We start from the raw sequence: 54,800 nt of genomic DNA, 5'->3' as shown, positions 1-54,800 counted from the left end.
GGTCCAAAAGGTTTATGTGGGTTATCTCTACATCTTTGAGGCTCTCGGGATCTACCGCAAAGTTGTGGTTTTGGGCGGTTATGTGAATTCTCCCAGTGCGCAGGTCCTTTACCGGATGGTTCCCTCCGTGATGTCCAAACTTCAGCTTGTAGGTCCTTCCGCCGAGGGCTAAGCCTATGATCTGATGCCCAAGGCATATGCCCATGATGGGCAGTTTTTCCATGTATGCGCGCACCAACCTTATGCCCTCCACCACCCTTTGTGGGTCTCCCGGTCCGTTGGAAAGAAAGATGGCGGAAGGTTTAATCTGTTCTATGGTCCTCTGGGCATTCTCCGGTGGGATCACCACCACCCTTGCTCCCTCTTGGGTGAGCCTTCTGAGTATGTTCTTTTTGACGCCAAAATCCACCACCGCAATGAGGGGCTTTTGGTTTTCCTTAAGTATATATCCCCTCCTTAGGTCCCAGTCTCCTTCATTCCAGTAGTATATCTCCTTGGTGGCAACCTCTTGGACCAGGTCCAGCTCCGAAATGTCTGCGTAGTTTTTTGCCTTCTGAACCAAACTCTTTGGGTCCAAATCTACGGTGGATATGATGCCCTTTATGGCACCCTTTTCCCTTATTCTTTTGACCAGAGCCCTCGTGTCTATGCCCCATATACCTAAAACTTGGTTTTCTTTCAAATACTCGTCCAAAGACTTCTTTGCCCTCCAGTTGCTGTATATGGGAGAAAGCTCCTTTATTACAAGCCCATTAACCTGAACTCTATCGGACTCCACATCCTCATCGTTTACCCCGTAGTTTCCTATTTGGGTGTAAGTTAGGACTACGATCTGCCCTTTGTAGGAGGGGTCCGTGAGGATCTCCTGATACCCAGTCATGGAAGTGTTAAAGACCACCTCCCCTAAGGTCTCCCCCTCTGCACCGAAGGAATAACCCACAAAGTAGGTTCCATCTTCAAGGGCTAAGATGGCTCTTTTCATAGCTTTTTGGCGGAGAGGGCGGGATTCGAACCCGCGGTGCGGGGTTTAACCCGCACACAGCATTTCCAGTGCTGCACCTTCGGCCACTCGGTCACCTCTCCTACTAATATTAATTATAAGCAAAGTTGAGGTTTCTTTGAGTTTATAATCTTCCCGATGAACAGAGCCCTATGTCCCGTTTGTGGAGCAGTAAGTGAAAAGGTGTTATCTTCATACCGTTCGCAGTATAGCCCTGAAGACTACAAGCTCTACAAGTGTGAAAATTGTGATATGGAGTGGTGGGAGCCCTTAAAGATGCAGTGCTATCTTTACGAAGAGGGGTTGTTTCCGGGATATGAAAAGTTACACAGCCTACCAAACCTAAAACTCGGTTCAAACCACAGGGCTTTCTTTAAGAACTTTCCCGGACCTTGGAGTGGGAGGCTGTTAGATGTGGGATGCGGAAACGGAAAGTTTTTAATGGTAGCCAAAAGCTATGGCTTTGATGTGTGGGGTATAGATATAGACAGACAAAGCGTAGAAATAGCAAAAAGTGTTCTTGGAAACAACATATACTTTATGGAATTGAGGCAATTTGTTAAATTCGCTAAAGAAAGAAATCTTGAATTTGATGTAATCACTTTCTTTGAGGTTCTTGAGCACCAAGACAGACCCATTGAGTTCCTTGAAAGTATAAAGAGCATACTAAAAAAAGGAGGATATGTGGCGGGAAGCGTGCCCAACAGAGACAGGTGGATTATAGATGAGACCGAATGGGATTATCCACCCCACCACCTTTTAAGATTTTCAAAAAAATCATTGGAGACAACCCTGAAAGTTGCGGGTTTTAGCAATATAAAGGTAATAAGCTTAGACTTTTCCTTCAAACTTAAGGAGTGGCTCTCCTATATAAAAGAAAGGTATATAAACATTTCTTCGTTGCAAGGATTTATCAGGACAATTCTTTCTGTGCCATTAAGCTTGGTCTTCATCGGAGACCTTATAGGCAGGGGACCCTATCTGTATTTTCAAGCTAGAAAAATCTAAAAGAACTGTTTAAAAAATAACAAATTCTAACAAACTTTGACTTTAAATAAAAGGCTTGAATTAACACTCCCTTTGGGCTAAAATTAAAAAACTCAACCTTAAAAAGAGGTTTTGCCATGAAAAAGCTAATTGCCCTTAGCCTTTTGGCGTTAAGCCCTATGTTGCCGATATTTGCCATAGCCTATGGAGAAGAGATAAAGCCCATGCATTCAACAAGGTTCGGTGGCTTCTTTGTGGATAAGTTGGAATACAGAACTAAAAACAAAGACCTAAAGTTTCACATCTACTCCTTTTACGGAGGAGACCACCACAAGCTGTGGGTTGATGTGGAGGGAGAAAGGGGGCTAAAAAATAGCGAGTGGCTACTTGAAAGGGCGGACTTGCTGTTTGTAAAGGCTATCTCAGGCTCTTGGGACCTAAGGGCGGGCGTGGGCTACGCGGGTAGCAACGAGGGTGGAAGGTCAAAGCTCGTGCTGGGTGTGAATGGTCTGGCACCCTACGGGTTTGACGTGGAGGCAAACCTAAACCTAACCAACAAAGGAGAGCTTTACGGAAAGCTTGAAGTGGAGTATGAACTTTTGATAACCCAGAGGCTCATCCTTCAACCGAGCTTTGAGGTTTTGGCAAGCACCAAAAAGATAGAACCCCTTGGAGTTGGGAGCGGTCTAAGTAAGACAGAGTCAGCCCTAAAGTTGAGGTATGAAATAAAGAGGGAATTTGCACCTTATGTGGGCGTCTCTTGGGAAAGACATTTCGGACAGACTAAGGAAATGGTTGGAGAAAGGGACCTTATAAACTTCCTGGTGGGCTTAAAAACTTGGTTCTGAGCCTTCAGCCTCCACTCATAAACTTGCCATACCAACGAAGAAAGCCAAAAACCAAAAGGGTTAAAAAAATAAGGAATAGAACATAGAGCAAAAGCTCCATAAGGAATAAAATATTCCTGTGGACGCACTCATTGACAAACTTATAAGGGAGGTCTCCCAAGTTCAAAATTCCCTCAAGGTTGCTTCTCCGTGGATCAAAGGGGAGGTCTTGGAAGAACTTATAAAAGCCCTCAAACCTCAGGTAAAGTTGGAGGTTATCCTGAGGGCTGGAGAAAGAAGGGACCTTGAAATCACAGATTACAGGGTTTTCAGAGCCATAAGGGACTTTGGAGGAGAAGTATACATAAACCCACGATTGCACGCCAAGTTTTTGATAATGGATGAAAGAAAAGCCTATGTGGGGTCTGCAAACCTCACTTACTCGGGCACTGTGGAAGGCAACTTGGAAGCGATGGTGCTGGTTGAGGAGGAAGAGAAGATAAAGGAGCTTTTGGCACTTTGGGAGCTTTTAAAAGGATCCTCTATTAAGCTGGACAAAAACACGGTGGCGGTTGCTCTGAGGGCATACTCTTCCACCGAGTTGGAGGTTTTGCTTTTGGAAGATCTTCCTGAGGAGAGCTTTTTGAAGGTAAATACAGATAAGGGCTTTTTGGTCTGTAAGCTCAGGAACGTTAGCACCTTGGGTCCCGATAGCCTCAGTCTAAAGCTGAGTAGCCTTCAAAAGGACTGGGTGGTTGCCCTCATAAACAGCATGGCGGAGGAAAGCGGAAGAATAAAGGTAGGGAAGGTTTATGTAGTCTGTGAATACATAAAGCACAGGGAAAAGGAAAAGGAGAGCCTCTTTGGAGTTCCCTTGAAGACTTTGGAGGTGGGCACCCAGTTTGTAAGGATGGAAGAAGAGGAGGAATTGAAGGAACTTATGGGCACTAACATGTCTGGCTATCCTATGGAGGTTAAGGTCTTTGCGGGCAAGCTCTTTGGTGTGGGCACACCCGCCTACTTGGACCTTACAAAGATCGCCACCATGCACATGGCGGTGCTTGGCACCACTGGTTCTGGGAAGACCACCTTTGTGATTCGGCTTTTAAAGGACATAAAGGACAAAGGCTACGCCCAAGTTTTTGTCATAGACCTCTTTGGAGAGTATTTCAAAAAGCTAAAAGAAAACGAGGAATTCATAGATTATGTGAAGTTTCCCTATACCCTCTTTCCCGTAGGTGCAGAGGACATAAAGGAGCTGTTTAAGAGGTATGGCTTTGAAGTGGGAGAAAGGTCTTCCCAAGAGCGGGCTTTCTTTGGGAAAATAAGAAGGTCCCTAAAGCCAGACCTAGAAAAGATCGCCTACAGTGAAAGGAGTTTGGAGGATATTCTCCTTGATGCACCCGCGGACATTAGAGAGCAGGCGGAGGACCTTTTGGGGCTCCTCTCAAGGGACTTTGGAGAGGACGCAGTAAGAAATCAAAGGCTAGTATGGGAAAGGGCAAAGGAGGTGGTGAATTCTAAAAGTCCGCTGGTTATATGTGATTTGAGCGATCTGGCAGACCCAGAGTCCCGCCTGAACATAGTGGGGCTAATCATGAAGGAGATATTCCTCTCTTCAATGAAGGATGGCAGGAGGCGGATCATAGTCCTTGAAGAAGCCCACAACTTTGCACCGGAGAGGGGTGCCATTGACATTCCTACAGGAAGGGAAAACATAGCCCTTCAGATGACAAAGAGGATAGCCTTGGAGGGTAGAAAGTTTGGCGTTGGCCTTATAGCCATAACCCAAAGACCTGCAAACTTGAATAAATACATACTTTCCCAGATGAACACACAAGCCATATTCCGTTTGGTTTCCAAGAACGACTTAGATGCGGTGTCCGTGTTCTTCGGAGAGAGGGATTGGGGGCTTTTGAACTTATTGCCTCTTCTTAGACCGGGAGCCCTATATCTGAGTGGTCTGGCAGTGCCCTTTGGTATGCTCTTGGAGATTGAACTTTAAACTTCCAAAAGGATAGTTACGGGTCCGTCGTTTATTATGAAGACCTCCATATGGGCACCAAAGATGCCCGTCTGCACGGGCACATATTGGGAAAGCTTTTTGACAAAGAGTTCATAAAGTTCTTTTGCCTTCTCTGGCTTTTCTGCCTCCTCAAAGCTGGGTCTTCTGCCCTTTTGGGTGTTGGCATAAAGGGTAAATTGGGAAACCACAAGGGCGGAACCCTTCACATCCAAGAGGGAATACTGAAACTTACCCCTTTCATCCTCAAATATTCTAAGATGCACCACCTTTTCCACCAGCTTATCCACCTTCTCCTCCGTGTCTCCCGCCCTGACTCCAAGAAGTATGTTCAGTCCCTTTTCTATTCTCCCCACCTCTTTACCGTCCACCACCACCCAAGAGGCCTTTACCCTTTGCACTAAGGCGCGCATGTTCAGAGCTTACAAAGGACAGGTATGATCTCGTAGCTTTGCTCCTCTCCAAGGATCAGCTTTATAAGATGGCTTAGGTTGGGCGAGTTGTCGGTAAAAAAGAGCCTCAGGGTCCCATTCCCTTCGTTCTTTGCCAACTTTTTGACTTCTTGGGCAACCGCTTGGGCAGAATCCACAATCTCCACATCTCCCATGTACTCCCTTATGGTCTCTTTTAATAGGGGATAGTGGGTGCAGGCAAGTATGAGGGTATCCACCTTACCCTTCAGCTCTTCCAAGTAATACTCCACTACACTTTGGGCTATCTTGCCGTTGATTATACCCTCCTCCACCAAGGGAACAAAGAGGGGGCAAGCCTTGGCTACGGGCTGTGCGCCCTGTTCCTTTAAAAGGTTTTGATATACCGCACTTTGCACGGTACCCCTCGTGCCTATTACACCTATTCTCTTGGTCTTTGAGACCTTCAGGGCTTGTTCAACGCCGGGCTGGACCACTCCAATCACGGGTATGGTTAAGCTCTCCCTTAGAAGCTCCAGGGCGTAAGCACTGGCAGTGTTGCAGGCAACCACCAATAGCTCTATACCAAAGGACAGAAGAAACTCTGCACACTCAAGGCTGTATCTTTGGATGGTCTCCTTGGACTTGCCACCGTAGGGCACTCGGGCAGTATCCCCCAGGTAAAAAAAATCTACGGAAGGCAACTCTTCCCTTAGGGCTTTTAAAACGGTTAGCCCACCTACGCCCGAGTCAAAGACGCCAATTTTCATGATTTTTTCATGTGGGTTTTCCTATTATAATACACTAGAATAACCTTATTTAGGAGGTGTGAACATGAAGAAGGCTCTCATGCTATTAGCAGTAGGTCTTGTAAGCGTATCCTTTGCCAGCCAACAGCTCGCCCAACAGAAGGGCTGTATGGCATGCCACGACCTGAAGGCAAAGAAGGTGGGACCTTCTTTCGCGGACGTAGCCAAGAAGTATGCAGGCAAGCCTGATGCGGTGGATTACTTGGCGGGTAAGATCAAGAAGGGCGGTGCTGGCGTTTGGGGTTCTGTACCAATGCCTCCTCAGAACGTGTCTGACGCAGAAGCCAAGCAACTTGCCCAGTGGATCTTGAGCGTAAAGTAAGAGAACTCTTTTCGGAGTTTGTCCAACTTCACTTTAAAAAACCCGTGGAGGCGGACTTCAGGGACCTGAGGTCTGCCCTCCTCTTTTCTATGTTCTTAGAATGGTTCGGTCTTGACAATCCCTTAGGTATATACCTTTTGGACCTTTATCCGGAGCTCTTGTCTGAATTTCACCTTTGGCACAAAACCTTGGGCATAGAACACTCAAAGCTTGACTTTCTACCGTGCTGTTAAAAAAGGTTTATATGTTTGGAGGGAAGGGTGGCGTTGGCAAAAGCACCTTAGCCTGTGCCTTAGCCCTGTGGCTTTCTGAGAAGGGCAAAACCCTTTTGGCTTCCTTGGACCCGGCACATTCTCTTTCTGGCATACTCAAAACATCGGTAGGAAGCAGTATTACTCAAGTTCTCCCAAATCTTTATGCAGTGGAGCTTGATGCCCAAAGCTTAGCCCGGAGCTATGTGGATAGGGTTTTAAAGGGCTTGGAGGAGATTCTTTCTCCCTCTGTCTTGGAGGGTGCAAAAAGGTTTGCGTCCTTGATCTCCTCCTCTCCCACCTCTTTGGAAACTGCAGTCTTTGACAAACTTTCTGAGCTCTTGCCCCAGTATGAGTATGTGGTTTTGGACTTTGCGCCCACTGGACAGGTGCTCAGGTTCTTTGACTCTCTAAACTTGGTTCAAGAGTGGCTTGAGTTTTTGGTTCAGCTCAGCCATCGGCAGGAGGAGATAGACCGGTTTATGAACAGAAAGAGAAACCTACCCCAACTTCTCAAAGAAAGGCTCCAAAAGGTAAAGTTCTTGGCGGAAACCTTAAGGGAAAAGGGATTGCTCTTTGCGGTGGCAAGGCAGGAACCCTTAGCCCTCCAAGAGGCACAGATGTTAGAAAAGAACACTTTCATAAAAACAAAGAGGGTTATAAACTGCTCTGAAGAACCCACAGAAGGGCTCAGCATCCCAAGGGTAGAAGACCCCTACGGGATTGAAAACCTCAAAAAAATCCCCATAGAAAAGCTCGCCCTACTTTAACACCTTTCCCGTCTTTAGATAGAACACATAAAGGTCAAGTTCTGCCAAGCTCATGCCAAGCCCTTGTGCCACTTCCTTGAGGACCTTCTCCGACTGAAGGTATATTTTCCTCGTTACGGTTTTGTAGTCTGGAATGAGCTTTTTCTCTTTCAAAAACCTGAATATGTGTCTGTCTATTATTGCCACATCCTTGTAGCCGATGTTTCGCAAAAAATGGGACGCTTCCTTTAGCCCAAAGCCTTCCACTTTGTATTTGGAGCAAGCATCACTTAGAAGGTCCCTGAGTTCTTGCGGGCTTGAGCCATTCTTTAAAAGCTCTAAGGTTCTGTGAAAGCTTTCCCTTGCCTTTACGATCCTTTCTGCCCTTTGGCGGGCAAACCTATGACCAAGGGAAGAGAGAATTTCTGTTAGCTCTTCCAAGCTCAAAGTTTTAAATCCCTCTGTTCCTATTTGCATCTGTGCCTTTATGCCAAGGCTTGCGGAGGAGTTGGCAGTTAGCAAGCAAAAGCAAAGTTCCGAGAATAGGTCCGCCTTATACTCCGCATCTAAAAAGGGCTTAAAGTTAAAGTAGGTCTCTCCAAACCTTCCCAAGTTCTCAAACTCCTCCAGCCTTCTACGGACAAAGCTTCCAACTTTTTCCTTTGCCAGAAGGACATCCTCAAACACCACACACCTCCTTCATAAGCTCCACCGCACCTTTAAGGGTTTGGTCGTTTATTATACCCATGAGCCTTGCCACCTCTTGCAGGCGCTCTTCCCCTTCAAGCTCTTTTATTAAGACTTGGTTGCCCTCCCGATAAGTTTTAAAGTGTTTGTCTCCTGCGGAAGCGAGGGCGGGCGAGTGGGTTATGGCTACAATCTGCATCTTTGAGGATAGTCTTTTCAAAAACTTTGCCATTTTGAGGGAAGTCTCTCCGCTTATGCCCACATCTATCTCATCCAAAAGGTAAGTCTGGGCTACAGGAGATAGCAAAAACAAGCTCAGGGCTAAACGGGAGACTTCCCCGCCGGAGGCAACCTCTGCCAAATCCTTGGGTGTTCCCCCGGAGGAAGAAAACAAAAACTTTACATCCTCAAAGCCAAAGGGTCCCTCCCTCTCTTCAAAGAGCACATCAAAGACGCCCTTTTCCAAACCAAGCTCCTTCAAGCTATCCATTACCATGCTTACAAAAACAGACTTTTCTTCCCTTCTCTTGGCACTGAGCCTTTGCCCCACCTCTCTGAGCTTAGCCCTTAGCCCTTCCCTCTTGCTTTGAAGCTCCTCAAGGTTCAGTTCTATACTTTCTAACCTTTTTATCTCCTCTTTGAGCTCTTTGGCAAACTCTAAAACTTCTTTGTAGCTCTTTTTGTATCTTCTTTCTAAGCTCTGCACCGCAAAGACCTTCTGGTTGAGTCGGTCTATCTCCTCAAGGTCCCAGCTTTCATAAAGGTTGGAGAGCCTTTTTCTGAGTTCAAGAAATTCCTCCTGAATTTGCGTGAGGCTTTCTCTTTCTTGGCTCAACCCCAAGCCCTCCAAGAGCTTTGCCAAGTTCTTCAGACTGGGTATTAACGCTTCGTCCAACAGTGCAATCCCCTCAAGGGATAGCCTGTTGATCCTCTCCCCTTCTGCGTACTTTTTTAGAACCTCTAAAGCCCTCTTGTACTCCTCCTCCGACCATCCCACCTTTTCAATATCCCTTAGTTCCTCCTTGAGTATTCTAAGCCGGAGGTCCTTTTCCCTCTCCAGGTGGGCAAGTTGCTCCAACTCCTTTTCCACCTCCTTTAATTGCTGATAGATCTTTTCAAACTCCCTTCTCAGTTCAATGGCTCCCATGCTTTTATCGAAGACATCCCTCTGAAAGTCCCTTCTTAAAATTCTTAGCCTGTCATCCTGCTTTTGAAAAAGTAAAGCCCTTGAGAGGATTTCCTTGACCACCTTTTGGGTACTACTGAGCCCATTGAGGTAAAACCTACTCCTTCCTCTGTTTATCTCCCTTCTTAGGATGAACTCTTCATCCTCTAAGACTATCTCCGCCTCCACGGCAGTGCCTTCCTCGTAATCCCCCTGCTCCCCTATCAAAAACGAAAGGGCAGAAAAGGTCATGGACTTTCCTGTTCCCGTCTCTCCTGTGATCACATTGAGACCTCTGTCAAAGAAGAGCTCCTGCCCTTCTATGAGAAGGAACTTATCTATGCTCAGCCTAACCAGCATAAAAAATAAGATAAGGAAAACATACCCTTGTGGAAGTTTTCTACATTAAAATAAACCAGTGGGAAATGTTCCAAGAGACCATATCTAAACTATACAAGCAGTTTGTTAGACTGGCTTTTAATATAACCATAATAACCCTCATAATCGGGCTCTTTGTAGGTATATTCAGGACTGTCTCAGAGCTTGGTCTTACCATCACAGAAGCTACGGTCAGATTGGGTTTTAAAGAGTTGGTTACCAACGTACTCTCTTTGATTATAGTGCTTGAGCTTATAAGGGCTTTTATAGAATTTTTTGAACACGAAAGGGTTAGGGTGGCTATACTATTAGAAGTCCTAATAGCCTTTCTTATAAGGGAGTTTATGCTGCATCTCTTTGAAGGAAAGCTTTCTGGGATGGATGTATTCTTTTGGTCCTTGGGAATTGTGGCTCTTGTAGGTGCGAGGGCGATAGGCTTATTTTATAGTGTACCAAAGGGTTAGGTCTTCGTATAATAGTTATTTAAGCTTCTTGGAGGTTTGGAATGGGTAAAAAAATCAAAGTGGCAATAGTGGGTGTGGGCAACTGCGCAAGTGCTTTGATTCAGGGTATCTATTACTACCAAAGAAATCAAGGTCAAGGAGTAAGCGGTTTAATGTTTGAGGACGTAGGAGGGTACAAACCTTGGGATATTGAAGTGGTGGCTGCGTGGGACATAGACGCAAGAAAGGTAGGAAAGGACGTCTCAGAGGCGATCTTTTCTCCACCCAACTGCACCACAATTTTTGAACCAAACGTGCCAAAGACTGGTGTAAAGGTGCGTATGGGAAAGGTCTTGGATGGCTTTGCGGAGCATATGAAGAATTACCCACCCGACAGGACCTTTGTGCTTGCAGATGAAAAAGAAGACGAACTGGAGGATGTGGTTAAAGTGCTAAAGGATACCGGTGCAGAGATACTCATAAATTATTTGCCCGTAGGCTCAGAGGAGGCTGCGAGGTTTTATGCTACTGCGTGCCTGAAGGCGGGTGTCTCTTTTATAAACGGTATGCCTACCTTTATAGTCTCTGACCCAGAGTGGGCAAAGAAGTTTGAAAGTGAAGGCATACCAGTGGTGGGAGATGATATAAAGTCCCAGGTGGGTGCAACCATAGTACACAGAACCCTGGTGCAGTTATTTTTGGACAGGGGCGTAAAGATAGATCGCACATACCAGCTAAACTTTGGCGGAAACACAGACTTTTTGAACATGTTAGAAAGAAGCAGGCTAAAAACCAAGAAGGTTTCAAAAACCCAAGCGGTAGAGTCTCTGCTTCCTTACGATATAGGAGACCAAAACATACACATAGGACCTTCCGACTGGGTACCCTGGTTAAAGGATAGAAAGATCGCTTACATAAGGTTGGAGGGAAGGATATTTGGTGATGTGCCCATATCCTTGGAGCTGAAGCTTGATGTGGAGGACTCGCCAAACAGTGCGGGCTCTATGATAGATGCCATAAGGTGCTGTAAGTTGGCAAGGGATAGGGGCATAGGCGGTCCTTTGTATTCCATAAGTGCCTACACCATGAAGCATCCACCCATCCAATATCCTGACTGGCAGGCAAAGAGGATGGTAGAGGAGTTCATAAGAGGAGAAAGGGAAAGATGAAAGAAAGGCTTTTTACACCCGGTCCTGTGGAAATTCCCGAAAGGGTAAGGAAGGTTTTAGGGGAGCAGATCATCCATCACAGAACGGAGGAGTTCAAAAGGAGCTTTCTGGAGGTCAGAGAACTCTTTAAGAGGCTGTTGGAGGAGGACTCTGAAAACTTTGTGTTCTTTGCCAGCTCGGGCACCGGTGCCATGGAGTCTGCCATTCTGAACTTCTTCGGGCAGGGGGAAAAGGTTCTGGTTATAAACGGTGGAAAGTTTGGGGAAAGATGGCTACATCTGGCAAAACACTGGGGCTTAGAGCCCATAGAGTATAAAGTTGAGTGGGGTAAATCCGCCGACCCGGAGGAAGTAAAAAAGCTTTTGGACAAGCATGCAGATTGTAGGGGTGTCCTTTTGCAAATTTCAGAGACCTCCACTGGTGCCTACCATCCCACAAAGGAGATCGGGGAGCTGTGTAGGGATCGGGAGGTATTATTGGTAGCAGACGCCATAACCGCCTTGGGTGTGTATAGGATCGTGCCCTCCCAATGGGGCATTGATGTTTTAGTTGGTGGCTCCCAAAAAGCCCTTCTTTTGCCTCCGGGACTTTCGGTGCTTTGGTTTTCTCAAAGGGCAGAAAGAAGGCTAAAGGACCGTGCCTTTTACTTTAGCGTAAAGAAGGAGCTAAAAAAACAGATGGAGGGACAGACTGCCTGGACGCCCGCCATAAGCCTGATCTTAGCCCTAAAGGAAAGCCTCAGCATGCTCCTGGAGGAGGGTATGGAAAGGGTGGAAAACAGGCACAGGCTGATCTCAAAGGCTACGCTTAGGGCGGTGGAGGTGCTTGGACTAAAGCCCTTTGCAGAAAAGCCCTCCATTTCAGTTTCTTCAGTCTTTTCCCCAATGGCAGAGGACATAAGAAGGCTCCTTTTGAAGTATGGAGTGAGGGTTGCTGGCGGGCAGGATGGGCTAAAGGGTAAAATATTCAGGATATCCCATATGGGCGTAGACCCAAAGGATGGGCTCATGCTGGTGGGTATGTTGGAGGTGGTGTTAAAGAGGCTTGGCTTGTTTGATGGTCTGGGTGAGGGTGTGAAGGCTTACTCTGAGGTGCTAACAGAGGGCGGGTTGTGGTAAAGCTCTTTATAATTCGGCACGCAGAGAGCGAGTGGAACCCAATAGGTAGGTATCAGGGACTTTTGGACCCTGGGCTTTCTGGGCGCGGGCTAAAACAGGCAGAGCTCTTGGGTAGGGCTCTGGAGAAGGAAAAGATAGATGTTATATACTCTTCCCCCCTGAAGAGAACCTATCAAACTGCCCAAGAGATCGCCAAAAGGCATGGGTTAGAGATTATAGAGGACAAAAGGATCATAGAGATAGACCATGGGGTTTGGTCTGGCATGCTTGTGGAGGAGGTAAAGGAAAGATTTCCGGAGGATTTCAGAATGTGGCTTGAGGAACCGCACCGGGTAAAGTTTGAAGGGGGCGAATCTTTGCAAGATGTTTTCAAGAGGGTAAAGGACTTTTTAGAGTTTATAAGAGAAAAACACTGGGGACAAACGGTGGCTATAGTTTCCCACACGGTTCCCATAAGGGCTATGCTCTGTGCCCTCTTGAACATAGACCTTTCAAAGTTTTGGGTTTTTGGCTGTGATAACGCCAGCTATAGCTTGGTGCATATGGAAGAAAAAAGAAACGTTATAGTAAAGTTAAACATAACTTGCCACTTAGGAGAATGGTATGTTCAGGCTCATCACGCTCTTTAGTCTATCTTTGTTGCTAATAGCTTTCTCGCAGATAAAGAAGGAGTTTGACCTTCAGGTGGAGATAGTAGCCAAAGAGGTGGAGGAAAAGCCCAAACTGAGCCCCCCTCAGAACCTTCCACTGAAGGTGTCCGAGCCCATGGATTTGTCCCCAAGGCTTTTAGAACCTCCAAAGGAGATGGAGTTTATACCCGTTGCTAGAGTGGAAGGAAATGGCTTGAGCTGTGGGAAACCCAAGGATGCCATCGCATACAAATTTGGGGTTGATTACTACCTTAAGGGTGATTTTCTTAGAGCAGAAAGGGAACTCAGCTCAATTTTAACAATGCCCTCCCCCTATAGACCTATGGCGGAGTATGTGCTCGGTCTTATGAAACTTAAAGAGGGGCAAAGGTCAGAAGCCCTCAAATTCTTTGAAAATTCCTGTAGGGTTCCCCACAGATACAGAGATTCCGCCTGCGAGCTCTATTACGCCCTGAACTTTGGGCTAAAGGGCAGTGTTCCTAAAAACGAAAACCCCCTGTGGAGTGTCGTTTACGAGATTAAGGAGAAAAAAACCTACAGGGAGCCCAACTGTCAGGAGGTTGTGTTTAAAAACTATTGCGATTATGTTTTGGACTTCGTTAAAGGGAAGGTTAGAGAAGAATACAAAGACAGCACCACCCTGAGAAGGGCTATCCTTCTTTTTCAGACAGGAAAGCTGGATGAGGCAGAAAGAGTATTCCTTGAATACTCAAAACCCACAAAACCCTACAGAAGTGTCGCCCTGTACTACCTTGGGCTTATAGCCCTGCAGAAGAAGGATACCAACAGGGCTTATCAGTATGCCAGTCTCCTTGAGACTATAAACAGAGAATACGCCAATTCCCTTTACTCCCAAATAGCCCAAAGGGATGTGCTTTTGGCAAGGATCACATACAGCATAACCAAGGACCCCAGCTTTTTGGAGCTTGCGGGAATTATAGCATACAACAGAGGGGACTATCAGCTTGCCCTTTCCAACTTTCTTGAAGCTAAAAGCATAAAATACGCAGTCTATTCTGCCATTAGAATGGGCGACTACAAAACCGCCTATAGCCTTTTGGAGGGCAAAAGGGAAAAGGATAGAGAAGATTACCTCTGGCTTTTGGAAAGTGCTTATTGGGCTAACTTGCCCATGGAGGAACCACTGAAGGCTGTAAAGGAACGCTATCCTGAGCTCTATAAGGAATACTTGGGTTGGAGCTTTTTTAGAAAAGGAGATTGGCTCTCCGCCTTAAGCTACTTTGAAGACCCCTACTACAGGGCATTGTGCTACTACAACCTTAAAAAGTACGAGGATGTTTTAAAAGTTCTTAGAGGTATAGACCATCCAAGGGCAAGGCTTTTAAAGGCAAAGTCTGCCCTCTTTTTGGGCAAACCCGCCTTGGCAAGGAGCTTCCTTACACAAAATTCTCCCGAAGAACTATACCTTTTGGGGCTGAGCTATTTTATGGAAGGTGAGTATGAGAGGTCTATAGATTACTTTAAAAAAGTTCCGAAGGATAGTCCCTTTGGCGCACGGGCACTCATGAAAACTGGAGATGCCCTGTATAACCTGGGGAAGGTGGAGTCTGCAAAGGAAGCTTATTGGGAGATATTAAAGAACTTTCCAGAGGACCCGTTGGCGAGCCAAGCTACTTTGGCCCTTTTAGGAATGGAAGAAAGAGAATTGCCCCCAGGCGATAGAGAAAAGCTCATAAAGAGCTATCTTCAAAAGGAACCTAACTCTCCCTATGCCCCAGAGCTTAAGTATCAGTTGGCAGACCTGCTCATAAAGAGAGGAGAAAAGAAAGAAGCTGAAAAAATCCTGGTAGAGCTTTTTGAAGGAAACTCGCCCTTAAAATACAAAGCGTTGCTAAAATTGGCATCTATTGAAGAGGATAAAAGAAACAAAGCGGTGCTCCTTTATAAGGTGTATAAGGAAGGAAACAGCGAAGAGTCTGCCATTGCAAGGAGGGAGCTTGTAAAGCTATATGAAGAGGTTGGAGATCAACAAAGCATGGCAGAGCTCTTGGAAGGCGGAGACCTGTCAGATAAAGAAAGGGCAATGCAGATTTATGCAGACATTAAAAGGTGGGACAAAGCCCAGGCCATTGCCAACCAATTGATCAGCCTTGGCTACAAAAGTCCCTCCTTTGATAACACCTTATGGAAAATATACGAAAATACCAAGGAGAGAAACATCTTGACTGCCCTCACAAAAAGCCAAGATATTAACCTCTCCGCCAAAGCCAAGTTGGAGATGGCAAAACTCTTAAAGGCGGAAGGAAAGCCAATGGAAGCCCTTGAGTACCTTGTGGATATATCCCTAAACAACAAAGGTGCCCAGGTATACAACTCAGCCATATTGGAGGGTGTCCAGATCTTTTTGGAGCTACGTTTGAGAAGGGATGCCAGCTGTTTTCTTGAAAGGGTTGATGCCAACACCCTTTCTCGGGAAGAAAGGGTTAAAATTGAGAGGTTGAAAAAGGAACTTCCAAAATGTGAGGTGCGATGATGGAGGGAGTATTTGCCCTTTTGAAGACGGGCGGATTGGCTATGTATCCTTTGCTTTTCCTTTCTGTGGTTTCCTGGGCTGTAGCCACAGAAAGGTTGATAAACCTGCGCTATTCAAACTTTCTTTCAAAGAACCTAAAAGAGGCAAAAAGTTTGCTGAGGAACGGAGACCTTGAGGGTGCAATCAAACTGCTTTCCTTAGACACATCCCTGGGAAGCAAAGCCCTTTTGAGGGTTTTGGAAGACTTCAAAAGTGGAAAGGTTCCCAAGAACGGGCTAACAGAAGCCCTGAGAACAGAGATTGACCTTTTGGTGCCAAAGGTGGAAAAGAACTTAGCCCTTCTTTCAACAATTGCTAGCCTTTCTCCTTTGATCGGTCTCTTTGGAACTATTACAGGACTCATAAAGGTATTCAACGCCTTTTCCATAAACCATTCTGAAACTGCTCTGAACCTTCTTGCGTCGGGCATTGGTGAAGCTTTGGTAGCTGCAGCAACGGGTTTGGCGGTTGCCATTCCAGCCCTCTTTTTCTATTGGGTCTTTAGAATATGGGGAAGTAGCCTTCTGAACCGCTTGGAGGAGGAACTGTTGGAATTTGTGAGGTTATTACCGTGAGGAGGCGTAGGTTAAGCTTTGATGAAAGGGCATACATAGATGTGGTTCCGTTGGTGGATACCCTTTTGGCTGTCTTCCTCTTTTTGGCGGTGCTTGCCTTTCAGTCACCTATAACCCTGTTGGCAGTCAAACTTCCCTTTGCCAGAGAAGGCGAAAAAGGACAGATCACGCAAGTGCTTAGGGTTCAGGTTCTGAAAAACGGAGAATACCTTTACGAAGGTAAAAGAACTACTTTGGAAGAGTTGGCAACTGTTTTTGAAGAAAAAAAGCCAAAAAGACTGATAATAGAAGCAGACGAGGATACCGCCCACAAGTTTGTGGTCTCTTTGATGGACATGGCAAAGGCTAAGCAGGTGGAAGAAGTGCTCATTGCCACCAGAAGAAGACCCTGATGTTCTTCCTGAAAAAACTGATCACCCACTTTATCCTTCCACCCGGGCTTTTGGTAATAGCTTTTGCATTTCTTGGGATTTTGACCAAGAGAAAGCTCGCAAAACTTATTGCCTTTTCCTTTGCCCTTTTCGTCTATCTGCTTTCAATAGAGCCCATAAAGGATGTGCTTTATAAACCTTTGGAAGAAGCCTACCCTGTGCCCTCCAAACCGGAGGGAGATGCCATAGTGATCTTAGGTGGTGGTGCCTACAACACGGGCATCCTCAAAGAGGACTCCACAAAGAGACTGCTTACGGGCTTTGTGCTTCACAAACAGACAGACCTTCCCATCATACTCTCGGGAGGTACCTCTATTGGTGTCTTGCCCGAGGCAGAAGTCATGAAGGAACTTCTCTTAACCTTAGGTGTGGATAAAAGTAAAATCCACACAGACGTGAATAGCAGAGACACAGCAGAAAACGCCCAAGAGGTAAAAAAGCTCTGCGAAAGACTGAGATGTAAAAAAATTATATTGGTGACTTCAGCTTACCATATGAAAAGGGCGGTGCTTTCCTTTCAAAAGGCGGGCTTGGATGTAGTTCCATACCCTACCGATTTTAAGAGGGACATGAGGTATAATCTCTACAGCCTTTTGCCAAAAATGAGCGTCTTTGCAGACAGCTACAAAGCCCTAAGGGAATACTTAGGCTTGGTGTGGTATTCTCTTTGAAATGCTTTACGTTGCAGGCGGTGGCACAGGAGGACACTTTTTTCCAGCGTTGGCCCTAATAGAGTGCCTTTTGGAGAGGGAAATTCCCTGTAAGTTCGTAGGTGCGGAGAGAGGTATAGAAAGAAAACTTAGCCATTTACTGCCGGTGGAGGGAAAATTTTTAAAAGTCTATCCCTTTTTTGGAAGGTCCCCCGTAGAAAAGTTAAGGTCCCTTTATAGTATCTTTTCTTCCTCTTTGTTTCTTCTGCCAAAGCTTGAAAGGAAGGATGTTAGCATTATCTTTGGTGGCTATGCGAGCCTTCCCCTTGGTCTTGCCTCTGTGCTAAGAGGAACTCCCCTCTTTCTTCACGAGCAGAACTCTATCCCAAGTACTACCAACCAACTTCTCAGCAGGTTTGCCAAAAGGGTGTTTGTATCCTTTGAATACTCCAAAAAGTTTTTTCCAAAGGAAAAGGTCGTAAAAACGGGCTTGCCAGTAAGAAGGGCTCTAATAGATGGGCTAAAGCTCTCCAAAGAACAGGCAAGGGCGTTGTTAAACCTTTCTGACAAGCCAACCCTCTTGGTGATGGGTGGCAGTCAGGGCGCTGTCTTTCTAAACAACTTAGCCTTTGAGATATTTAAAAAAACGGATTTCCAAGGTGTGCATATAACGGGAGAGAAGGATTACGAAAGGTTCAAAGATGCCTACAAAAACATGCCCGTCTTAGTCCTGCCCTTTACCGAAAACATGGGCCTAATCTACAGGGCTTGCGATTTAGCCCTAAGTAGGGCTGGTGCAAGCACCATAACTGAGCTCTCCCTCTACGGAGTTCCTGCCCTGTTTGTTCCCTTTCCTCATGCAATCAGAGACCATCAGTATTACAACGCCAAGGAGATAGAAGGGCTTGGAGGTGGATTGGTTATAAGGCAAGAGGAAGCTGAGCTTAACACTGTTCTAAAGCTTTTGGAAAAGATCCTTTCCAACAGGGAGGAATTTTCAAAGGCTATAACTCGTTTTGCAGACCAGAATCCTTGTGAAAAAATCCTCAACAGCCTTCAGGAGTTCCTCCCAAGATACTGATAGCTCCTTAAATGTGATCATCCTATCCCTGAGCCTTTCACTCGGGATACCCATTATCTGCTCAGCCTTGAGATAGTCCAAAGTCCAGAAAAGGCTCCCATGGAGCAAAAAGCCCCTTTTTCCCATCCTCATAGCACAGGCCACCAACTTCTTTCCCCTGTGTGTAATCTCTCCAAAGGTAGGCTGGAATATACAAAAGTATTCCCTGTAAGAGCCTACGTAGTTGGAAATCCCAAGGGAAAGACCTAAACGCTCAAGGCTCTCCTTTAAAAGTCCCATAAGCCTTAAATAAATCTTTTTTGGGCTTTTGCCCCATATTTCCTTTGCGTCCACCACCGAGAAGGAGATATCCCATCCATGCAGAAGGGCACCACCACCGGTAGGTCTCTTTACTACATCCACAGGAAAATCCCTTGATTCTTGGTGAAAGCCCAAGCTGATTACAGGTTTCTTCCAAAGATAAATCCTAAAAAAAGGCCCTCCACCCTCTTCAACCCGCAGGAAGTTTTCATAATCCTTTTGCATGTTCTCATAGCCATCAAGGACCTCGATCATTACAAAACCTTTTCAAGCCTTTCAAGCTTTAGGTCTTTTATGAGCTGATAATCCTTCTTTATGTCCCTTCCTGCCCTTGTCAAGTAGCCTCCTACCATCATGGCGTTGGTCATTAACATTGCCATGCCGTAAAAGTCTCTCAGGGTTTGTTCCCTCCCACCGCAGAGCCGGAGTTCCGCCCTTGGGTTTGTAAATCTAAACATGGCAATTATACGGAGGGCTTCCAATGGCTCCACACCCGGTGCCTTCTCTAAGGGCGTTCCCTCAATGGGCATCAAAAAGTTCAAGGGTATGGAATCCACCTCCAGCTCCCTGTAGGTTAGAGCTAAATCTACCCGGTCCTCATCGGACTCGCCCATTCCAAAGATACCCCCACAACAGGTGGAAAGTCCAACCTTTTTTATCCTCTTTATAGTCTCATATCTTTCCTCCCAAGTGTGAGTGCTGACGATCTTTGGGAAGAAATTCTTGGAAGTCTCCAAGTTATGATTGATCCTTTTAACACCCGCTGATTTTAGCTTTAGGAGGGACTCCTCATCCAGTGTGCCTGCAGACACGCACACATTTATGGGCAAACCTTTTACCTTTTTTATTTCCTCCACGCTTTCTTTGATCCTTTCCACCTCCTCCGGTGTAGCAGACTTTCCACTCAAAACTACGCAGTATCTGTTTGCCCCAAACTCCACTGCCCTGTAGGCACCTTCCACAATCTCTTCCTTTGGCACCAAAGGATAAACATTTATGGGAGTTTTATAAAACTTAGACTGGGCGCAGAACTTACAGTCCTCTGAGCAAGCTCCACTTTTGGCGTTTATTATTGAGCATAGCTCCACCTTCTTGGGTTCATGAAAGTGATTTTTGACCTTTTGGGCAAGATACACCAAAAGGGCTATGTATTCATCTGGCGTTTGCAAAATGGCGAGGGCTTCCTCTCTACCCAGCTTTTCCCCTTTAATAACTCTATCTGAAAGCTCTATTAAAAATTTTTCCCACTTGTCCATAGCAAATAAATTATAATCTTTCTTAAAAAAAATATACATTCTGCTTTACGACATACCCAAAGTCTACTCACAACCTTTTTAAGTCTCTAAAGGCGTTTCTAAAGCCAGCGATCACACCAACAAAGAAAAAGAAAAAGAGTCCAAAGGGAAAGGTTTTCTTCCCAAAGAGACCCTCCATCAGCCAGATGTCAAAGGCATAACCCACCAGCAGACCCGCCAAAACACCACCCAAAATATTAAAGCCCACGGTAAGGGCTAAAAAATCCTTACCCCTCATTGGTTAAAATTTAAACTATGCTGGACCCAAAAGCCATAATGGAGGAGCTAAGAAAGGAAGGCTATAAAAATCTCTACACCTGGTGCGACCCACCGGGAACTTTCTATGACTGGCACACACACCCAGAGGATGAAATAAGGGTGGTTTATAAAGGTTCCATCGTGATCGGCACAGAAGAAGGAATTTTTGAGCTGAAGGAGGGAGACCGCCTGGAAATAAAGGCTGGCACCCGCCACTGGGCAAGAACCCAGGAGGGTGTTTGTTACGTTTGTGGTAGCAAATAAAAATATTCAGATATTTTAAAGGGCTTATATAACGGAGCTTAATAGATTTTTAAGTATTTATTATTGCAAGGTTGAAAATTCAAAGCTAAACTAAGAAAAGAAATAGTCAATAAAGGAGGTGGTAATATGAGTGTAAGCAGGAGGGACCTTTTTAAGCTTGCAGGTGTAGGTGCCCTTGTGTCTGCATTGCCTTCAAAGTCTTCCTTTGCCGCTGCCGAAAAGGTGGGTAAGATGGGAGCCATGCTTCCGCCACCCAAAGGAAACAGGGTGGTAGTATGCGGTGGAGGATGGGCAGGTTTAACAGTAGCCAAATACCTCAAAAAGGAAGACCCCAACATTGAAGTGGTCCTAATTGAAAAAAGACCTAACTTCTTCTCCTGCCCCATATCTAACGAATGGCTTGCAGACTTGGTTTCCCTTGATTTCCTATCCCACGATTACAATCAACCCGCCGCCAAGTATGGCTACAAGTTCATCAATGCGACTGTATTAGGAATAGAAAGGGACAAGAAGAGAGTTTATACCCCTCAGGGCTACATTGAATACAACTACTTGGTACTGGCGCCGGGTATAAGATACAACTACTCCGCATGGTTCAAGGATGACAAGCAGATGGCTGAGTATGCAAGGGTGCATTACCCACCTGCCTACATACCCGGTTCTGAACATCTTGCACTAAAGAGGAAAATCTGGGAGTTTGAAGAAGGTGATTTTGTAATTACAGTTCCTCCTGGTGCATACAGATGCCCACCAGCACCCTACGAGAGGGCAGCAATGATCGCCTATGTCTTTAAAAAGAACAAGGTAAAAGGAAGGGTGATTATTCTTGATCCCAAGGGAGACATAGCACCCAAAGGTCCGGGCTTTAGGGCAGCTTATGAGCAACTCTACCTCGGCATAGTAGAGTATGTGCCAAATGCGGTCATAAAAGAAGTAGACCCTGTAAAGAAAATCATAAAGACCACCGCAGGAGACTTCAAGTTTGCAGATGCTAACTTGGTTCCACCCCATCAAGCGGGTGATTTAGTGTGGATGGCAGACCTCATAGCAAAGGACAAAGACGGCAAGCCTACCGGATGGGCAGATCAAGACCCCATCACCTTCCAAGCAAAGGCGGACCCCAATGTATTCTTGGTGGGAGATGTCATCGGTGGCGTTCCTTATCCCAAGAGCGGACACATGGCAAACTCCCAAGGTAAGATCGTAGCCAAGATCATAGCTTCAAGGATCAAGGGCAAGGAGTACAAGCCCACCCTTCCCGACAACACGTGCTACTCTATGGTAAACGGCGATCCTCAAGAGGCAATAGTCATAAGCGTTACATACGAGCTAAAGGACGGAAAGATCGAACCCAAACCAAAGGTTATCAACGAGCGTTCAAAGGCGTTGGCGGACGCTACCTACGAGTGGGCAAAGGCTATATACAGAGATATGTTCGCATAATGTGGTAAGGCCCCCTCTGGGGGCGTTTACACTACACATTGGAGGTTTTAGATATGGACAGAAGAGATTTTTTAAAGGTGTGTAGTACGGTTGCTGTAGCATCTATGATAGACCCTTCTGTGTTTTCCAATATGCTCTCCGCACAGGAGGGAATGTTTAAAGCATACAAAAAGGCCTTGCTTGTAAAGGAGGATGGTTCTCCTCTCAGGGAGGAAGACCTTAAGCCTCACAATGCCTACATATTCTTTTACCCCTACGCAAGCACGCCTTGCTATTTGATAAACCTCGGGGAAGAGGTAAAACCAGTGGATGTTAAGCTAAAGGATGGCAAAACTTACAAATGGCAAGGTGGAGTAGGAAGCAAAAAGAGCATAGTGGCATACTCCGCCATCTGTGCCCACCAATGGAGCTATCCCACGAAGCAGTACTCCTTTATAAACTACTATCCTCCGGACAAACCTTCCGAGATTACAAAGAAATCTGGTGTAATACAATGCTGTGCCCACTTGGGACTTTACGACCCAAAGGAAGGGGGAAAGGTTATTGATGGACCACCGGAAGTTCCTCTGGCATCAGTGGTTATACAGGAAGAAGGTGGCAAATTCTACGCCATTGGCATTTTGGGAGTGGATCAGTTCAATCGGTTCTTTGAAACTTACAGAAGAGAGTTAAGGGAAGCCTACGGTAGCATTGCAAAGGCAAGGGAACTTGTGGATAGATGTGTTGTTATGGAGGTGAGTAAATACGTGAAACAAGTCATTCACTGTTAGTAGAAAGGGCGAAGTTGCAATTGGCTCTGGGCGGTTATAAGGAAAGGAGGAAAGAAATAACCGCAAAGAGGTATGAAGAGTGGGCTAAGGGGCTCTGGAGGGAACTGTTTGGCTAAAGTTTAAAACTCCTTCAACATTCCCCTTACCTTGTCTTCCCAGCTCGGGTGGACAAGGTCTGGCTTTCTCAGAGCCCTCTTTCTCTTTTTGGATTTTTTAGTGTTGTAGTGGGCTCCGCCCGCCTTCCACCTCTTTATCTTTCCAGTGGCGGTTATCTTAAACCTTTTCTTTGCAGACCTGTTTGATTTCATCTTCACCTTAGCCATAGTGCTACTATTATACCATATCCTTTAGTTTTTCTCTTAACTTACTCAGGGCACTTTCCTTTATCTGTGAGACCCTTGCGGTGGAAACTTTAAGTAGCTTTGCTACTTCTTTGGCTGGGATCTCTTCATAAAAGATGAGTTGTAGAACCAACTTTTCCCTGTGGTCTAAATCCTCTATGGCCTTGAGAATTTTTTCTCTCAGGTCTTGTTTTATTACTTTCTCTTCCGGGTTCTCTTCCACTGAGGAAGAAACAACCTCTTCGTAACTTCTTCCTTCTCTGAAAAGGTCATCCAAGGAAAGAAGATAGGAAGCGGAGATTTTCTGAAGGTCCGAGTAAAATTCATCCGGTTTGTAGCCGAGGGCTTTAATGAGTTCTTCGTCGGTGGGTTCCCTTCCCAATTGATTTGTAAGTTCTTCAAGCTTTGCTTTTATTTCCCTCTCTCTTTTTCTTAGAGACTTACTGCCAAAGTCAAGGCTCCGAAGATAATCATACATGGCACCTTTGATACGTAGTCTGAGGTAGGCTTCCGGGTTTTTGCTTTCATCCAATTTTGGCAGGGCTTCCACCACCGCCAGTATGCCATAACCTATAAGGTCGTTTAAATCTACCGCGTCGGGCAGATGTTTGTATATTCTGTAGGCTATAGACTTTACCAATGGTAGATACTTAAGGATTGCTTCTTTATCCTTTTCTTCTCTGCTGAGCATTTTTCTTTATTTTATCATTACATTTAAAGGATTGAATTAACACAAGCTCACGCTTAGAATACAAACCTATGAAGGTCAGTTTAAAAGTATCTGGTATGACCTGTGCCAACTGCGCCAGGGCAATAGAACTAACCCTTAAAAAACTTCACGGAGTTTCTGATGTAAAAGTATCCTTTGAGTTGGGAAGGGTATGGGTAGAATTTAACGAGGAGCTTTTGAGTTTGGAAAATATAAAGGAAACCATAGAGTCTTTGGGCTACACAGTAGAAAGGGAGGAGGTTAAACAGTATGAACCTTACATACTAGCCTTTTGCTGGCTGTCTGGTGCAGCTGTTATGCTTTCTATGTTTTGGAATAACCCTTGGAGTGTTTATTTGCAAGCCCTTTTGGCAACCCTTGTGCAGTTAGTGGGTGGTTTTAAATTTTACAGGTCAGCCTATTACTCCCTTAAAGCACGCACCGGGAATATGGACCTTCTTGTAGCTTTGGGTAGCACCTCCGCCCTGCTTTACAGCTACCTGGCACTGTTTAAGCTCATTCCTGAGGAACCGCTTTTTGAAACTTCCCTCTTCCTCATCACCTTTGTTAGAACGGGTAAATTTTTGGAGGAGAGGGCAAAGAGAAAGGCAACCGAGAGCCTGAGGAGGATGTTCGGTCTTCAGAGTTTAAGGGTAAAAGTCTTAAAGGAAGGCAAAGAGGAGGAAAAGGGAGTGTATGAAGTTTTCATAGGAGACAAGATTGTACTTAGGACTGGGGATATGGTTCCTTTAGATTGCAGGCTTGTGGAGGGAAAGGTGGTGGCGGATGAGTCCATGCTTACAGGGGAAAGCTTGCCCGTTCTTAAGGAGGAAGGGGACCTTTTGCTTTCGGGAAGCGTGGTACTGAACGGGTACGGAATAGCCAAGGTGGAAAAGTCCTTTACCAAAAGCTATGTATCTTTGCTTATAAAGTTAGTGGAATCTGCCCTTGTTAAAAAGCCGAAAGTTCAACGCCTTGCAGACAGAGTATCCCACTACTTTGTGCAGTTTGTTATAGCCCTGTCTTTTTCGGTTTTCCTGCTTTGGTTTTTCAGAACGGGGGACATCCAAAAGGCTATTACCTTCTCTCTGGCTGTTATGGTGATATCCTGTCCCTGTGCCTTTGGCATAGCGGTGCCCTTAGCCATAATGGTGGGATTGATAAGGGCTTACCAAAGGGGTGTGCTCGTTAAAAATCCGGAAGCCTTTGAAAAGAAGGTTGATATTCTGCTTATGGATAAAACGGGCACATTAACGGAAGGAAAGCCCAAAGTAAAAGAGGTGCGTTCCTACGGAGATTACTTGGACATTGCCTACAGCCTTTCTCTAAAGTCTAACCATCCATATTCTGTTGCCATAAGGGAATACTGCCAAAGCCTTGGGGCAAAACAGATTTCACTAAAAGACTGTAGGGAAGAGGTGGGCGTGGGTGTCTTTTGCGAGGGCTACATGTTGGGAAAGGGCAAAAATGGTCAAACGGTGTTGGTACAGGACGGCAAAGTCTTGGCAGAGTTTTACTTTGAGGAATCCATAAAAGAATCTGCCAAAGAGGTGCTGGAATACTTCAAAAGGGTGGGGATTAAGGTTATTTTGGTAAGCGGGGACGATGAGGAGAGGGTAAAGAGAGTGGCAGAGCAGTTAAACATTGAAAAATGGTTTGCCAAAAGGGATCCACAGGGAAAGCTGGAAATTTTGGAGGAGTTGCAGGCTAAGGGCTATAGGGTTGCAATGGTTGGAGACGGGACAAACGATGCACCCGTGCTCGCAAAGGCGGACCTATCCTTTGCCATGGGTTCTGGCACCGATGTGGCAAAGTTTTCCACCGATGTGATCCTAAACTCAGGCTTGGCGGGACTTAAGGAGTTTTTTGAACTCTCCCAATGGATAAGGAGAAGAATAAAGCAGAACCTCCTGTGGGCTTTTGGCTACAACATTTTGGCTATACCCATTGCGGGCGGAGTTTTTTATCCTCACCTGTTTATAAAGCCGGAGTTTGCGGGATTGCTTATGGCCCTTTCTTCCTTGAGCGTGGTCATAAACTCCCTGAGGCGGTAAATTAATATCTAGGACTATGGAATTTTTTAAGAACTTTTATTCCTATCTTGTGGAAATAGTTCCCTTCTTTGTGCTAGCCATGTTTGTTAGTGCGTTCCTAAAGGCAATGGTTAAACCCTCCCTTTTCCTAAAGTTCCTTTCCAAAAGGCGTTCCGCACCTATATTTACAGCCCTTTTGGGTGCAGTTTCACCTATGTGTTCCTGCTCCATGCTACCCTTTGCTAACTTTATCAACAGCTACTCTAAAGGCTATGGTCCCGTTTTGGCCTTCTTGATAACTGCACCTACTCTGTCTCCTGTGATTCTGCTATTGACCTATGGACTCTTTGGGTTGGATGTATCCATCTATAGGCTTGTGGGTTCTTTGGCTTACGCGTTGCTGGTAGCTTATGCGGTTGAATACTTCTTTAAAAAACCGCCTACCCTTCAGATGAAAATAAGAGATAGCTCTTCCAAAAGGTCCGCCTTTCTAGAAGGTTTAAGGGAGCAGTTGCCGGTGGTAAAGTATCTACTCATTGGCATTGCAATAGCGTCTCTGATAAAAACCTTTACTCCTACATGGCTCACTGCCAGCCTTTCCAAAACGCCCTTAGCTTATCCTCTTATCTCTTTAGTGGCAGTGCCTATATATGTATGCTCCGGTGAGGATGTGGTTTTAGGAAGGGCAATGGTGGATGTGGGTTTTACCACCGGTCAGGCGATAACCTTTATGCTTGGTAGTAGTGGTGTTTGTTTGCCCACTATCTTTGCCCTTTTTTCATTTCTTCCCAGAAAGGTGGTTTTTGCATACTCTGCGGGATGGTTTATGTTTTCTATACTAACCGGGTTAGTTTATGATACACTATTTTTCAAATAATAACAAGGAGGGAAATATGGATAGGTATTCACAGATCCTTCAGGAATTGATTAAAAACACAGGGATTGAGGGTGCTTCTTTGGTATCTGCAGATGGCTTGCCTATATCCTCCGTGCTTAAGCCCGGTATGGAGGAAGATAGAATAGCAGCTATGAGCGCTGCCATTTTGTCATTGGGTGAGAGGGTGGCTGAGGAGCTGGCTAAGGGAGCCCTAGAGCAAATCACCATAAAAGGTAGCGACGGGTATGTTATACTGACCGGGGTTGGAACTGATGCGGTGATGGTGGTCCTGGCGGACAACAACGCCAAGCTGGGTCTCCTTCTTATGGAGATCAAGAAGGCTCAAGAGAAACTTAAGCAACTCTTTTAAAGTATTATGGCTCTGACCGGGGACCTAAGAAATTTTAACTTTGTGGATATTTTCCAGGTAATTGGGAGGGATAGGAAGAGTGGAATTCTTTTTGTAGAGTGGAAAGACCTAACCTGTGCCTATTATGTAAAGGATGGAGAGATTGTTTTTGCGAGACCCATAGATAAGGTTTATAGAGTTTACGCAGATAGGGATTTTGACCTTTTGCTCAGCAAATTGCGTATGAACGCGGAGAGCTTACCAAAAACAATAGAGCGCTTCCTAATTTCACGACTGAATATGAAGGAGGGCATTTTTTCCTTTATGCCGGGGTTCATAAAATACGGAAGGGAATATCCGGTGGTGTATCCAATAGAGGAGCTTATAGTTCTTGCATCGCGTAATTTAACTCCAGAGGAGGTTGAAAGGAAAATATCGGACGAAATGTTACTTTTTGAGAGGGTCCCCGGTAAGGAAGAAGTCTTGCAGAAGGCAAAACTGAACCAAATGGAAGAGCATATTCTTTCCTTGATTGATGGCGAAAGGACGGTCCTGCAGATAAGGCAAATGGTCAATAAGGACACTTTACTTGTAGACAGAGCACTGTATGCCTTTTTAGCTCTGGGTTTGATAAGGCGTAAGAAGAAGGAAGTTAAACAAAAACAAGCATCCATAACTCTTGAACTTCTTGCAAAAATAATAGAGAGGATAAAATCGCTATGAAGCAAATAAAGAAGATCAAAGTCGTTATAGCTGGACCCTTCGCAGCAGGAAAAACTCAGTTCATAAACACAGTTAGTGAGATTAAAACTGTTAAAACTGAGAAAAGAGTCCAGCATTCAGGCGAAAAGCGGGTGAAGGATTATACAACTGTTGCAATGGACTTTGGAAAGATTCGCATAGATGATGAACATGAACTGTATCTTTTTGGTACCCCCGGACAGTTCCGTTTTGATTTCATGTGGGAAATCTTAGGTGAGGGGGCTTTGGGAGTTATAGTGTTGGTGGATAGCACAGACCCGACAACATTCCATGAAGCAAGAAAGATTATAAACTTCTTTCAATCAAGGTTTCCTGTTCCTATGGTGGTTGGTGCGAACAAGCAAGACCTACCCAACGCCTGGAGCCCTGAGGATATCCGAATAGCCCTTGATATAGATGAGGAGGAGGGTATTCCCGTTATTCCAGTCTCCGCTATAGACAAAGAAAGTGTTAAAAGCGCACTTCTTACTCTATTTGGGATTATCAAAGCTAATCTTACACGCTAATCAAGGAAAGTTTAGGCTAAGGTTCAAGCCAATAGTTTCCTCAAAGCCCATCATTAAGTTAAAGTTCTGGATTGCCTGGGAGGAGGCACCTTTGCCTAAGTTATCAATAACAGATACCACCTGCAAACAACCAACTCGGTGGTCCCATAAGGGGTAAACAAAGCAAAGATTGGTACCAACCACCCACTTCGTGTGGGGTGGCTCAGAGGCAACTTTCACAAAGGGTTCCTCTCTGTAGGTTTCCATGTAAAGTTCCCTTGGCTCTATCTTCTCGCAGAATACGCTTACACTTGAAAGCATTCCCCTTGAGGTAGGCACAACTATCGGTGAAAACCTCAACGGTACATTTATTCCATAAAGGTCCTTGATAACCCCCTCCATCTCTGGTACATGTCTGTGTTTTTCCAAAGAGTAAGCAAAAAAGTCGCCAAACATTTCAGGAAAGTGAAAATGCTGTACAGGTTTTCTTCCTGCACCAGACACACCCGAAAGGGAGGTGATGACAATTTTTTCTATCTTTATACCTTCCTTTAGAAGTGGATAGATTGCCAAAAGCACGGAGGTAGGATAACATCCTGGGTTGGCGATCAAGCTTGCGCCTTTTATCCTCTCCCTGTATATCTCTGGCAGGCCATAGACTGCCTTTTCCAGAAGCTCTGGATGTTTGTGCTCAAAGGAATAATAGTGGGGATAAAGGGAAGGATCCTTTAACCTGTAGGCACCGGAGAGGTCTATTACCTTTTTACCTTCTTCCAAAAGCTTGGGCACCAACTCCAAAGAACCTTCGTGGGGCAAGCACAGAAAGGCTACTTCATAGTCCTCTTTTGGTTCCTCTGTAAGTGTTAAGTTTCCAAGTTCTCCGTAAAAGAAAGGGAAGACATCTCTTAGCCTTTTGCCAGCTTGGGACTGAGAGATCAGGGCAGAAACCTTTACCTTAGGGTGGTTTTGAAGTAGTCTTAAAAGCTCTACACCGGTGTATCCGGTGGCTCCGTATATGGCAACTTTGATTATCTCTTGCTCCACCTGTAGCCTTTCCTTGCTTTCATCAAGCCATACTTCTTGCGCTCCTTCTCCCTTGCGTCCCGTGTCAACAGACCAGCCTTCTTTAGCGTTTGTCTGAGCTCTGGGTCATATTTCAGAAGGGCTTTGGCGATTCCATACATTATGGCTTCCGCTTGCCCAGATATACCTCCACCCTCAACGGTGGCATATATACCAAACTTATCCTCCAAACCAGTTAGCTTTAGAGGGAACATTACCTTTCTATAAAGGGTCTCCCTCTGAAGATACTCCCTCAGGTCAAACTCTTTGCCACTGTCCTTCGCCTTAACTATTTGTTTGTTTGTATCTTTGACCAACCAAACCCGGGCTATGCTTTCCTTTCTCCTGCCGGTACCATAGAAGGCATTGTCAGGACCTATCTTAAAGTCCTTTAACTGCTTTATCATGCTTTAACCTCCAAGGGCTGTGGTTTTTGAGCTTGATAGGGATGGTTAGGTCCTACCACTATCTTAAGCCTTTTTAGCATTCTGTGCCCCAATTTGTTTTTAGGGAGCATACGCTTAACCGCAAGCCTTATCACTTCCTCTGGCTTGTTCTCCAACATCCACCGTAGGGTCCTCTCTTTGTGTCCGCCTGGATAGTTGGTGTGGAAATGGTAGATCTTCTTTTCTAGCTTGTCGCCAGTAACCCTTATTTTCTCTGCGTTTATTATCACCACAAAATCTCCACAATCAACATCCGGCTGATAATAGACCTTGTGCTTGCCCCTCAAAAGCTTTGCCACCTCACTGGCAAGCCTTCCAAGAATTTTGCCTTCTGCATCTATCAGCCACCAGTTTCTGACCACATCCTCAGGTCTTACCCTGTAAGTCTTCATCCTTTCACCTCTCCAAAGTGATTTTAAGGTATTTATTATACCATATCAAAAGGAGATCTTATGGTAAACTACTCCTCAACATAGCTCAATACGAGCCTTTTAAAGGCTTCTCCCCTCTCTTTATAATCCTTAAACATATCAAAGGATGCACAGGCGGGCGAAAAGAGGATAATGTCCCCTTCCTTTGCCAACTCAAAGGCCTTTTCTACCGCATCCTCAAGTCCGTTGCAGAGATAACCCTCGTTCCAAGCCTTTGCCATTTTCTCCTTTGCCTCTCCTATCAAAAGGCAAGCCTTTGTCTTTTTCTTAACCAGCGGTAGGAGTTCCTCAAAGTTAAATCCCTTATTCTTTCCTCCTGCGATGAGAATAACCTTGCCATCGGGCATACTTTCCAAGGCAGACTGAAGGGCATGAGGTGTAGTAGCCTTAGAGTCGTTATAAACCTTTACACCCCTTATCTCTCCCACATACTCTAAACGGTGGGGAAGTCCTCTGAAAGTGTAGGCAACCTCCCGGATGTTCTCTGTGGGCACCCCCATCCTCTTTGCTATGGCGGAGGCAAACAGAAGATTGTATGCGTTATGAAGACCAAAGAGCTTGAGTTTTTCCAACTCAAAGAGCGGTTCCCCAAAAAGGTAGGCTTTGCCATCCTTGATGAAGGCATCCCTCTGTCCTATAAAAATCTTTTGCGCCCTTGTGGGTGTTTCTGCCACTTCCTTTTGGAACTCGTTTAGCACTATAAAATCCTCTTCCGTTTGCCTTGCAAAGATGTTGTATTTACTATGGAGATAATCTTCTAGGGTAGGATGCCAATCTAAGTGGTCTGGAGAGAAGTTCAAAAAGACTCCACCCACAGGGCGGAAGGTGTTTAAGGTTTTACCCTGAAAGGAAGAAACCTCTAATACCGCCAAGCTCTTTGGGTTTTTTAAGACTATATCCGAAAAGGGAACGCCAATGTTTCCACCCTCTCCCACGTTGTCAAAATAAGAGCTCAGCATAAGGTAGGTTAGCCTGGTTGTTGTGGATTTCCCATCAGTGCCCGTGATGGCTATTGCCCTTCCCTCAAAGAACTTCCATGCTAACTCCAACTCTCCGATAACTTCTATGCCCTTTTTTTGTGCTTCCATCCAAAGGGGATGGCTTGGGGGAATACCCGGTGATAGAACCACCGTATCCACAACCCCCAAAAACTCCCTAAAATCCACCTTGTCTTTATCATCACCCCAATAAACCTCAATACCTTTACTCTTTAAAAGTTCAATGGCGGACCTTCCGCTTACTCCTAAGCCCCAAACTAGGACCCTTTTCATGGGTGTGATAATATTTTACTTTGATGAACTCAGAAAAATTTCTTCAGGTGGCAAAGGAAGCTTCTTTGATTGGCGGTCTAGTGCTAAAGGAGTACTTCCGCAAACTTCTATCTAACCAGGTTTATTTCAAGGGCGAAAAGGATGTGGTAAGCGAGGCAGACAAGAAAGCGGAGGAGAGAATAAGAGATTACATACTAAAGCACTTCCCCAGTCACTCGGTGGTAGGAGAGGAAGACGGAGGATCTACCTTTGGAGAGGCGGTCTGGTATATAGACCCCCTGGATGGCACAAAAAACTTTTTGTGTGGTTTTCCCATATTTGGTGTGTCGGTGGGTTTGGTGTTGGAAGGAAAACCCGTCGTGGGTGCGGTCTATCTCCCTTACTTTAACAGTCTCTATTATGCGGGAGAGGGGCTTGGTGCCTACAAAGATGGCAAAAGAATCCAGGTGAGCACAAGGGAAGAAATGCGAAGAATGTCTGTCTCTTATGGTTTTCCCTCCAGGGCAAAGAGGGATTTAAACCTTTACTGGGAGATCTTTAAGGAGGTTTTTGAAAAGGTAGGGTCTATGAGAAGACCGGGTGCGGCAGCAGTAGATCTGTGCCTTTTGGCGGAGGGAGTTTTTGACGGGCTTATTGAGTTTGAGTTGAACCCTTGGGACGTGGTTGCGGGAGTGGTTATCGTGAAAGAAGCTGGAGGTATAGCGGAGCTTACAAAGGGTTTAAACAACGGTACAGACGTTGTGGCGGGCACTCCAAACCTCTTTCCTTATCTATGGGAGGTGGTAAAATTAAAACTGGGAGTGTGAAAATGAAATTTTTAGTTCCCGTGGATTTTACTGACATAACGAACCCTCTCTTGAAAGTAGCCAAATTCTTAGCCCTTAAACACAACGCCAGCGTGATCCTGCTGCACGCGGTATCTCCTCTTATCTACCTTCCATACCCTGAGAGCTTTGGAATTAGTCCCATTGACCTTTCCAAATTGGCAGAGTTAGAAGCCCAAAGCATTGAATCCGCCAAAAGGCGCCTTGAAGCCCTGAGGGATTTCTTAGCGGAACTGTCCGTGGAGGTGGTGGTGGATGTAGGAGAGCCGTCAGAGGTTATATTGGCAAAGGAAGATATAGCAGACCTTATAATCTTGGGAAGCCACAGCAAGGGCTTGGTGGAGAGGATTTTGGTAGGTTCTACTTCTGAGAGGGTGGCAAGGTATTGCCACAAGCCCCTTTTGGTCTTGAAGGGAAAAGCCCCAGAGAGCTTTAAAAAGGTATGCCTTGCCCACGACCTTTCAAAGCATGCCCAATCTGCCTTTGAATTTTTCCTTAACTTAATTCCGCCAGAGGAGGATAGAAAGCTGACCCTTTTGCATGTGGAGGAAACCATAGAACTGCCTATGGTGGACGCCCTAACGGAAGGGCTAGTCAAAAAGATAGAAGAGGAGAAAATTAATTATCTCAATTCCCTTTTGGAAAGGGCTAAGGAAAAGGGATGGAAGGCAGAGCTTGTGGTGAAAAAGCACAGTAATACCGTCGATGGCATATTGGAGTTTGTAAAGGAGGGCGATTACGACCTTTTGGTAATGGGCAGTAGAGGACTTTCGGGTCTCAAGCGTGTGCTACTTGGTAGCACATCCTCTCAGGTTCTCAGAAGGGTGGAAGTTCCTGTGCTAATCCATAAAGGTATGCCCTCATGAAGCTTTTGTTTTTTCTCTCTTTTTTTCTATACTTTGCCTTTGCCTATAATCCATACAGGGATTATGTCTTCTGCAGGTATCTGCAAGAGAGTAAGCCCCAAGAGGCACTCAACTTCTGCCTTAGGGCTCTGCAGAAGGCTCCCACTCCCACCTTGTATGTGGATACCATAAGGCTTTTGGCGGTACGGAAACGATTCCAAGAAGCCCTTGTTTATGCGGAAAAGTTTAAAAGGGAATATCCTCAAGATAAAGAGCCCTACTTGGTGCTTCACAGCATATATGTTCTCAAAGGAGACCGTCAAAGAGCATTGGAAGCTTTGGAGGAGGGCTACAGAGCTAATCCAAACTCCAAGGAGATCATGATTTTCTTGGCAGACGAATACATAAGGAGAAACCGCCTACAGGATGCAAAAGAAGTATTGGAAAGGTTAGCAAATTTGGCGGTTGATAATCCACTGCCCTACTATATGTTAGCTCGGATTTATCTGACTGAAGGTAAAAAGGAAAAGGCCATAGAGTATTTAAACAAGTCCCTGCAAATAAAAAAGACTTTTGAGGCAGGCTTTACCACCTTGGGAAGCATCTACGAAGGTGAAAAGGAGTTTTCAAAGGCTGAAAGTCTTTATTTGAGTGTGCTGAAGGAGGAACCCACCAACCGCACCGCCCTTGAAAGGCTTGCAAACCTTTACACAATAACCGGACGCTTTCAGGACGCTAAGGATGTTTATAAAAGACTCATTGACTACTACCCAGAAAAGGGCTACAAGCTAAGATACGTTTACCTTCTAATAAAAACTTCAGACTTCAGAGAGGCGGAGGAGCTGGCAAGGGAGCTTTACTCTCAAGAGCCCGATAACTTAGACGTAGCCCTTGCTTACGGCGTAGCCCTTGAAGCCAACAAAAAAACAGACCAAGCCTTAAAGGTTTATGAAAAGCTATTGGAACAGCACCCTAACAACCCCAAAATCATGGAAAGGCTCGCAGTTGCTTATATGGACCAGAAGGACTACAAGAGGGCTGAGGCTTTGGTTAAGAGGGCTTTAGAGTTAGAACCCAACAACCCAGACCTTAATCTGCTTATGGCAAACCTTCTAAGCGAACAGGAGAAGAACGAAGAAGCCTTGCCCTTTGTGGATAAGGCAATAGAGCTAAACCCCAGGGATTACAGAGGATACTTTTTGAAAGCTATCATCTTGGACAAGTTGGGAAGGATAGTAGATGCCGAAAGGAACCTAAGGGAAGCCATAAAGCTAAACCCCGATGACCCTGAGCTCTATAACCATCTTGGATACTCCCTCCTTTTGTGGTATGAGGATGCAAGGCTATCAGAGGCAGAAGAGCTCATACTAAAGGCCCTTAACAAGGACCCAGAAAATCCTGCATACATTGACAGCTACGCGTGGGTACTTTACTATAAAGGACAATACCAGAGGGCATACGAGCTTTTGCTAAAAGCCCTAGAAAAGGAAAAGGAAGACCCTGTAATATGGGAACACATAGGAGATGTTCTGATGAAGTTAAACAAAAAAGACCAAGCACTGGATGCTTACAGAAAGTCCTGGCAACTTTTGGAAGAGGGCAAAAGGGGTGAGCCGGGACAAAAAGAGAGACTAAAGAAAAAATTAAAGCCCTGATGCTGTACAGCTTTCTAAGCTGGAAGGTGGTAAGGTTATCACTTTTAATAAGCATAGTTTTGTCTTCTCTCTTTTTATTCATTCAGCTTGTTCAATTAGATCAAGTTCTTTTTAAAACTCCCTTCATAGAATCTTTCACCTTTTTGGGTCTTTGGTTTTTGTATTTTGTTAGCTACTTCTTGCCATCCTCCTTTTTTGTTTCCTCCAGTTGGCTAATTTTTGAACTAAAAGAGTCTAAAAAATTGAGTGTTTTGGCTTCCTTTGGTATAGACCCAAAGGTTTTATTTTTTAAGCTTTTTTTGGTGTCTTCTCCTTTGCTTTTTTCTGTTTTGCTTGTAGGCTACTTCATAAGGCAAGAGGATGTGTCTTACATAAGAAAACTTCTTGTTTATAAGTATTACACGGAGGTTGTAAAAACAATACCTGAGAAGAGCTTTTACACCTTTGGCGGAATAACTATAAGAATTGAGAAGAGAGAAGGAGACCTTTTAAAGAGCGTTTTTCTCAAAATTGATGACTTTTCGGTAAGCGCAGGACAGGCTCAGTTTAAAGGTGATAAACTGATTTTAAAAGACGGTTCTTTGGTTTTTAAAAAGGACGATAAATACTATCTTACCAAGTTTAAGACTTACGAATTAACCGTATCAAAGCTCTTTGTTCCTGAGAAAAAAAAGAGAGAATCTTACCTTTTGCAAGTGATGAATGTAGTTTTTGCTGTTCTGTTTGCCTTTTTACTTTTTCAAATAATACTCCGGTGGATAAACAAACACACTAAGCTATACTACACCTTAGGTTTGATTTTGCCCATCCATCATATAACATTGATCCTTCTAAAAACCATGCTATCTTAGATTCTCTTTTTTCTACGGAGATAAGCGGGTAACTCCTCTATATCAGGTTGGACGGGCTCCACCGTAGACTCAGGAACTACCTTTTGGAGGGGCTTTTGTTCCTTCTTGACAACGCGGAATTGCGCCTGCTGGACTGCGTTTTCAAAATCTGTAGCCACGACTGCTACGCGCATAAAGTTTTCTTTATCCTTTTCTAATACAGCGCCAAATATGATCAGTGCATCATCATGAGCAGATTCTCTTATTCTGCTTATGGTTTCCTCCACATCTCTGAAAGGCACGTCCTCGCTTACCCAGAGGGTTACCAGCAGTCTTCTTGCCCCCGCGACGGTGTTTCCTTCCAAAAGTGGGCTGGCAATAGCTTGTTCTATGGCAATATCTTTTCTTCCTTCACCCATACCTATAAGGGCTAGCCCTCCCCTCTCCATCACAGTACGCACATCCGCAAAATCTACGTTTATCAGAGCTGGTGTTACCACTATGCTGGTTATACCCCTAACTGCCTTAGAAAGTACATCATCAACCATCTTAAAGGCATCCTTTATGCTAAAGTTCTTTTCTGCCACCTCCACCAATTTTTGGTTATTTATGACTATGTATGTGTCAACTACCTCTTTCAGCTTTTCTAAACCCTCCAGGGCGACTTGCATGCGTCTTTGTCCCTCAAAGTTAAAAGGCTTTGTAACTACTGCCACTGTAAGAATACCCATTTCCTTAGCTGTTTCTGCGATTACTGGCGCGGCGCCCGTTCCAGTTCCACCACCCAAGCCCACCGCCAAAAATAGCATGTCCGTGTTTCTTAGCACCTCCTTTATCTTGTCAATATCCTCCAAAGCTGCTTGCTCTCCTATCTCAGGTTTTGCTCCTGCACCCAACCCCCGAGTGACCTTCTCTCCTATCTGTATTTTGTTGGGTACAGAGAGGGAAGTAAGATGTTGTATATCCGTATTGATTGCAAAAAGCTCCACCCCCTCAATACCATCCAAGTACATTCTATTTACCGCATTGGACCCACCGCCTCCTATTCCAAAGACCTTTATCCTCGTTGGATTTACTACTTCCATCACAGCACCTCCTTAAAGAAGGATTTTATTTTTTCTAGTAGAGAGCCAAGCTTAACTTTACCCTCCCTACCCAAACTTTCTGGATTCTGGTTAAAAGAATAGCCATGCACCAATTGGGGCTTTAGCTTGAGCAGGCCTACTGCAGTAGCGTAAGCAGGATCCTGAACTCTTTCCCTCAAACCTATAACACCCGTTGGACTACCTATCCTAACAGGTAGGTCCGTGTATCTTTCGAAAAATTCTTTTATGCCCGCAAGCTTTGAGGAACCGCCAGTTAAAACAATCCCTGCGTTTATTGCGGACAAATTTATTCCCTGATTGTTTATCTGTTCAAGAACCTTGTCCGCTATCTCCTCCAATCTTATCTGTATAACCTCAGAAACTTCCTTTCTCCCTACCATAATTTCTCTATCCTCTCCCCTTGGTTTTACCTTTATTTTTTCCGACTCATTGACCATGTCCGCTAAGGCAAAGCCATGTTCTATTTTTATCCTCTCCGCTTGTTCTATGTTTATTTTCATAAAGTGGGCTATGTCCTTGGTTATGCTGTTCCCACCCATAGGTACTGTACCAGTTAGCACGGGGGAGCCTTCCGCAAACAGTATAAAGTCCGTAAGTCCTGCTCCCATGTCTAAGAGCAACACACCCTCTTCCTTCTCTTCCTGTGATAAAACTGCTTCAGCACTGGCAAGGATAGAAGGATATCTATCCGCTATGGTCAAACCACTTGAGAGGACAGCTTTTTCAACGTTTTTTAGAAGGCTTGTGCCTACCTTTATAAGGTGCACCTCCGCAGTTAGCTTTGAACCTAAAAGCCCTACGGGATTTAGAACTCCCTCCTGGTCGTCCAGTATGAACTTTCTTGGAATTGCACTAACTATTTCATAGCCTTCTTCCTTTGCCCTTGTGGTAGCCCTTTCTAAAAGCCTTTCTATTTGACTTTCGTCTATCTCTACCGGCTGTGGCGATATATTTATTGTGTCCCTTTCGTTTTGACTTTTTAGAACAGGGGAGGATATTCCAAGGTTTACGGAGGTTAACTTGACACCAGCCATTTCTTGGGCTTCTTTCATAGCCTTTAGTATAGAGGCAACCGCCAGGTCCAGCCGTGTTATTTGCCCCTTCTCTATACCCTTGCTTGGTACCTCTCCTACACCTATAATGTGCATATCCCCATAGCTGTCTATCTCCGCAAGGAGGGCCACGGTTTTGCTGGTGCCAAGGTCTAAGGAAGCTACAACCTTCATTCTTTATTTCTCCTCCTTTATCACCGCCATATTTTCAGAAGTTATAAGAACATCCATTTTCCCCATCCCAATTTTATTATAAATCTTTTTTATCCTATCAAGAACTAACGGAGATATCTGGCTAAGTGGGGGCAGGACCATTCTCCCGCCCGATGCATAAATAATGGTATTCCTATCGGTAACATACACTTCATTAATGCTAAAACTCATGTCTTTAATTGACTCCACTAAATTGTTTAAATTGGTGTAATGTTTCTTTACATAGTCAAAGGAAAATGTGTATATGGTGGGTAGCTTGCTTTCTATAGCTGGGTTGTAAAAGAGCTCTCCTTGCTTGTCTATCATCATAAGGCTGTTGTCATGGACCACATAGGCTATGGGAACCCTTTCCTGAACATAAACATTCACACGGGCACCATCCAAAGAGGGTATTCTTTCTATTTTTACACTCTCCAGAGAATTGTTTGTTAATTCGTTGGCTTTTGCCAAAAGCCTTTTGGAGTCCAAAAAAAGCCAGTTGTTTTTTGAAACTTGATAAACGCTTAAGGAAATGGCAGAAGGAGAAATGCTGTTAGCACCGTATATATGAATTTCCTTTATTCTGAACGTTGGAAGGGAGGTTAAAAAACCAGGGAAGAAAAAACCGGCAAGTGCCATAGCAATTAGCCATACTAAAGCTAATGTAATCTCAAGGGTGGCTACCCACCTTCTTTTCCCCTCCTTTTTCATAGCCACAGGTTAAAATATTAACATAGATATCATTCTATTAAAGTCAATGCCTTTCTTTCTGCAAGCCATAGGGAAAAGGCTAAGCTCTGTCATACCTGGTATGGTGTTGATTTCTAAAACAAAGGGCTTACCTTCATTAGACACCCTAAAATCAACCCGGGACAGGTCCTTGAGCTCCAGGGCTCTATGGGAACGCAGTGCCAACTCTTGCAATTCTCTTGCTAGTGTTTCGTCTTCCAAGAATTCATACTGGCTCATTCCCTTTGTGTATTTACTTTCATAGTCGTATATACCCTTCTTAGGCTTTATCTCTATGGGGGGTAATGCTTCTTCTTTTAATATAGCTACGGTAATATCTCTACCTTTTATGAATTCCTCCACCAGAACCTTTTGAGTTATGCTCCAGAGCTTTTCTATAGCAGTTTCTAACTCTTTTCTATCATTTACCACGAACAGTCCAATGCTCGAGCCTTGGTCGGCGGGTTTGACCACCGCAGGAAAGCGGTCCCAAGATACCTCTTCTCCTCTCCTTACTGCTACCCAATCGGGCGTAGGAATTTGATGAAACCTGAGAATTTTCTTTGTAAAGTCCTTGTCCATAGCTAAGGCGCTACCCAGCACACCAGAACCCACGTAGGGAATGCCCAGAATGTCCAAAAGTCCTTGCACCCTTCCATCCTCCCCGTAAGGACCATGCAACGCTATAAAAACCTTGTCGGGCTTTATTTCTCTTAACCTTTCACAGAGGTTTTCCTCTAGATCTAGGGCTATAGCCTCACATCCTAGCTCTTTTAGGGCTTTTAAGATAGCCTCGCCAGTTTTCAAAGATATTTCACGCTCCGATGACCTTCCACCCATAAGCACTACTACTTTCAACTAGCCTCACCTCCTCTTCAAGCTCAATGCCAAACTCTTCAAAAACCCTTCTCTTTGCGTGATTGATAATTTTAACAACATCCTCAAAGACCGCTCCACCTAAGTTTATTAAAAAGTTTGCATGCTTTTCCGAAAAGGCAACTTGCCCAACTCTGTAGCCCTTCATTCCTACCTTTTCCAAGAGTCGCCCTGCACTGTCAGTGGTTGGATTTTTAAAGGTAGAACCCGCAGTGGGCATTTGAATGGGCTGACTTTCCTTCCTTTTGCTTTTTATCCTCTCATACTCTTCGTAAACACTATAATTCAGTTTGGGAAAGAAAAAGACTGCTTCCAAGATTATACCCATAGAAGGGAAAGGAGAGCTTCTATAGGAAAAGTTAAGATCTTCCCTATTTAAAAGAATTTCCTCACCTTCATAGGAGAGAAATTTTACCGCTTTTAAATGCTGGGAAATTTCATAGCCAAAGGCTCCTGCGTTCATAGCTATAGCTCCGCCTACGGTGGCAGGAAAGCCCACCAGCCTGTAGATACCTTCCAAGTTTTCCCTGACCCCGAGCTCCACCAAAGTGTTTAAAGGAACGCCTGCCTGGGCTATAATCTCCAAACCTCCATCTTGCTCCTTTATTTTCAAATCTCTCAACATCTTTGTATTGATTACTATGCCTTCAAAATCCCCAAAGATGGTGTTTGCACCCCTACCCAAAACAAAGAGTGGAATACCCTCCCACTGGGCTATTTTGAGGCATTCCTTTACCTGCTTTGCATTTTCTGGAAAGGCCATGTACTTTGCTATTCCCCCTATACCTATAGTGGTATATTTGGAAAGCGCAATTTCTTTTTCCAGCCTCATGTCGTATAATTATAGAATAGGGAGGTTCTAAATGTTTGATACAAAAAACTGTCCTCTTTACGAAAAGCTAAGTAGAGGAGAGCCCCTTAGCCAATCTGAGAAAGAACTCTTGGCGGATATAGTTAGGGAGGAAATAAAATTCTTGCTGAGAAATCAAATACTGCCCACACCCAAAAACTATGAAAGATGGTTTTATATATTTTGTAATCTTGTTGCAAGCGGGCAAAAGCTTGAAGACAGTGTTTTAATGGAGTTTTATAATAGTATTTATAAGGAAGAAAGCGACCTTGTAAACATTAAAATAGACCTCAAGCACACTGCTCAGGTTTTAAGCGATATAATTGCTGAGCTTCAAAAATCCTTAAAAGAGAGCTACGAGCAAGCGTCCATAAAAGAGCAAAGGATAACCGAGCTACAAAAAAAAGAAGAAGCTAGAGAGGATTTTGTAACGTCTATTCTTTTGGAGTTGTTAATGCTTGTAAGAGACTTAAAGCATCAGAACGAGATCTTTTTGAAAAAGGTGGAGGCTCAGCAGAAGATTATAAACGAGTTGAAGTCCAAGCTTGAAACGGTCGAGGCGGAGGCAAATCTTGATCCATTAACTGATCTGTTTAACAGACGTTCTTTGGAGAGAGCTCTTGAGGAGTTTTTTAGCTTGTGCAAGTACTCTAAGATGACTTTTAGTTTGATTCTTATAGACCTTGATGATTTTAAGTATGTGAACGATAACTATGGGCATCATGTGGGAGACCTTGTGTTAGCAAAGGTGGCAAAGGTTTTAAGAACGAACATGCGTGCAAAGGATATAGTGGGTCGTTGGGGTGGAGATGAGTTTGTGGCTATAATGCCAAACACGGATTTGGAAAATGCAAAAAAAATTGTTGAAAGGTTAAAGTCCCAACTAGAGAAAATGGAAATACTTGCAGAGGGTAGGAGGTTTAAAGTGTCTATAAGTGCGGGTGTTGTGCAATGTGGAGAAAACTTTCAAAGCTGGTTGGATATGATTAAAGAGGCAGACAGACTTATGTATGAGGATAAAAAGAAAAAAGCCCTATAATATCCTTCTATGAAAGTGGTTATTTTAGAGAACTTTGGAGACGAAAAGAACCTAAAGTATGTAGAGGATTTTCCCATCCCGGATATAATGGAGGATGAAGTCCTTGTTAGGGTGAAGGCGGTTGCCCTTAATCACCTGGATATATGGGTCAGAATGGGTGCTTTGGCGGTCAAGCCAGAACTTCCTCACATCCTTGGTTCAGATGTTAGCGGTGTGGTAGAAAGGGTTGGTTCTTTGGTGAAGAATGTAAAGGTGGGAGATGAGGTAATAGTTGCTCCCGGTCTGTCCTGTGGTGTGTGTTATGAGTGTCAGTCTGGAAGGGACAACCTCTGTAAAGATTACGATATACTTGGGCTAAGAAGCAAAGGTGGTTATGCGGAGTTTGTAAAGGTGCCCGCAAGGAATGTTTTGCCAAAGCCAAAAAACTTGAGCTTCGAAGAGTCCGCCAGCTATCCCCTTACCTTTTTAACCGTCTGGAATGCCTTGGTTAGAAAGGGAGGGTTAAAGCCCCACAGTAGGGTTTTAATATGGGCTGGTTCCTCGGGTGTGGGCGTGGCAGGTATTCAAATAGCCAAGCTCTTTGGTGCTTTTGTGATAGCTACTGCAGGGGACGAAAGGAAGGCAAAGATGTGCAAAGACCTTGGGGCAGATGTAGTCATAAACCACTATGAGGAGGATGTGGTAAAGAAGGTTAGAGGACTGTTCAAAGAGGGAGTGGATATTGTTATGGACCATGTGGGGGAGGCGACCTTTTGGAGAAGCGTGGAATGTCTTAAAAAGGGTGGAAGGCTTGTTTTCTTTGGCACTACCACGGGTTCAAAGGCGGAGATAGATATAAGGTATGTTTTTGTTAGGGAAATTGAACTTTTGGGTGTTTATATGGGACCAAGGGCAGACCTCTTTAAGATCACCGAACTTTTTGAGAGGGGGCTTTTAAAGCCAGTGGTGGATAAGGTTTTTGACCTCAAGGATGCCCAAGAAGCCCACAGATATTTGGAAAGCTCTAAGCACTTCGGAAAGGTGGTACTAAAAGTTGAATGAAGGCTATTCCCTCCCTCTCGTAGGCCTTTTTGAGCCTCTTTATAAACTCGTGGCGGATAAGAAACTGACTGTCTGGGTTAAGAACTCTAAGAGTGATGTTTAAGGTGATCCCAAACTCTGTAAAGGCACTGTAGCGCACGGATGGCTCAAAGCTTGGGTCTGCACCTTCAACGGTTTTTTGCACCTCCCTTGCAACCTCTAAGGCGAGCCTTTCTGCTTTTTCAAGGTCCGAAGAATATGGGATCACAACGGAAACTGTAATGTTCATTGAGGGCGTTGGTTTTCCGTAGTTTATTACTATGGAGTTAACCAAACGGGAGTTTGGCACCACCACAAGGTTGTTGTCCCTCCTCCTAATGACTGTGTTCATCCATGTTATGTCTTCCACATAACCTTCTTCACCGTTTTCTAACCTAATAAAATCTCCCACTTCAATCTGTCTGCTGGCAATTAGGTTAAGCCCGGAAAAGATGTTAGAAAGCGTGCCCTGAAGGGCAAGGGAGACCGCAAGTCCAGCAATGCCCAGGGTAGTTATAAAATGGGCTACCTGAATGCCAAAATAGGACAGGAGGGTTATAACACCCAAAATAAAGACGAACAGTTTAATTATCACAAAGACAATACCAGTTCTGGGAAATTTTAAGTTTGCCTTTGAAATATAAACCTGCAAAAGTTCGGGAAGAAGATTAGAAAAAAACGAGGTTATAGAAAGGATCAATAGGGATATTAAAACCTTTTCTACTACCGAGGAGTACCCCGAAAGTTGCCCAGGGTTGAGCTCTACCGTAAGGTAAAGGCTAATAATAATTGCCCAAAACAAAGAAGGTAGGCGGAGTACCCGAAGAAGCATTACCGCATAGTCGTGGGAAGATTTTTTTATAAAGCCAAAAAATAGCCTTCTAACGAACAACAAAACCAATATTGATCCCAAAAATATCAAACTGTTCAACAAAAGTTCCTGCCCTACCAATATGACCTTCTCCTGTAAAACACTCTAACGAGTTTGTAGCCTACAAAAAATCCACCTATGTGGGCAAACCAAGCTACTCCACCCATACCTGCAAAGGGCAGTGTAATCAGTCCGTTTATAATCTGAATGAACACCCACATACCTATAAAAAATACCGCCGGTAATTCCATAAAGGTCATAAAAAAGAAAACGGGCACAAGGGCAAGAATGCGGGCATGTGGGAAAAGATAAAGGTATGCCCCCAGTACCCCACTTATAGCCCCGCTGGCACCTACCATAGGCACGTGCACCGCACCCGTTAAAAAACTAACAAGGGATTGAATAACCGCCGCACCAAGACCACACATCACATAAAACAGCAGATATTTAAACTTTCCTAAACGATCTTCCACATTATCTCCAAAAACCCACAAAAACCACATATTGCCGATGATGTGAAACCAACTTCCATGTAAAAACATGTGGGTAAACAACTGGTAGGGTTTGGAAAAAGCTTCTGCCGGTACCAAACCAAAGTTATAAATAAAGTCGTTAAACTCATACTTTTCCAAACTTACCTCATATAGCCATATTACAGAGCAAATAAGGATGATGGCTAAATTGACGATTGGAAAGCTTCTGCTTGGGTTTATATCCTTTAGAGGGATCATGCCAATCAAAGATTATAACAGATTGCTTGTTCTTTAAAATATGCTTATAATCTTATAAGCTAATCTAATTTTGGGGGTGTGTTATGAGCAAGCATGTGGTTATACTGGGTGGTGGTATAGGTGGTTTAGCAACCGCCTACAACCTAAGGAAGATGGACAAAAGCCTGAGGATCACAGTAGTCTCAGGCAGGCCCTACTTTGGTTTTACACCCTCTTATCCGCACTTGGCGTTGGGCTGGAGAAAGTTCGAAGACATAACTATTCCCTTGGGAAGCTTACTGCCAAAGCATGGTATTGAATATGTGCCGGAGAACGGGGAGAGAATAGACCCAGATGCCAACAAACTCTGGACCACATCCGGTAAAGAAATTGAGTACGATTACTTGGTAATTGCCACTGGTCCAAAGCTGGTTTTTGGTGCAGAGGGGCAAGAGCAAAACTCCACCTCTGTATGCGCCGCGGAGCACTCTCTGGAACTTCAGAAAAAGCTTGAGGAATTCTACAAGAACCCAGGACCTGTTGTAGTTGGTGCAATACCCGGAGTTAGCTGTTTTGGACCAGCTTACGAATTTGCCTTTATGCTACATTATGAGCTTAAAAGAATAGGAATAAGACACAAGGTGCCCATAACCTTTATCACTTCGGAGCCTTACGTGGGTCATATGGGGCTTGGTGGTGTAGGACCTTCAAGAAGGGTAATGGAGGACCTTTTTGCGGAGAGGAGCATAAAATGGATTGCCAACGTGAAGATCACCAAGGTGGAACCAGACAAGGTAATTTACGAGGACCTAAACGGCAACACCTACGAGGTGCCTTGTAAGCTATCCATGCTGATGCCAAGGTTCATGGGTCCAGAGGTGGTTGCGTCCGCTGGAGATAAAGTGGCAAACCCTGCCAACAAGATGGTGATCGTCAACAGGTGTTTCCAAAACCCCACTTACAAGAACATCTACGGTGTGGGTGTAGTAACTGCAATACCTCCCGTAGAACAAACGCCCATACCTACCGGCGCACCCAAGACGGGTATGATGATAGAACAAATGGCTATGGCGGTGGCAAAGAACATAATCAGCGACATAAGAAACTCTACAGATAGATATGCCCCAGAGCTCTCTGCCATATGCATTGCGGACATGGGAAGGGATGCTGCCTTCTTCTATGCAAACCCAGTTATACCCCCAAGGGCTGAGGTGAAGTTTGGCAAAGGCGTGTGGGCGCACTACATAAAATCTGCCTTTGAAAAGTATTTCATGTGGAAGATAAAGAGCGGAAACATTGCACCTTTCTTTGAAGAGGAAGGTCTCAAGCTGTTGTTTGGTACCAAAGGAGTTGTTCTCTGTTCAGATTGTTCAGAAACACCCTGTAGTCCGTGTTAAAGGAAGGGGGCATTGCCCCCTTTTTTAAAAAATTACTTAAGAGAGAGAACCCACTCTGCGAGCTTTTTCGCTTCTTCGTCGGTTACATTCTGAGGAGGCATTGGTACATTACCCCATTCACCAACCCCACCTTTCTTGATCCTTTCGCTTAGATGGGCTACCGCATCTGGTCTGCCGGCGAACCTCTTTGCCACATCCTTAAAGGCGGGTCCCACCTTCTTGGCGTTTATATCGTGGCAGGCAAAACAGCCCTTAGCCTTAGCTAAATCCTCTGCACCTGCCATTGCGGTAGTTTGGGCTGGCTTTGCCTCAGACTTTGGCTTCTCGGCAGGTTTTTGTTCTCCTGCGGGTTGCTGGGCAGGCTGTTGTTGTTCACCGGCAGGTTGTTGCTGTTGCTGCTGCTGTTGTTGTTCGCCAGCAGGTTGTTGCTGCTCAGCGGGCTTTTGCTCCCCTGCAGGTTGCTGAGCAGGCTTTTGCTGGCAGGACACTGCTAAAAAGCCCAGGGTGAAAAGTCCCAAAAGCAGAGTCTTCTTCATGGTATACCTCCTTAAAGTGTATTATACAAGGATTATTGTGGTATAATTTTTATGAAAATTGGATTAAAATCCTTGCTGGAGGTTTTGTATGCCGAACACGAGACAGGCTAAAAAGCGTATGAGAAGGGACGCCAAGAGAAGACTGAGAAACAGGTATCACCTTTCACGTATGAAGACCTACATAAGAAACTTTAAAAAGCTTATAGAGGAAGGTAAGCTGGAGGAGGCAAAAGAGTATCTACCAAAGGTAATATCTGTAATACAGCATACCGCCTCAAAGGGCGTGATCCACAAAAACGAGGCAAGCAGAAGATGCTCAAGGGTTCAAAAGCTTCTTAACAAAGCCCTTGCCAAGGCTCAGGAAAGCAACCAATAGTTCCTCCCTAAAAAGAACCAAAAGGCTAAAGTAAAGAATAATACACATAGGTATAGCTAAAAGCAAGTGTATTTTGTCTTTTAAAAATAGACCAAAAAGTCCCATCAGAAGGCTGGCAAGGGCTACCTTTACAGAACTTTCCACTAAAGTCTTCCAATCTACCAACTGGTAAGTTTTTCGCAGGAGGTATCCAAAGGAGAAGATGGAAGAGGTGGCAGTGCCCAAAGCCAAACCTACCGCACCAAGCTTTAGCACGAAGGCATAAATAATAGCACTCGTGCCCTCAGACAAAATAGCCAACAGGCTCGCTTTCATGGGTGTAAAGGTATCCCCTTTGGCAAAAAATACACTGCTGAGGGCTTTTTGAAGGGAAAAAAAGACAAGTCCCAAGCTGTAAGCCTTTAGCACATAAGAGACCATCAGAACATCTGCCTCAGAGAAGTTTCCTCTGCCGTATAGAAGCCTCACAATCGGCTCCGAGAAGACAAGAAGACCTACCACTGCAGGAAAGGATAGCAAAAACAGAAAACGCATAGCCAAGGTTATGTTTTTACTTCTGTCATCACCCAAAGAGAGGGCAGAAAGCAAAGAGTTTGCCACGCCCACAGATATAGCACCCAAAGGTAGTTGGAATATCCTGTTGGCGTAATAAAGGTAAGATATAGCACCCAAAGCCAAAAAGGAAGCCAGAAAAGTGTCTATAAAAAAAGATAGCTGAGCAACGCCAAAACCCATAAGGGCTGGTATCAGCCTTTTGAACAAAAGCTTAACATCGGGATGGAGCCTAAGGCTAAAACCCAAGGGAATGCCCCTTAAAAAGGGTAGATGAAAGGCAAACTGTAAAAAACCTCCCACTAAAACACCACCTATCAGAGCATAATAGCCAAAATTCTGGGCAAAAAGGGCAATAACCAAAGAAAAGCCTATGTTAAAAACTGCTTGGGCAAAGGCAGGCACAAAAAACACACCCCGGGTGTTTAAAAGGGCCATAAAAAAGGCAGATAAGCCCACAAACAGAAGGTATGTAAAGACCCATCTACCCATAAAAACTGCCAGATCAAAGTAAGGCTTAGCCCTCAAGCCCGGTGCAATAATGCTTATGAGATATTCGGCAAATAACACTCCCAAAAGGACTACCGATAGGTTTATGAGTAAATAGTAGCCTAGAGCAGAGCTCAAAAACTCCTTTTCCTTGCCCTCCTTTACCTGCTTAGCGTATATTGGCACAAAGGCGGCGTTGAACCCACCTTCCCCAAAGAGTCTTCTGAAGGTGTTGGGCAGTCTAAAGGCAACAAAAAAGGCATCTGTTATCTGGGAGACGCCAAAGTGGTATGCTATGAGGGCATCTCTAATGTAACCTAAAATCCTGCTCAGAAGGGTTGCAAAGGAAAAGGAGAGACTGTGTTTTATAAGCTTCATTGTCTGTTGGTGCCGGAGGCGGGAGTCGAACCCGCACGCCCTTTCGGGCACTGCCCCCTCAAGACAGCGCGTCTGCCAATTCCGCCACTCCGGCTTTATATTTATTATAACACACCTCTGGGCTTTTGGTTTGTGATATAATAATACAAACACCATAAGTAAGGAGGTTTGATTATGGACCTGGAAACTAGAGTTAAGGAAATAATCGCAGACCAGCTTGGTGTGGAGATTGAAAAGCTTAGAGATGATGCGAACTTTGTGCAGGACCTTGGAGCAGACTCTCTGGATGTGGTGGAGCTTGTAATGGCGTTTGAGGAGGAGTTCGGTATAGAAATACCCGACGAGGACGCAGAAAAGATAAGAACGGTGGGGGATGTTATTAACTATCTGAAAGAGAGAGTGCAGACTTGAAAAGGAGAGTTGTTGTTACGGGCCTTGGGGTAGTAAGCCCCATAGGCACCGGGGTTGAAAAATTCTGGAAGAATTTAGTAGCTGGCGTAAGCGGAGTAGATATAATAAAAAGGTTTGATCCAGTAGAAATAGGTCTAAGCGTTCATATAGCGGCAGAGGTAAAAGACTTTAACCCAGAACTATACTTTGACAAAAAGGAAGCCCAAAAGGTCTCCGACTTTATAAAGTTTGCGGTGGCATCGGCGGAGGAAGCTATAAAGGACAGTGGGCTTTTGGAGGACAAGTTTGACCCTTACAGAGTAGGTGTGATAATTGGCACAGGCATAGGTGGGCTCAGGGACATTGAAGAACAGCATAAGATCCTTATGGAAAAGGGTCCTAGAAGGGTGTCTCCTTTCTTTATTCCCTATGGCATATCCAACATGGCAAGTGGGCTCATAGCCATTCGCTTTGGGTTTAAGGGTCCCAACTACTGCGTAGTTTCTGCCTGTGCTACGGGCAACCACTCCATAGGAGATGCCTTTAGGCTTATTCAAAAGGGAGATATAGATGTAGCCATAGCGGGCGGGTGCGAAAGCGCCATCACACCCCTGGGAGTGGCGGGTTTTGCATCCATGAGGGCACTATCCACCAGGAATCATGAGCCCCAGAAGGCCTCAAGACCCTTTGACTTAGAAAGGGATGGCTTTGTTATGGGAGAGGGCGCGGCAGTGCTCGTCTTGGAGGAGTATGAAAGGGCAAAGGCCCGAGGGGCAAAGATATACGCAGAGCTTGTGGGCTATGGTGCCACCGACGATGCCTACCACATAACTGCACCCTGTGCGGATGGTGAGGGGGCATACATGTGCATGAAGTTGGCTTTGGAGGATGCTGGAATTCCACCCACAGAGGTAGATTACATAAACGCCCATGGAACATCTACTCCATTAAACGATAAATCTGAGACATTGGCAATAAAAAGGCTCTTTGGAGAGCATGCCTACAGGCTAAAGATCAGCTCCAACAAATCTATGGTGGGGCACCTTTTGGGTGCGGCGGGTGCTTTGGAGGCGGTGGCAACGGTCAAGACCATTCAAGAGGGAATTATTCCACCCACCATAAACTTGGAGCATCCAGACCCAGAGTGCGACCTAGATTACACTCCCAACGTGGCAGTCAAAAAAGAGGTGGTAGTGGCAATCTCTAACTCCTTTGGCTTTGGAGGCACCAATGCATGCCTTGTCTTCAGAAAACTATAAGGAACTTGAAGATAAAATAGGTTATAACTTTAAAAACCCACATTATCTGCAAACAGCCCTCACCCATAGGTCTTACCAAAACAGCAGGGAAAACTACGAGCTTTTGGAATTTTTAGGAGACTCCATAGTAAATTTTTTGGTGGTTAGCTTTTTGGTGGAAAACTACCCTCATTACAAAGAGGGAGTTTTGGCAAGCATTAAGGCTTATCTGGTTAGCGAAGAATTTTTGGCTTCTATGGCAGAAGAGCTTGAACTGGATAAGTACGTTAGAATATCGGGCAAGAGAAGAACTGTTAGCAGTTCGGTGCTGTCGGACCTCTTTGAAGCCCTCTTGGGTGCCATATACATGGATTCGGGCGGAGATATGAATAGCTTAAAAAAGCTATTCCTTGAAAGGTATGGAGAAAAAATAAAGGAAGTCGTAGAAAAGGAGGCGTACAAAAAGGATTACAAAACATTACTACAGGAACTAACTCAAGGCAGATGGAAAGACAGACCCATCTATAGGTTGGTAAGTGTGAGCGGTAAAGAGCATGAGAAAATCTTTGAGGTGGAGTGCCAGATAAGGGAATACAGAGCAATAGGAAGGGGAAGGAACAAAAAAGAAGCCCAACAAGAGGCTGCTAAAAAGGTCTATGAAATGCTTCAGAATACGTAAGCTCCCCCTGCCAACTTTTGATTAAAGGCCATACCATGTTCCAAAACCTCTCTGTAAACCAGAAGGGGTGTGAGTATAACTTTTATTTTCTCATCCCGGTCTGCCAGGCTTACTATATCTTCTAATGCTTTGGCAAGGGTCTCTAAGTTTTTGTTTATACTGTTTACTGCGTCCAATCTCTCTATTTCTCTGCCCAGCTCTTCGGGTATGTTTGAAAGAAAGGTGATGTCAAAGTTGAAAATCTCGTAAAGGTCGTATATGTAGTCCAAAGCTTGGACTATCAGACTTTTAAAGTTAGCCTCAAAGTCTGCCAAAGTTCTTAATAGGCTTTCCTTTTCTTCTCCCTCAAGGCAGGATTCCACAAGGATCTTTATCTCCTCTATGTCTGCCCTTATTTCTCTGAGAAGCCCCTCCAAAAGGTCCAAGTTAAACTTAATCAGCCTGTCCTGAACCAGCAGGTTTTTTAGCACCTCTAACTTTCTCATACAAATCCTCCACGTACACTACTCCGTACTCTTTGAGCTTTTCCCTAAACTCATCTATCAAAATATAACCCTGAGAGGACAAAATTGCCACTACCTTTTTATGGATTCTCTCTCCGTGCTCATCCAGGTCAAAAAGGGGGATGACCTGCGGAGTACCTTCAAGTATATCCGCCAGGTCTGTTAGCCTTTTGCCCGCAATGGTGATCACGTTTTCTATTCCAAGCTTTTTTAGGGCTTCCTTGTCCCTTTTACCCTCCACCACTACCACCGCTGTCTTTGAAAGCTCTCTGAGCCTGTCTAAAAGCTCACTCAGACTCATTTAGGTAGCTATTTTTGTATGCTATGTAGTTTTGGGCAGACTGTTTTATGTATTCTATCTCTTCGGGTTTTAGGTCTCTTACCACCTTAGCAGGAAAGCCGGCCACCAAAACACCGGAGGGAAATTTTTTGTTAGGGGTCAACAAGGCACCAGCACCCACCAGGACGTAGTCCTCTATTTCCACGCCGTCCATAACCACCGCCCCCATACCTATCAACACATAGTTTCCCACTTTGCATCCGTGCAATATAACCCTGTGTCCCACCGTTGTGTAGTCTCCTATAATGGTGGGATGGGTATCGTGAGTAACATGGATCACCGAGTTGTCTTGGATGTTTGTCCCCTTTCCTATACGAATGTAATTTACATCTCCCCTAACTACAGTGCCAAACCACAGGCTTGAGTCTTCACCTATTTCCACATCTCCCACTACCACCACATTCTCGGACATATAAACGGATGGATGAATTTTGGGAAATATGCCCTTGTAAGGTTTTATAATAGCCATTAGGGTACCTCCTTTATCTTTGGTTGTTCTTGTTGTTCTGGTAAAAACTTGGGTTCCACTATGCCTTCAAGCTCGTCCTTGGGTTTTTCCTGTTCTTGTTGTTCCTGCTTTTGAGAACATATTCCCTCTGTGCCAGCTATGAAAGCCATTGGAGTGGGACAATTTACAAAGACAACACCCTCTGGCACTGGGAAGTCCTCCTTTGGAAACATGTATGCGGCCACAGACATAAAATCAATCCAAATGGGCAGGGCTACCCGGGCACCAGCCATACCTTTGCCCATGCTTCTTTTTAAATCAAAGCCCACCCAAACACCAGCGACTATCTCAGGAGTAAATCCTACAAACCACGCATCCATGTAATCGTTGGTTGTGCCCGTTTTTCCCGCCACAAACCTGTCTATGGAGGAGGCGGACACTGCGGTTCCCTCCAAAACTACAGCCCTAAGCATATCAACAAGCACTCTTGTTTCTTGTGTTGGCAAAACTTGTTCGCATTGGGGGCTATTCTCCTCCAAAACCCGCCCGTCCGAAGAGACTATCTTGACTATAAAGTAAGGCTTACACCATACACCGAGGTTTGCAAAGGCTTGGTAGGCGGAGGTTAGCTGTAGAGGTGTTGTTTCTATGCTACCAAGAGCCATAGAGTAGTAAGGTTTTAGCTCCAATCCCAAACTTTTTCCCACCTGTATTGGCAAATCAAAGCCTATGTCTGCTAACAGATTTACAGTGGCGGTGTTTATACTTTTAGCTAAAGCAGTTCTCAAGGACACGTATCCATACTCAGCTCCCTCGTAGTTCCTTGGCGTCCATTCTTTGCCTGTGGATGGGTCGTAGAAACTTCTGGGTGTAGCGTCTATTAAACTGGCCTGTGTGTAGCCCTTCATGAGGGCGGAGAGATATATAATCGGTTTTATGGCAGAGCCCGGTTGCCTTTTGGCATACACCGTCCTATTGTAAGGGCTCCTCATGTAAGAATATCCCCCAACCATTGCCCTTATGGCACCCGTCTTTGCATCCAAAGCTACCAAGGCACCTTGAAGGTCCGGCAGAACTTCCCACCTTAGCTCTTTTTTTACCTGATAAAACCTAACAAAAACATAGTCTCCCTTTTCAAAGGGAAGCTCACCCTTTTCTGCTTTAAACTCTTTGTCCCCTATTTCCACCACATACTCATTACCCTGCACGTCCTTTATCTTTCCTATGAGCACCTTGCCCGGTTTTATATCCACCTTCTGCTCTCTGTAGAGTTTTTCCGCAGTGGAGTAATCTGCAGGGAGGGCTGGTATGCCGTTTGCCTTTGCCACCCGGTATATACCCTTTTCTAACACCTGTCTTGCATGCTCCTGAAGGTCCTTATCTATGGTGGTGTATATAGCATAGCCCCCTGCCAGAATGGTCTCGCCGTATTTTTCCACTACGTAATCCTTTACATAATCCAAGAAGTAATCCATGCCGTAATATCTATTCTCAAGCCTTAGCTTTAGTGGTTTCTTTGAGTAGATTTCGTACTCCTCTTGGCTTATGTAGCCGTCCTCCAACATTCTCAAGAGCACATAGTTGCGCCTTTCTAAGATCCTCTCTGGGTTTCTAAAGGGGTTATACTTTGTGGGTGCCTTTGGCAGGCTCGCCAATACCGCGGACTCATCCACCGTTAAATCCTTTACCGATTTGCCAAAGTATATGCGGGATGCTGCTTCTACCCCGTAGGCTCCATGTCCAAGGTATATGTAATTAAGGTAAAGTTCCAAAATTTTGTCCTTTGAAAACTCCCTCTCTATTTTTATCGCCAAGAGGGCTTCCTTTATCTTCCTTGTTAGACTTCTTTCTGGCGTTAAAAAGAGGTTTCTTGCCAACTGTTGGGTAATGGTGGAAGCGCCCTGTTTTATGTCTTTGCTGTGAATGTTTATAATGAGTGCCCTGATGATGGCAATGGGGTCTACGCCAAAGTGTTTGTAAAAGTTTTTGTCTTCTGCGGCTATAAAGGCGTACCTTGTGTGGGCAGGTATTTTATCAAGAGTAACATAGTACCTCCTCTGGAGGGCTATGTCTCCAAAGGGTCTTCCTTTGTAGTCGTATATGACCGTTGCCTCTGGGGGTTTCCAGTCTTTTAATGCCTTAGGTGAAGGTAAGCCGTTGTATAAGGCTAACAGGATGACGAAAAGCACAAGAAAGGGAACACCAAAAAAGATAGCCAGAATTAATCCAATTTTACGCACCACTTTTATAGACTATTTTACCATCCTTAATGGTCATAACTACCCGCCCTTTGAGGGTTTTTCCCCAGAGGGGTGTGTTCTGGGATTTGGAGAGGTTCGTTTCCTCGTTGAGGACCCATTCTTGGTCCGGATTAAAAAGCACCAGGTTAGCAAGGGCACCTACCTTTATGCCTCTTTCCACTCCCAACAGCTTAGCAGGGTTTATGGAAAGCAGTTCCACCATTCTTTTTAGGTCTATGATCCCCCTTCTTACCAACTCTAAAGCCATAGGTAATGCAGTCTGCAAACCAATCATACCAGGCATAGCGCTTTCCAACAGACCCTTTTCCTTTTTGGCGTGTGGTGCGTGGTCTGTGGCTATGCAATCTATAGTGCGGTCCTTTATGCCCTCCAAAAGGGCCTGTATATCTTCCTCCCTTCTCAAAGGTGGATTAACCTTGGCGTTGGCACCGCTTTTTAAAAGCTCATCCTCCTCAAAGAACAGATGGTAGGGGTTGACTTCGCAGGATATGGGTGCGGATTTTTCCTTAAAGAACCTTATTATCTCTACAGAAAGCTTGGAAGAGAGGTGTTGGATGTGTATTCTTCCTTTGGTATGATAGGAAAGGATACAGTCCCTTGCTACCAAAACATCCTCAGCGCTTGGACTTCTGTGGGCAATGCCGAGCAAAGAGCTAACATACCCTTCATTTATGTGCCCTCTTGCCAAGCCATCGTCCTCGCAGTGGTTCATCACAAAAAGCCCAAGCTGTCTTGCCAACCTCAGGGCTTTTTCCATGAGCCTTGAGTCCATCAGGGGAGAGCCGTCATCGGTCAGTGCCACACAGCCTGCGTTCTTTAGGGCAAAAAAGTCCGTCAGTTCTTTTCCCTGCCTTCCCTTGGTTAAGGCGCCGGCGGGCAGGACTTCGCATAACCCCACCTCCCTTGCCCTTTGTATTACATACTGGGCAACCTCCGGGCTATCTATGGCTGGCTGTGTGTTGGGCATACACACCACCGTAGTAAATCCCCCCGCTACCGCACACTTACTACCGCTTTCTATGTCCTCCTTGTAAGTTTGTCCTGGGTCCCTAAGATGCACATGCACATCCACGAAGGATGGACAGAGGATCAGACCCCTCCCGTCTATTATTTCCGCATAAGGAAAGTTTAAGTTGTTGCCCACCGCCTTTATCTTTCCATCCTCTATTAATAGATCTCCCACTGTGTCCAGATCTTGGCTTGGGTCTATTAGCCGGCTTC

General features: G+C 44.9%; 62 protein-coding genes and 2 tRNA genes (2 of these 64 only partly in view). 34 read left to right on the top strand and 30 right to left on the bottom strand.

Annotation, left to right across the window (positions count from 1 at the left end; translation table 11 throughout):
• Nucleotides 1-982: the 5' portion of a glutamine-hydrolyzing carbamoyl-phosphate synthase small subunit gene (gene carA, locus THERU_RS06275; protein WP_025306428.1), read on the bottom strand. 134 nt of this gene lie to the left of the window's left edge; 982 of the gene's 1,116 nt are visible here — the first part of the coding sequence; it begins with the start codon at nt 980-982; its stop codon lies beyond the left edge, outside the window.
• 7 nt (nt 983-989) lie between these two features.
• A tRNA-Ser gene (locus THERU_RS06270) sits at nt 990-1,083 on the bottom strand.
• Nucleotides 1,084-1,138: 55 nt separating this feature from the next.
• Here THERU_RS06270 and THERU_RS06265 point away from each other — a divergent pair.
• The 3 genes from THERU_RS06265 (at nt 1,139) to THERU_RS06255 (ending at nt 4,819) form a co-directional block, all read left to right on the top strand.
• Nucleotides 1,139-2,008 (top strand): class I SAM-dependent methyltransferase, encoded by an 870-nt coding sequence (locus tag THERU_RS06265; protein WP_025306427.1) that lies wholly within the window; start codon nt 1,139-1,141, stop codon nt 2,006-2,008.
• A gap of 116 nt (nt 2,009-2,124) precedes the next feature.
• Nucleotides 2,125-2,835, top strand: a complete 711-nt coding sequence (locus THERU_RS06260) for a copper resistance protein B (RefSeq protein WP_025306426.1) — start codon at nt 2,125-2,127, stop codon at nt 2,833-2,835.
• Nucleotides 2,836-2,953: 118 nt separating this feature from the next.
• Nucleotides 2,954-4,819 (top strand): helicase HerA domain-containing protein, encoded by a 1,866-nt coding sequence (locus THERU_RS06255; protein WP_025306425.1) that lies wholly within the window; start codon nt 2,954-2,956, stop codon nt 4,817-4,819.
• On the opposite strand, the gene dtd is transcribed toward THERU_RS06255, so the two are convergent.
• Nucleotides 4,816-5,250: a D-aminoacyl-tRNA deacylase gene (gene dtd / locus THERU_RS06250; protein WP_025306424.1), complete on the bottom strand. Its 435-nt coding sequence runs from the start codon at nt 5,248-5,250 to the stop codon at nt 4,816-4,818. The two genes, THERU_RS06255 and dtd, sit on opposite strands and share 4 nt — an antisense overlap.
• A gap of 2 nt (nt 5,251-5,252) precedes the next feature.
• On the bottom strand, nt 5,253-6,017 hold the full coding sequence (gene murI / locus THERU_RS06245) for a glutamate racemase (protein ID WP_025306423.1): 765 nt from the start codon (nt 6,015-6,017) through the stop codon (nt 5,253-5,255).
• 64 nt (nt 6,018-6,081) lie between these two features.
• Here murI and THERU_RS06240 point away from each other — a divergent pair, with 64 nt between their 5' ends.
• Genes THERU_RS06240 through THERU_RS06230 form a run of 3 tightly spaced genes read left to right on the top strand, consistent with a single transcriptional unit; the run spans nt 6,082 to nt 7,399 of the window.
• Nucleotides 6,082-6,378, top strand: coding sequence for a c-type cytochrome (locus THERU_RS06240; protein ID WP_025306422.1), 297 nt, complete (start codon nt 6,082-6,084; stop codon nt 6,376-6,378).
• Nucleotides 6,357-6,611: a DUF7990 family protein gene (locus THERU_RS06235; protein ID WP_025306421.1), complete on the top strand. Its 255-nt coding sequence runs from the start codon at nt 6,357-6,359 to the stop codon at nt 6,609-6,611. Before THERU_RS06240 ends, THERU_RS06235 begins: the two co-directional genes overlap by 22 nt.
• Before the next feature lie 11 nt (nt 6,612-6,622).
• Complete coding sequence (locus tag THERU_RS06230) at nt 6,623-7,399, top strand: ArsA family ATPase (protein ID WP_051402158.1); 777 nt, start codon at nt 6,623-6,625, stop codon at nt 7,397-7,399.
• Here the strand turns inward: THERU_RS06230 and THERU_RS06225 are convergent.
• Together THERU_RS06225 and THERU_RS06220 are read right to left on the bottom strand one after the other, a co-directional pair.
• The gene (locus tag THERU_RS06225; RefSeq protein WP_025306419.1) at nt 7,391-8,065 is read right to left on the bottom strand and encodes an N-glycosylase/DNA lyase; all 675 of its coding nucleotides are present in this window, start codon (nt 8,063-8,065) and stop codon (nt 7,391-7,393) included. The genes THERU_RS06230 and THERU_RS06225 overlap by 9 nt on opposite strands.
• Entirely contained in the window at nt 8,058-9,590 is a 1,533-nt protein-coding gene (locus THERU_RS06220; RefSeq protein WP_025306418.1) for a DNA repair protein RecN, read from the bottom strand. Before THERU_RS06220 ends, THERU_RS06225 begins: the two co-directional genes overlap by 8 nt.
• 29 nt (nt 9,591-9,619) lie before the next feature.
• Here THERU_RS06220 and THERU_RS06215 point away from each other — a divergent pair, with 29 nt between their 5' ends.
• From THERU_RS06215 to murG, 9 genes are read left to right on the top strand one after another with little or no spacing between them, the layout of a single operon-like run.
• The gene (locus THERU_RS06215; protein WP_245565809.1) at nt 9,620-10,072 is read left to right on the top strand and encodes a phosphate-starvation-inducible PsiE family protein; all 453 of its coding nucleotides are present in this window, start codon (nt 9,620-9,622) and stop codon (nt 10,070-10,072) included.
• A 41-nt stretch (nt 10,073-10,113) separates the two neighbouring features.
• Nucleotides 10,114-11,220: an inositol-3-phosphate synthase gene (locus THERU_RS06210; RefSeq protein WP_025306416.1), complete on the top strand. Its 1,107-nt coding sequence runs from the start codon at nt 10,114-10,116 to the stop codon at nt 11,218-11,220.
• Entirely contained in the window at nt 11,217-12,338 is a 1,122-nt protein-coding gene (locus THERU_RS06205) for a pyridoxal-phosphate-dependent aminotransferase family protein (protein WP_025306415.1), read from the top strand. The genes THERU_RS06210 and THERU_RS06205 overlap by 4 nt, the downstream gene beginning before the upstream one ends.
• Entirely contained in the window at nt 12,332-12,967 is a 636-nt protein-coding gene (gene pspA / locus THERU_RS06200) for a phosphoserine phosphatase PspA (RefSeq protein WP_025306414.1), read from the top strand. Before THERU_RS06205 ends, pspA begins: the two co-directional genes overlap by 7 nt.
• Nucleotides 12,942-15,482, top strand: coding sequence for a tetratricopeptide repeat protein (locus THERU_RS06195; protein WP_025306413.1), 2,541 nt, complete (start codon nt 12,942-12,944; stop codon nt 15,480-15,482). Before pspA ends, THERU_RS06195 begins: the two co-directional genes overlap by 26 nt.
• On the top strand, nt 15,479-16,096 hold the full coding sequence (locus tag THERU_RS06190) for a MotA/TolQ/ExbB proton channel family protein (protein WP_245565808.1): 618 nt from the start codon (nt 15,479-15,481) through the stop codon (nt 16,094-16,096). The genes THERU_RS06195 and THERU_RS06190 overlap by 4 nt, the downstream gene beginning before the upstream one ends.
• Entirely contained in the window at nt 16,093-16,488 is a 396-nt protein-coding gene (locus THERU_RS06185; RefSeq protein ID WP_038532202.1) for an ExbD/TolR family protein, read from the top strand. Before THERU_RS06190 ends, THERU_RS06185 begins: the two co-directional genes overlap by 4 nt.
• Nucleotides 16,488-17,198, top strand: a complete 711-nt coding sequence (locus THERU_RS06180) for a YdcF family protein (RefSeq protein ID WP_025306410.1) — start codon at nt 16,488-16,490, stop codon at nt 17,196-17,198. The genes THERU_RS06185 and THERU_RS06180 overlap by 1 nt, the downstream gene beginning before the upstream one ends.
• A gap of 1 nt (nt 17,199) precedes the next feature.
• Nucleotides 17,200-18,258, top strand: a complete 1,059-nt coding sequence (murG, locus tag THERU_RS06175) for an undecaprenyldiphospho-muramoylpentapeptide beta-N-acetylglucosaminyltransferase (protein ID WP_025306409.1) — start codon at nt 17,200-17,202, stop codon at nt 18,256-18,258.
• On the opposite strand, the gene THERU_RS06170 is transcribed toward murG, so the two are convergent.
• From THERU_RS06170 to THERU_RS06160, 3 genes are all read right to left on the bottom strand, one after another.
• On the bottom strand, nt 18,175-18,813 hold the full coding sequence (locus tag THERU_RS06170) for a lipoyl protein ligase domain-containing protein (RefSeq protein WP_025306408.1): 639 nt from the start codon (nt 18,811-18,813) through the stop codon (nt 18,175-18,177). The genes murG and THERU_RS06170 overlap by 84 nt on opposite strands.
• The gene (gene bioB / locus THERU_RS06165; protein ID WP_025306407.1) at nt 18,813-19,814 is read right to left on the bottom strand and encodes a biotin synthase BioB; all 1,002 of its coding nucleotides are present in this window, start codon (nt 19,812-19,814) and stop codon (nt 18,813-18,815) included. The genes THERU_RS06170 and bioB overlap by 1 nt, the downstream gene beginning before the upstream one ends.
• Nucleotides 19,815-19,881: 67 nt before the next feature.
• Nucleotides 19,882-20,091 carry an AtpZ/AtpI family protein gene (locus THERU_RS06160; protein ID WP_025306406.1) on the bottom strand — a complete coding sequence of 70 codons (210 nt, stop codon included), beginning with the start codon at nt 20,089-20,091 and terminating at the stop codon, nt 19,882-19,884.
• Between the two features lie 17 nt (nt 20,092-20,108).
• On the opposite strand from THERU_RS06160, the gene THERU_RS06155 reads away from it, so the two are divergent.
• From THERU_RS06155 to THERU_RS06145, 3 genes are all read left to right on the top strand, one after another.
• Nucleotides 20,109-20,375: a cupin domain-containing protein gene (locus tag THERU_RS06155; protein WP_025306405.1), complete on the top strand. Its 267-nt coding sequence runs from the start codon at nt 20,109-20,111 to the stop codon at nt 20,373-20,375.
• A gap of 126 nt (nt 20,376-20,501) precedes the next feature.
• Complete coding sequence (locus THERU_RS06150; protein WP_025306404.1) at nt 20,502-21,818, top strand: FAD-dependent oxidoreductase; 1,317 nt, start codon at nt 20,502-20,504, stop codon at nt 21,816-21,818.
• A 53-nt stretch (nt 21,819-21,871) separates the two neighbouring features.
• A complete protein-coding gene (locus THERU_RS06145) occupies nt 21,872-22,588 on the top strand; it encodes a Rieske (2Fe-2S) protein (protein ID WP_025306403.1) in 717 nt (238 codons plus the stop codon).
• Nucleotides 22,589-22,707: 119 nt separating this feature from the next.
• On the opposite strand, the gene rpmI is transcribed toward THERU_RS06145, so the two are convergent.
• On the bottom strand, nt 22,708-22,911 hold the full coding sequence (gene rpmI / locus THERU_RS06140) for a 50S ribosomal protein L35 (RefSeq protein WP_025306402.1): 204 nt from the start codon (nt 22,909-22,911) through the stop codon (nt 22,708-22,710).
• Between the two features lie 10 nt (nt 22,912-22,921).
• Nucleotides 22,922-23,620, bottom strand: a complete 699-nt coding sequence (locus THERU_RS06135; protein WP_025306401.1) for a FliA/WhiG family RNA polymerase sigma factor — start codon at nt 23,618-23,620, stop codon at nt 22,922-22,924.
• A 68-nt stretch (nt 23,621-23,688) separates the two neighbouring features.
• Here THERU_RS06135 and THERU_RS06130 point away from each other — a divergent pair, with 68 nt between their 5' ends.
• From THERU_RS06130 to THERU_RS06110, 5 genes are read left to right on the top strand one after another with little or no spacing between them, the layout of a single operon-like run.
• On the top strand, nt 23,689-25,692 hold the full coding sequence (locus tag THERU_RS06130; protein ID WP_025306400.1) for a heavy metal translocating P-type ATPase: 2,004 nt from the start codon (nt 23,689-23,691) through the stop codon (nt 25,690-25,692).
• A gap of 16 nt (nt 25,693-25,708) precedes the next feature.
• Complete coding sequence (locus THERU_RS06125) at nt 25,709-26,548, top strand: permease (RefSeq protein WP_025306399.1); 840 nt, start codon at nt 25,709-25,711, stop codon at nt 26,546-26,548.
• A 16-nt stretch (nt 26,549-26,564) separates the two neighbouring features.
• The gene (locus THERU_RS06120; protein WP_025306398.1) at nt 26,565-26,918 is read left to right on the top strand and encodes a roadblock/LC7 domain-containing protein; all 354 of its coding nucleotides are present in this window, start codon (nt 26,565-26,567) and stop codon (nt 26,916-26,918) included.
• Nucleotides 26,919-26,924: 6 nt separating this feature from the next.
• Nucleotides 26,925-27,620 (top strand): DUF4388 domain-containing protein, encoded by a 696-nt coding sequence (locus THERU_RS06115; RefSeq protein ID WP_025306397.1) that lies wholly within the window; start codon nt 26,925-26,927, stop codon nt 27,618-27,620.
• A complete protein-coding gene (locus tag THERU_RS06110) occupies nt 27,617-28,165 on the top strand; it encodes a GTP-binding protein (RefSeq protein WP_025306396.1) in 549 nt (182 codons plus the stop codon). The genes THERU_RS06115 and THERU_RS06110 overlap by 4 nt, the downstream gene beginning before the upstream one ends.
• On the opposite strand, the gene argC is transcribed toward THERU_RS06110, so the two are convergent.
• The 4 genes from argC to murD form a co-directional block, all read right to left on the bottom strand.
• Entirely contained in the window at nt 28,166-29,188 is a 1,023-nt protein-coding gene (argC, locus tag THERU_RS06105) for an N-acetyl-gamma-glutamyl-phosphate reductase (RefSeq protein WP_025306395.1), read from the bottom strand.
• Complete coding sequence (gene rpsI / locus THERU_RS06100; RefSeq protein WP_025306394.1) at nt 29,173-29,613, bottom strand: 30S ribosomal protein S9; 441 nt, start codon at nt 29,611-29,613, stop codon at nt 29,173-29,175. Before rpsI ends, argC begins: the two co-directional genes overlap by 16 nt.
• Entirely contained in the window at nt 29,610-30,044 is a 435-nt protein-coding gene (rplM, locus tag THERU_RS06095; protein ID WP_025306393.1) for a 50S ribosomal protein L13, read from the bottom strand. The genes rpsI and rplM overlap by 4 nt, the downstream gene beginning before the upstream one ends.
• A gap of 68 nt (nt 30,045-30,112) precedes the next feature.
• The gene (murD, locus tag THERU_RS06090; RefSeq protein ID WP_025306392.1) at nt 30,113-31,354 is read right to left on the bottom strand and encodes a UDP-N-acetylmuramoyl-L-alanine--D-glutamate ligase; all 1,242 of its coding nucleotides are present in this window, start codon (nt 31,352-31,354) and stop codon (nt 30,113-30,115) included.
• A gap of 23 nt (nt 31,355-31,377) precedes the next feature.
• On the opposite strand from murD, the gene THERU_RS06085 reads away from it, so the two are divergent.
• From THERU_RS06085 to THERU_RS06070, 4 genes are read left to right on the top strand one after another with little or no spacing between them, the layout of a single operon-like run.
• Entirely contained in the window at nt 31,378-32,160 is a 783-nt protein-coding gene (locus tag THERU_RS06085) for an inositol monophosphatase family protein (RefSeq protein WP_245565807.1), read from the top strand.
• Between the two features lie 2 nt (nt 32,161-32,162).
• Entirely contained in the window at nt 32,163-33,044 is an 882-nt protein-coding gene (locus THERU_RS06080) for a universal stress protein (RefSeq protein WP_025306390.1), read from the top strand.
• Nucleotides 33,041-34,678 carry a tetratricopeptide repeat protein gene (locus tag THERU_RS06075; RefSeq protein WP_025306389.1) on the top strand — a complete coding sequence of 546 codons (1,638 nt, stop codon included), beginning with the start codon at nt 33,041-33,043 and terminating at the stop codon, nt 34,676-34,678. The genes THERU_RS06080 and THERU_RS06075 overlap by 4 nt, the downstream gene beginning before the upstream one ends.
• A complete protein-coding gene (locus THERU_RS06070) occupies nt 34,678-35,529 on the top strand; it encodes an LptF/LptG family permease (protein WP_025306388.1) in 852 nt (283 codons plus the stop codon). The genes THERU_RS06075 and THERU_RS06070 overlap by 1 nt, the downstream gene beginning before the upstream one ends.
• Here THERU_RS06070 and ftsZ read toward each other — a convergent pair.
• Genes ftsZ through murB form a run of 5 tightly spaced genes read right to left on the bottom strand, consistent with a single transcriptional unit; the run spans nt 35,526 to nt 40,295 of the window.
• Complete coding sequence (gene ftsZ, locus THERU_RS06065) at nt 35,526-36,593, bottom strand: cell division protein FtsZ (RefSeq protein ID WP_025306387.1); 1,068 nt, start codon at nt 36,591-36,593, stop codon at nt 35,526-35,528. The genes THERU_RS06070 and ftsZ overlap by 4 nt on opposite strands.
• A complete protein-coding gene (gene ftsA / locus THERU_RS06060; protein ID WP_025306386.1) occupies nt 36,593-37,840 on the bottom strand; it encodes a cell division protein FtsA in 1,248 nt (415 codons plus the stop codon). Before ftsA ends, ftsZ begins: the two co-directional genes overlap by 1 nt.
• A 3-nt stretch (nt 37,841-37,843) precedes the next feature.
• Complete coding sequence (locus tag THERU_RS06055; protein ID WP_169727098.1) at nt 37,844-38,575, bottom strand: cell division protein FtsQ/DivIB; 732 nt, start codon at nt 38,573-38,575, stop codon at nt 37,844-37,846.
• 3 nt (nt 38,576-38,578) lie between these two features.
• The gene (locus THERU_RS06050) at nt 38,579-39,445 is read right to left on the bottom strand and encodes a D-alanine--D-alanine ligase family protein (protein WP_025306384.1); all 867 of its coding nucleotides are present in this window, start codon (nt 39,443-39,445) and stop codon (nt 38,579-38,581) included.
• Nucleotides 39,402-40,295 carry a UDP-N-acetylmuramate dehydrogenase gene (gene murB / locus THERU_RS06045; protein ID WP_025306383.1) on the bottom strand — a complete coding sequence of 298 codons (894 nt, stop codon included), beginning with the start codon at nt 40,293-40,295 and terminating at the stop codon, nt 39,402-39,404. Before murB ends, THERU_RS06050 begins: the two co-directional genes overlap by 44 nt.
• 31 nt (nt 40,296-40,326) lie before the next feature.
• On the opposite strand from murB, the gene THERU_RS06040 reads away from it, so the two are divergent.
• Nucleotides 40,327-41,352 (top strand): GGDEF domain-containing protein, encoded by a 1,026-nt coding sequence (locus THERU_RS06040; protein WP_025306382.1) that lies wholly within the window; start codon nt 40,327-40,329, stop codon nt 41,350-41,352.
• A gap of 9 nt (nt 41,353-41,361) precedes the next feature.
• Nucleotides 41,362-42,393: a zinc-binding dehydrogenase gene (locus THERU_RS06035; RefSeq protein ID WP_025306381.1), complete on the top strand. Its 1,032-nt coding sequence runs from the start codon at nt 41,362-41,364 to the stop codon at nt 42,391-42,393.
• On the opposite strand, the gene THERU_RS06030 is transcribed toward THERU_RS06035, so the two are convergent.
• Together THERU_RS06030 and THERU_RS06025 are read right to left on the bottom strand one after the other, a co-directional pair.
• Nucleotides 42,356-43,303: a mechanosensitive ion channel family protein gene (locus THERU_RS06030; RefSeq protein ID WP_245565806.1), complete on the bottom strand. Its 948-nt coding sequence runs from the start codon at nt 43,301-43,303 to the stop codon at nt 42,356-42,358. The two genes, THERU_RS06035 and THERU_RS06030, sit on opposite strands and share 38 nt — an antisense overlap.
• 53 nt (nt 43,304-43,356) lie before the next feature.
• Entirely contained in the window at nt 43,357-44,013 is a 657-nt protein-coding gene (locus THERU_RS06025) for a rhomboid family intramembrane serine protease (RefSeq protein WP_025306379.1), read from the bottom strand.
• Between the two features lie 83 nt (nt 44,014-44,096).
• Between THERU_RS06025 and THERU_RS06020 the strand changes: the two genes are divergently transcribed.
• A complete protein-coding gene (locus THERU_RS06020) occupies nt 44,097-45,389 on the top strand; it encodes an NAD(P)/FAD-dependent oxidoreductase (protein ID WP_025306378.1) in 1,293 nt (430 codons plus the stop codon).
• 32 nt (nt 45,390-45,421) lie between these two features.
• Here THERU_RS06020 and THERU_RS08720 read toward each other — a convergent pair whose 3' ends face one another.
• Nucleotides 45,422-45,673, bottom strand: coding sequence for a c-type cytochrome (locus tag THERU_RS08720; protein WP_245565860.1), 252 nt, complete (start codon nt 45,671-45,673; stop codon nt 45,422-45,424).
• 340 nt (nt 45,674-46,013) lie between these two features.
• Here THERU_RS08720 and rpsT point away from each other — a divergent pair, with 340 nt between their 5' ends.
• Nucleotides 46,014-46,301 (top strand): 30S ribosomal protein S20, encoded by a 288-nt coding sequence (gene rpsT, locus THERU_RS06010; protein ID WP_025306376.1) that lies wholly within the window; start codon nt 46,014-46,016, stop codon nt 46,299-46,301.
• Here rpsT and murJ read toward each other — a convergent pair.
• Together murJ and THERU_RS06000 are read right to left on the bottom strand one after the other, a co-directional pair.
• Nucleotides 46,242-47,720, bottom strand: coding sequence for a murein biosynthesis integral membrane protein MurJ (gene murJ, locus THERU_RS06005; RefSeq protein WP_025306375.1), 1,479 nt, complete (start codon nt 47,718-47,720; stop codon nt 46,242-46,244). The two genes, rpsT and murJ, sit on opposite strands and share 60 nt — an antisense overlap.
• 7 nt (nt 47,721-47,727) lie before the next feature.
• A tRNA-Leu gene (locus THERU_RS06000) sits at nt 47,728-47,814 on the bottom strand.
• A gap of 80 nt (nt 47,815-47,894) precedes the next feature.
• On the opposite strand from THERU_RS06000, the gene THERU_RS05995 reads away from it, so the two are divergent.
• From THERU_RS05995 to rnc, 3 genes are read left to right on the top strand one after another with little or no spacing between them, the layout of a single operon-like run.
• Entirely contained in the window at nt 47,895-48,131 is a 237-nt protein-coding gene (locus tag THERU_RS05995; RefSeq protein ID WP_025306374.1) for an acyl carrier protein, read from the top strand.
• Nucleotides 48,128-49,369 (top strand): beta-ketoacyl-ACP synthase II, encoded by a 1,242-nt coding sequence (gene fabF, locus THERU_RS05990; protein WP_025306373.1) that lies wholly within the window; start codon nt 48,128-48,130, stop codon nt 49,367-49,369. Before THERU_RS05995 ends, fabF begins: the two co-directional genes overlap by 4 nt.
• Entirely contained in the window at nt 49,341-50,027 is a 687-nt protein-coding gene (gene rnc / locus THERU_RS05985) for a ribonuclease III (RefSeq protein ID WP_025306372.1), read from the top strand. Before fabF ends, rnc begins: the two co-directional genes overlap by 29 nt.
• On the opposite strand, the gene THERU_RS05980 is transcribed toward rnc, so the two are convergent.
• The 5 genes in view from THERU_RS05980 to THERU_RS05960 are tightly spaced (each overlapping or abutting the next) and all read right to left on the bottom strand, a layout consistent with a single transcriptional unit that may run on beyond the window.
• Nucleotides 50,015-50,512: a hypothetical protein gene (locus tag THERU_RS05980; RefSeq protein WP_025306371.1), complete on the bottom strand. Its 498-nt coding sequence runs from the start codon at nt 50,510-50,512 to the stop codon at nt 50,015-50,017. The two genes, rnc and THERU_RS05980, sit on opposite strands and share 13 nt — an antisense overlap.
• Nucleotides 50,460-50,831, bottom strand: coding sequence for a toprim domain-containing protein (locus THERU_RS05975; protein WP_025306370.1), 372 nt, complete (start codon nt 50,829-50,831; stop codon nt 50,460-50,462). Before THERU_RS05975 ends, THERU_RS05980 begins: the two co-directional genes overlap by 53 nt.
• Nucleotides 50,818-51,339, bottom strand: a complete 522-nt coding sequence (locus THERU_RS05970) for a gamma carbonic anhydrase family protein (protein ID WP_025306369.1) — start codon at nt 51,337-51,339, stop codon at nt 50,818-50,820. Before THERU_RS05970 ends, THERU_RS05975 begins: the two co-directional genes overlap by 14 nt.
• Nucleotides 51,339-53,561 carry a penicillin-binding protein 1A gene (locus THERU_RS05965; RefSeq protein ID WP_025306368.1) on the bottom strand — a complete coding sequence of 741 codons (2,223 nt, stop codon included), beginning with the start codon at nt 53,559-53,561 and terminating at the stop codon, nt 51,339-51,341. The genes THERU_RS05970 and THERU_RS05965 overlap by 1 nt, the downstream gene beginning before the upstream one ends.
• Nucleotides 53,551-54,800 carry the 3' portion of a dihydroorotase gene (locus tag THERU_RS05960; protein ID WP_025306367.1) on the bottom strand. The gene runs 22 nt beyond the window's last position, so the window shows 1,250 of its 1,272 coding nt (coding positions 23-1,272); the start codon falls outside the window, past its right edge; the stop codon is at nt 53,551-53,553. The genes THERU_RS05965 and THERU_RS05960 overlap by 11 nt, the downstream gene beginning before the upstream one ends.

Origin of the sequence: Thermocrinis ruber (assembly GCF_000512735.1) — a bacterium.
Taxonomy (GTDB): Bacteria; Aquificota; Aquificia; order Aquificales; family Aquificaceae; genus Thermocrinis; species Thermocrinis ruber.
The sequence above is the reverse complement of the archived record's forward strand: the minus strand, read 5'-3'. Positions and strand labels throughout refer to the sequence as shown.

Bases quoted from the DNA above. Each gene is read 5' to 3' on its own strand.
- rpsT (WP_025306376.1), top strand. From the start codon at position 46,014: ATGCCGAACACGAGACAGGCTAAAAAGCGTATGAGAAGGGACGCCAAG.
- THERU_RS06210 (WP_025306416.1), top strand. From the start codon at position 10,114: ATGGGTAAAAAAATCAAAGTGGCAATAGTGGGTGTGGGCAACTGCGCA.
- THERU_RS06150 (WP_025306404.1), top strand. From the start codon at position 20,502: ATGAGTGTAAGCAGGAGGGACCTTTTTAAGCTTGCAGGTGTAGGTGCC.
- THERU_RS06190 (WP_245565808.1), top strand. From the start codon at position 15,479: ATGATGGAGGGAGTATTTGCCCTTTTGAAGACGGGCGGATTGGCTATG.
- THERU_RS06145 (WP_025306403.1), top strand. From the start codon at position 21,872: ATGGACAGAAGAGATTTTTTAAAGGTGTGTAGTACGGTTGCTGTAGCA.
- THERU_RS05970 (WP_025306369.1), bottom strand. From the start codon at position 51,339: ATGGCTATTATAAAACCTTACAAGGGCATATTTCCCAAAATTCATCCA.
- THERU_RS06025 (WP_025306379.1), bottom strand. From the start codon at position 44,013: ATGATCCCTCTAAAGGATATAAACCCAAGCAGAAGCTTTCCAATCGTC.
- THERU_RS06265 (WP_025306427.1), top strand. From the start codon at position 1,139: ATGAACAGAGCCCTATGTCCCGTTTGTGGAGCAGTAAGTGAAAAGGTG.
- murI (WP_025306423.1), bottom strand. From the start codon at position 6,017: ATGAAAATTGGCGTCTTTGACTCGGGCGTAGGTGGGCTAACCGTTTTA.
- THERU_RS06130 (WP_025306400.1), top strand. From the start codon at position 23,689: ATGAAGGTCAGTTTAAAAGTATCTGGTATGACCTGTGCCAACTGCGCC.
- THERU_RS06120 (WP_025306398.1), top strand. From the start codon at position 26,565: ATGGATAGGTATTCACAGATCCTTCAGGAATTGATTAAAAACACAGGG.
- THERU_RS05975 (WP_025306370.1), bottom strand. From the start codon at position 50,831: ATGAGTCTGAGTGAGCTTTTAGACAGGCTCAGAGAGCTTTCAAAGACA.
- rpsI (WP_025306394.1), bottom strand. From the start codon at position 29,613: ATGATAAAGCAGTTAAAGGACTTTAAGATAGGTCCTGACAATGCCTTC.
- THERU_RS06160 (WP_025306406.1), bottom strand. From the start codon at position 20,091: ATGAGGGGTAAGGATTTTTTAGCCCTTACCGTGGGCTTTAATATTTTG.
- THERU_RS06080 (WP_025306390.1), top strand. From the start codon at position 32,163: ATGAAATTTTTAGTTCCCGTGGATTTTACTGACATAACGAACCCTCTC.
- THERU_RS06115 (WP_025306397.1), top strand. From the start codon at position 26,925: ATGGCTCTGACCGGGGACCTAAGAAATTTTAACTTTGTGGATATTTTC.
- murJ (WP_025306375.1), bottom strand. From the start codon at position 47,720: ATGAAGCTTATAAAACACAGTCTCTCCTTTTCCTTTGCAACCCTTCTG.
- rnc (WP_025306372.1), top strand. From the start codon at position 49,341: ATGCATGCCTTGTCTTCAGAAAACTATAAGGAACTTGAAGATAAAATA.
- THERU_RS06195 (WP_025306413.1), top strand. From the start codon at position 12,942: ATGTTCAGGCTCATCACGCTCTTTAGTCTATCTTTGTTGCTAATAGCT.
- THERU_RS06070 (WP_025306388.1), top strand. From the start codon at position 34,678: ATGCTGTACAGCTTTCTAAGCTGGAAGGTGGTAAGGTTATCACTTTTA.
- THERU_RS06135 (WP_025306401.1), bottom strand. From the start codon at position 23,620: ATGCTCAGCAGAGAAGAAAAGGATAAAGAAGCAATCCTTAAGTATCTA.
- THERU_RS06155 (WP_025306405.1), top strand. From the start codon at position 20,109: ATGCTGGACCCAAAAGCCATAATGGAGGAGCTAAGAAAGGAAGGCTAT.
- THERU_RS06085 (WP_245565807.1), top strand. From the start codon at position 31,378: ATGAACTCAGAAAAATTTCTTCAGGTGGCAAAGGAAGCTTCTTTGATT.
- THERU_RS06125 (WP_025306399.1), top strand. From the start codon at position 25,709: ATGGAATTTTTTAAGAACTTTTATTCCTATCTTGTGGAAATAGTTCCC.
- THERU_RS06240 (WP_025306422.1), top strand. From the start codon at position 6,082: ATGAAGAAGGCTCTCATGCTATTAGCAGTAGGTCTTGTAAGCGTATCC.
- murG (WP_025306409.1), top strand. From the start codon at position 17,200: ATGCTTTACGTTGCAGGCGGTGGCACAGGAGGACACTTTTTTCCAGCG.
- THERU_RS06020 (WP_025306378.1), top strand. From the start codon at position 44,097: ATGAGCAAGCATGTGGTTATACTGGGTGGTGGTATAGGTGGTTTAGCA.
- murD (WP_025306392.1), bottom strand. From the start codon at position 31,354: ATGAAAAGGGTCCTAGTTTGGGGCTTAGGAGTAAGCGGAAGGTCCGCC.
- THERU_RS06220 (WP_025306418.1), bottom strand. From the start codon at position 9,590: ATGCTGGTTAGGCTGAGCATAGATAAGTTCCTTCTCATAGAAGGGCAG.
- THERU_RS06035 (WP_025306381.1), top strand. From the start codon at position 41,362: ATGAAAGTGGTTATTTTAGAGAACTTTGGAGACGAAAAGAACCTAAAG.
- THERU_RS06040 (WP_025306382.1), top strand. From the start codon at position 40,327: ATGTTTGATACAAAAAACTGTCCTCTTTACGAAAAGCTAAGTAGAGGA.
- THERU_RS06170 (WP_025306408.1), bottom strand. From the start codon at position 18,813: ATGATCGAGGTCCTTGATGGCTATGAGAACATGCAAAAGGATTATGAA.
- rplM (WP_025306393.1), bottom strand. From the start codon at position 30,044: ATGAAGACTTACAGGGTAAGACCTGAGGATGTGGTCAGAAACTGGTGG.
- THERU_RS08720 (WP_245565860.1), bottom strand. From the start codon at position 45,673: ATGGCAGGTGCAGAGGATTTAGCTAAGGCTAAGGGCTGTTTTGCCTGC.
- THERU_RS06110 (WP_025306396.1), top strand. From the start codon at position 27,617: ATGAAGCAAATAAAGAAGATCAAAGTCGTTATAGCTGGACCCTTCGCA.
- THERU_RS06205 (WP_025306415.1), top strand. From the start codon at position 11,217: ATGAAAGAAAGGCTTTTTACACCCGGTCCTGTGGAAATTCCCGAAAGG.
- THERU_RS05995 (WP_025306374.1), top strand. From the start codon at position 47,895: ATGGACCTGGAAACTAGAGTTAAGGAAATAATCGCAGACCAGCTTGGT.
- dtd (WP_025306424.1), bottom strand. From the start codon at position 5,250: ATGCGCGCCTTAGTGCAAAGGGTAAAGGCCTCTTGGGTGGTGGTGGAC.
- murB (WP_025306383.1), bottom strand. From the start codon at position 40,295: ATGAGGCTGGAAAAAGAAATTGCGCTTTCCAAATATACCACTATAGGT.
- THERU_RS06260 (WP_025306426.1), top strand. From the start codon at position 2,125: ATGAAAAAGCTAATTGCCCTTAGCCTTTTGGCGTTAAGCCCTATGTTG.
- THERU_RS06180 (WP_025306410.1), top strand. From the start codon at position 16,488: ATGTTCTTCCTGAAAAAACTGATCACCCACTTTATCCTTCCACCCGGG.
- THERU_RS05980 (WP_025306371.1), bottom strand. From the start codon at position 50,512: ATGAGAAAGTTAGAGGTGCTAAAAAACCTGCTGGTTCAGGACAGGCTG.
- ftsZ (WP_025306387.1), bottom strand. From the start codon at position 36,593: ATGGAAGTAGTAAATCCAACGAGGATAAAGGTCTTTGGAATAGGAGGC.
- THERU_RS06075 (WP_025306389.1), top strand. From the start codon at position 33,041: ATGAAGCTTTTGTTTTTTCTCTCTTTTTTTCTATACTTTGCCTTTGCC.
- ftsA (WP_025306386.1), bottom strand. From the start codon at position 37,840: ATGAAGGTTGTAGCTTCCTTAGACCTTGGCACCAGCAAAACCGTGGCC.
- rpmI (WP_025306402.1), bottom strand. From the start codon at position 22,911: ATGGCTAAGGTGAAGATGAAATCAAACAGGTCTGCAAAGAAAAGGTTT.
- THERU_RS06230 (WP_051402158.1), top strand. From the start codon at position 6,623: ATGTTTGGAGGGAAGGGTGGCGTTGGCAAAAGCACCTTAGCCTGTGCC.
- bioB (WP_025306407.1), bottom strand. From the start codon at position 19,814: ATGGACAAGTGGGAAAAATTTTTAATAGAGCTTTCAGATAGAGTTATT.